At 65.9% G+C, this 57,671-nt stretch carries 45 protein-coding genes and 2 tRNA genes (1 of these 47 cut by a window edge); 22 read left to right on the top strand and 25 right to left on the bottom strand.

Going from position 1 to position 57,671, the window contains the following annotated elements:
• Window positions 1-61: 61 nt before the first annotated feature.
• The 3 genes from AC57B5_RS04525 to upp all read left to right on the top strand — a co-directional run bounded on the left by AC57B5_RS04525 (window position 62) and on the right by upp (window position 3,399).
• A complete protein-coding gene (locus AC57B5_RS04525) occupies window positions 62-1,588 on the top strand; it encodes a helicase HerA-like domain-containing protein (protein WP_099751535.1) in 1,527 nt (508 codons plus the stop codon).
• Between the two features lie 147 nt (window positions 1,589-1,735).
• Window positions 1,736-2,713: a threo-3-hydroxy-L-aspartate ammonia-lyase gene (locus AC57B5_RS04520; protein WP_496398841.1), complete on the top strand. Its 978-nt coding sequence runs from the start codon at window positions 1,736-1,738 to the stop codon at window positions 2,711-2,713.
• A gap of 56 nt (window positions 2,714-2,769) precedes the next feature.
• Complete coding sequence (gene upp / locus AC57B5_RS04515) at window positions 2,770-3,399, top strand: uracil phosphoribosyltransferase (RefSeq protein WP_012205354.1); 630 nt, start codon at window positions 2,770-2,772, stop codon at window positions 3,397-3,399.
• A gap of 72 nt (window positions 3,400-3,471) precedes the next feature.
• On the opposite strand, the gene AC57B5_RS04510 is transcribed toward upp, so the two are convergent.
• Window positions 3,472-4,173 carry a YebC/PmpR family DNA-binding transcriptional regulator gene (locus AC57B5_RS04510; RefSeq protein ID WP_012205353.1) on the bottom strand — a complete coding sequence of 234 codons (702 nt, stop codon included), beginning with the start codon at window positions 4,171-4,173 and terminating at the stop codon, window positions 3,472-3,474.
• A gap of 166 nt (window positions 4,174-4,339) precedes the next feature.
• Between AC57B5_RS04510 and AC57B5_RS04505 the strand changes: the two genes are divergently transcribed.
• On the top strand, window positions 4,340-4,483 hold the full coding sequence (locus tag AC57B5_RS04505) for a hypothetical protein (RefSeq protein WP_496398840.1): 144 nt from the start codon (window positions 4,340-4,342) through the stop codon (window positions 4,481-4,483).
• Window positions 4,484-4,503: 20 nt separating this feature from the next.
• Here AC57B5_RS04505 and AC57B5_RS04500 read toward each other — a convergent pair whose 3' ends face one another.
• The 5 genes from AC57B5_RS04500 to AC57B5_RS04480 form a co-directional block, all read right to left on the bottom strand.
• Entirely contained in the window at window positions 4,504-5,496 is a 993-nt protein-coding gene (locus AC57B5_RS04500) for a tripartite tricarboxylate transporter substrate binding protein (protein ID WP_496398839.1), read from the bottom strand.
• Between the two features lie 62 nt (window positions 5,497-5,558).
• On the bottom strand, window positions 5,559-6,404 hold the full coding sequence (locus AC57B5_RS04495) for an amidohydrolase family protein (protein ID WP_496398838.1): 846 nt from the start codon (window positions 6,402-6,404) through the stop codon (window positions 5,559-5,561).
• Window positions 6,404-7,567, bottom strand: a complete 1,164-nt coding sequence (locus AC57B5_RS04490; RefSeq protein WP_496398837.1) for a CoA transferase — start codon at window positions 7,565-7,567, stop codon at window positions 6,404-6,406. The genes AC57B5_RS04495 and AC57B5_RS04490 overlap by 1 nt, the downstream gene beginning before the upstream one ends.
• 58 nt (window positions 7,568-7,625) lie before the next feature.
• Window positions 7,626-8,630, bottom strand: coding sequence for a tripartite tricarboxylate transporter substrate binding protein (locus AC57B5_RS04485; protein ID WP_269196613.1), 1,005 nt, complete (start codon window positions 8,628-8,630; stop codon window positions 7,626-7,628).
• 81 nt (window positions 8,631-8,711) lie between these two features.
• Entirely contained in the window at window positions 8,712-9,581 is an 870-nt protein-coding gene (locus AC57B5_RS04480) for an HpcH/HpaI aldolase/citrate lyase family protein (RefSeq protein ID WP_034393039.1), read from the bottom strand.
• 75 nt (window positions 9,582-9,656) lie between these two features.
• Between AC57B5_RS04480 and AC57B5_RS04475 the strand changes: the two genes are divergently transcribed.
• Entirely contained in the window at window positions 9,657-10,574 is a 918-nt protein-coding gene (locus AC57B5_RS04475; RefSeq protein ID WP_099733802.1) for a LysR family transcriptional regulator, read from the top strand.
• Between the two features lie 9 nt (window positions 10,575-10,583).
• Here AC57B5_RS04475 and AC57B5_RS04470 read toward each other — a convergent pair whose 3' ends face one another.
• Window positions 10,584-11,492, bottom strand: a complete 909-nt coding sequence (locus tag AC57B5_RS04470) for a LysR family transcriptional regulator (protein WP_496398836.1) — start codon at window positions 11,490-11,492, stop codon at window positions 10,584-10,586.
• Between the two features lie 107 nt (window positions 11,493-11,599).
• Here AC57B5_RS04470 and tam point away from each other — a divergent pair, with 107 nt between their 5' ends.
• Window positions 11,600-12,373, top strand: coding sequence for a trans-aconitate 2-methyltransferase (tam, locus tag AC57B5_RS04465; RefSeq protein WP_496398835.1), 774 nt, complete (start codon window positions 11,600-11,602; stop codon window positions 12,371-12,373).
• Between the two features lie 19 nt (window positions 12,374-12,392).
• On the opposite strand, the gene AC57B5_RS04460 is transcribed toward tam, so the two are convergent.
• Window positions 12,393-12,788, bottom strand: coding sequence for a VOC family protein (locus AC57B5_RS04460; RefSeq protein ID WP_013802649.1), 396 nt, complete (start codon window positions 12,786-12,788; stop codon window positions 12,393-12,395).
• 148 nt (window positions 12,789-12,936) lie between these two features.
• On the opposite strand from AC57B5_RS04460, the gene AC57B5_RS04455 reads away from it, so the two are divergent.
• The gene (locus AC57B5_RS04455; RefSeq protein WP_496398834.1) at window positions 12,937-14,166 is read left to right on the top strand and encodes a nucleoside recognition domain-containing protein; all 1,230 of its coding nucleotides are present in this window, start codon (window positions 12,937-12,939) and stop codon (window positions 14,164-14,166) included.
• 143 nt (window positions 14,167-14,309) lie between these two features.
• Here the strand turns inward: AC57B5_RS04455 and sbcB are convergent, their stop codons facing one another.
• The 5 genes from sbcB to dnaE form a co-directional block, all read right to left on the bottom strand.
• Window positions 14,310-15,749 (bottom strand): exodeoxyribonuclease I, encoded by a 1,440-nt coding sequence (gene sbcB / locus AC57B5_RS04450; protein WP_496398833.1) that lies wholly within the window; start codon window positions 15,747-15,749, stop codon window positions 14,310-14,312.
• Window positions 15,750-15,786: 37 nt separating this feature from the next.
• On the bottom strand, window positions 15,787-17,241 hold the full coding sequence (gene cls / locus AC57B5_RS04445; RefSeq protein WP_012205340.1) for a cardiolipin synthase: 1,455 nt from the start codon (window positions 17,239-17,241) through the stop codon (window positions 15,787-15,789).
• An 83-nt stretch (window positions 17,242-17,324) separates the two neighbouring features.
• A complete protein-coding gene (gene clpA / locus AC57B5_RS04440; RefSeq protein ID WP_012205339.1) occupies window positions 17,325-19,661 on the bottom strand; it encodes an ATP-dependent Clp protease ATP-binding subunit ClpA in 2,337 nt (778 codons plus the stop codon).
• 63 nt (window positions 19,662-19,724) lie between these two features.
• On the bottom strand, window positions 19,725-20,102 hold the full coding sequence (clpS, locus tag AC57B5_RS04435; protein WP_012205338.1) for an ATP-dependent Clp protease adapter ClpS: 378 nt from the start codon (window positions 20,100-20,102) through the stop codon (window positions 19,725-19,727).
• A gap of 133 nt (window positions 20,103-20,235) precedes the next feature.
• The gene (gene dnaE / locus AC57B5_RS04430) at window positions 20,236-23,769 is read right to left on the bottom strand and encodes a DNA polymerase III subunit alpha (RefSeq protein ID WP_496398832.1); all 3,534 of its coding nucleotides are present in this window, start codon (window positions 23,767-23,769) and stop codon (window positions 20,236-20,238) included.
• Window positions 23,770-23,982: 213 nt separating this feature from the next.
• Here dnaE and AC57B5_RS04425 point away from each other — a divergent pair, with 213 nt between their 5' ends.
• On the top strand, window positions 23,983-24,774 hold the full coding sequence (locus tag AC57B5_RS04425) for an outer membrane protein assembly factor BamD (RefSeq protein ID WP_012205336.1): 792 nt from the start codon (window positions 23,983-23,985) through the stop codon (window positions 24,772-24,774).
• Here AC57B5_RS04425 and AC57B5_RS04420 read toward each other — a convergent pair.
• Complete coding sequence (locus AC57B5_RS04420; RefSeq protein ID WP_496398831.1) at window positions 24,737-26,929, bottom strand: ATP-dependent DNA helicase; 2,193 nt, start codon at window positions 26,927-26,929, stop codon at window positions 24,737-24,739. The genes AC57B5_RS04425 and AC57B5_RS04420 overlap by 38 nt on opposite strands.
• A 136-nt stretch (window positions 26,930-27,065) precedes the next feature.
• Between AC57B5_RS04420 and AC57B5_RS04415 the strand changes: the two genes are divergently transcribed.
• Window positions 27,066-27,836 (top strand): PP2C family protein-serine/threonine phosphatase, encoded by a 771-nt coding sequence (locus tag AC57B5_RS04415; protein ID WP_012205334.1) that lies wholly within the window; start codon window positions 27,066-27,068, stop codon window positions 27,834-27,836.
• A gap of 9 nt (window positions 27,837-27,845) precedes the next feature.
• Here AC57B5_RS04415 and AC57B5_RS04410 read toward each other — a convergent pair whose 3' ends face one another.
• The 5 genes from AC57B5_RS04410 to AC57B5_RS04390 all read right to left on the bottom strand — a co-directional run bounded on the left by AC57B5_RS04410 (window position 27,846) and on the right by AC57B5_RS04390 (window position 35,524).
• Window positions 27,846-28,565: a hypothetical protein gene (locus AC57B5_RS04410; RefSeq protein ID WP_496398830.1), complete on the bottom strand. Its 720-nt coding sequence runs from the start codon at window positions 28,563-28,565 to the stop codon at window positions 27,846-27,848.
• Window positions 28,566-28,605: 40 nt separating this feature from the next.
• Window positions 28,606-29,709, bottom strand: coding sequence for a cell division protein ZapE (gene zapE / locus AC57B5_RS04405; protein WP_496398829.1), 1,104 nt, complete (start codon window positions 29,707-29,709; stop codon window positions 28,606-28,608).
• A gap of 97 nt (window positions 29,710-29,806) precedes the next feature.
• Window positions 29,807-31,234 (bottom strand): dihydrolipoyl dehydrogenase, encoded by a 1,428-nt coding sequence (gene lpdA, locus AC57B5_RS04400; protein ID WP_013802658.1) that lies wholly within the window; start codon window positions 31,232-31,234, stop codon window positions 29,807-29,809.
• Window positions 31,235-31,324: 90 nt separating this feature from the next.
• Window positions 31,325-32,590, bottom strand: a complete 1,266-nt coding sequence (gene odhB, locus AC57B5_RS04395; RefSeq protein WP_013802659.1) for a 2-oxoglutarate dehydrogenase complex dihydrolipoyllysine-residue succinyltransferase — start codon at window positions 32,588-32,590, stop codon at window positions 31,325-31,327.
• Window positions 32,591-32,644: 54 nt separating this feature from the next.
• Entirely contained in the window at window positions 32,645-35,524 is a 2,880-nt protein-coding gene (locus tag AC57B5_RS04390; protein ID WP_013802660.1) for a 2-oxoglutarate dehydrogenase E1 component, read from the bottom strand.
• 231 nt (window positions 35,525-35,755) lie between these two features.
• On the opposite strand from AC57B5_RS04390, the gene AC57B5_RS04385 reads away from it, so the two are divergent.
• The 10 genes from AC57B5_RS04385 (at window position 35,756) to AC57B5_RS04340 (ending at window position 48,601) form a co-directional block, all read left to right on the top strand.
• Window positions 35,756-36,919, top strand: a complete 1,164-nt coding sequence (locus AC57B5_RS04385) for an AI-2E family transporter (protein WP_071955586.1) — start codon at window positions 35,756-35,758, stop codon at window positions 36,917-36,919.
• 358 nt (window positions 36,920-37,277) lie between these two features.
• On the top strand, window positions 37,278-40,343 hold the full coding sequence (gene fdnG / locus AC57B5_RS04380; protein WP_496398828.1) for a formate dehydrogenase-N subunit alpha: 3,066 nt from the start codon (window positions 37,278-37,280) through the stop codon (window positions 40,341-40,343).
• Window positions 40,344-40,353: 10 nt separating this feature from the next.
• Window positions 40,354-41,283, top strand: a complete 930-nt coding sequence (fdxH, locus tag AC57B5_RS04375; protein WP_012205325.1) for a formate dehydrogenase subunit beta — start codon at window positions 40,354-40,356, stop codon at window positions 41,281-41,283.
• On the top strand, window positions 41,280-41,906 hold the full coding sequence (locus AC57B5_RS04370) for a formate dehydrogenase subunit gamma (RefSeq protein ID WP_012205324.1): 627 nt from the start codon (window positions 41,280-41,282) through the stop codon (window positions 41,904-41,906). Before fdxH ends, AC57B5_RS04370 begins: the two co-directional genes overlap by 4 nt.
• 206 nt (window positions 41,907-42,112) lie before the next feature.
• On the top strand, window positions 42,113-43,087 hold the full coding sequence (fdhE, locus tag AC57B5_RS04365; protein ID WP_496398827.1) for a formate dehydrogenase accessory protein FdhE: 975 nt from the start codon (window positions 42,113-42,115) through the stop codon (window positions 43,085-43,087).
• Window positions 43,088-43,101: 14 nt separating this feature from the next.
• Window positions 43,102-44,580, top strand: coding sequence for an L-seryl-tRNA(Sec) selenium transferase (gene selA / locus AC57B5_RS04360; RefSeq protein WP_496398826.1), 1,479 nt, complete (start codon window positions 43,102-43,104; stop codon window positions 44,578-44,580).
• 10 nt (window positions 44,581-44,590) lie between these two features.
• The gene (gene selB, locus AC57B5_RS04355) at window positions 44,591-46,522 is read left to right on the top strand and encodes a selenocysteine-specific translation elongation factor (protein ID WP_496398825.1); all 1,932 of its coding nucleotides are present in this window, start codon (window positions 44,591-44,593) and stop codon (window positions 46,520-46,522) included.
• A gap of 175 nt (window positions 46,523-46,697) precedes the next feature.
• Window positions 46,698-46,790: transfer RNA gene (locus AC57B5_RS04350), tRNA-Sec, on the top strand.
• A 21-nt stretch (window positions 46,791-46,811) separates the two neighbouring features.
• Window positions 46,812-47,612 carry a DUF6538 domain-containing protein gene (locus AC57B5_RS04345; protein ID WP_496398824.1) on the top strand — a complete coding sequence of 267 codons (801 nt, stop codon included), beginning with the start codon at window positions 46,812-46,814 and terminating at the stop codon, window positions 47,610-47,612.
• Complete coding sequence (locus tag AC57B5_RS04340; RefSeq protein ID WP_496398823.1) at window positions 47,555-48,601, top strand: site-specific integrase; 1,047 nt, start codon at window positions 47,555-47,557, stop codon at window positions 48,599-48,601. The genes AC57B5_RS04345 and AC57B5_RS04340 overlap by 58 nt, the downstream gene beginning before the upstream one ends.
• A gap of 498 nt (window positions 48,602-49,099) precedes the next feature.
• On the opposite strand, the gene AC57B5_RS04335 is transcribed toward AC57B5_RS04340, so the two are convergent.
• On the bottom strand, window positions 49,100-49,708 hold the full coding sequence (locus AC57B5_RS04335; RefSeq protein WP_496398822.1) for a recombinase family protein: 609 nt from the start codon (window positions 49,706-49,708) through the stop codon (window positions 49,100-49,102).
• 282 nt (window positions 49,709-49,990) lie between these two features.
• Here AC57B5_RS04335 and AC57B5_RS04330 point away from each other — a divergent pair, with 282 nt between their 5' ends.
• Complete coding sequence (locus tag AC57B5_RS04330) at window positions 49,991-50,719, top strand: DUF4760 domain-containing protein (protein ID WP_496398821.1); 729 nt, start codon at window positions 49,991-49,993, stop codon at window positions 50,717-50,719.
• A gap of 275 nt (window positions 50,720-50,994) precedes the next feature.
• Window positions 50,995-51,085 (top strand) — tRNA-Sec (locus AC57B5_RS04325).
• Window positions 51,086-51,117: 32 nt separating this feature from the next.
• On the opposite strand, the gene yfiB is transcribed toward AC57B5_RS04325, so the two are convergent.
• From yfiB to AC57B5_RS04305, 4 genes are all read right to left on the bottom strand, one after another.
• Complete coding sequence (gene yfiB, locus AC57B5_RS04320) at window positions 51,118-51,624, bottom strand: outer membrane lipoprotein YfiB (protein ID WP_013802666.1); 507 nt, start codon at window positions 51,622-51,624, stop codon at window positions 51,118-51,120.
• Between the two features lies 1 nt (window position 51,625).
• Window positions 51,626-52,855, bottom strand: a complete 1,230-nt coding sequence (dgcN, locus tag AC57B5_RS04315; RefSeq protein WP_013802667.1) for a diguanylate cyclase DgcN/YfiN — start codon at window positions 52,853-52,855, stop codon at window positions 51,626-51,628.
• Window positions 52,852-53,409 (bottom strand): regulatory sequestration protein YfiR, encoded by a 558-nt coding sequence (gene yfiR, locus AC57B5_RS04310; protein ID WP_013802668.1) that lies wholly within the window; start codon window positions 53,407-53,409, stop codon window positions 52,852-52,854. The genes dgcN and yfiR overlap by 4 nt, the downstream gene beginning before the upstream one ends.
• Window positions 53,410-53,591: 182 nt before the next feature.
• Window positions 53,592-54,440: a GNAT family N-acetyltransferase gene (locus AC57B5_RS04305; RefSeq protein ID WP_496398820.1), complete on the bottom strand. Its 849-nt coding sequence runs from the start codon at window positions 54,438-54,440 to the stop codon at window positions 53,592-53,594.
• Window positions 54,441-54,539: 99 nt separating this feature from the next.
• Between AC57B5_RS04305 and selD the strand changes: the two genes are divergently transcribed.
• On the top strand, window positions 54,540-55,598 hold the full coding sequence (gene selD, locus AC57B5_RS04300; protein WP_496398819.1) for a selenide, water dikinase SelD: 1,059 nt from the start codon (window positions 54,540-54,542) through the stop codon (window positions 55,596-55,598).
• Between the two features lie 106 nt (window positions 55,599-55,704).
• On the opposite strand, the gene AC57B5_RS04295 is transcribed toward selD, so the two are convergent.
• A protein-coding gene (locus AC57B5_RS04295) for a penicillin acylase family protein (RefSeq protein WP_496398818.1) crosses the window boundary here: on the bottom strand, window positions 55,705-57,671 show its 3' portion. The gene runs 484 nt beyond the window's last position; 1,967 of the gene's 2,451 nt are visible here — the last part of the coding sequence; its start codon lies off the right edge, out of view — the gene reads right to left on this strand; its stop codon occupies window positions 55,705-55,707.

The raw sequence follows: 57,671 nt of genomic DNA, 5'->3' as shown, positions 1-57,671 counted from the left end.
TGATTTAACCTTGCGGCTGGGATTTTACTTTTGACCGCATGCTCCCCCGAGGAAACCCGAAATGGCCGCTCCACTTCTGATCGCCCGCCACTCTGCCACAGAATGCCTGCTGCTGCCCGCACTGGCCAATCGACATGGCCTGATCACGGGCGCCACCGGCACCGGCAAGACCGTGACGCTGCAGAAAATGGCCGAGGGATTCTCCGAGATCGGCGTGCCGGTGTTCATGGCCGACATCAAGGGAGACCTGTCCGGCATCAGCCAGGCTGGCAGCACGGGCGCCAAGATGGCGGCCTCCCTGCAGGAGCGCGGCATCGAGATTCCCCAGCCCCTGGCCTGCCCCACCACGCTGTGGGACGTGTTCGGCGAGCTCGGCCACCCGGTGCGCGCCACGGTCTCGGACATGGGTCCGCTGCTGATCGGCCGCATGCTGGCCCTGAACGACACGCAGATGGGCGTGCTCAACCTGGTCTTCAAGATTGCCGACGACAACGGACTGCTGCTGCTGGACCTCAAGGACCTGCGCGCCATGCTCCAGCATGTGGGCGACAACGCCAAGCAGTTCACCACCGAGTACGGCAACATCAGCGCGGCCAGCGTGGGTGCCATACAGCGCGGGCTGGTCGCCATCGAGTCGCAGGGCGGTGACAAGTTCTTTGGCGAGCCCATGCTCGACATCAACGACCTGATGCAGACCGATGCCGGCGGCAAGGGCGTAGTCAACATCCTGGCCGCCGAGAAGCTGATGAATTCGCCGCGCCTGTACTCCACCTTCCTGCTGTGGATGCTGTCCGAGCTGTTCGAGCGCCTGCCCGAGATCGGCGACCCCGACAAGCCCAAGCTGGTCTTCTTCTTCGACGAGGCCCACCTGCTGTTCAACGACGCGCCCAAGGTGCTGCTCGAACGCATCGAGCTGGTGGTGCGCCTGGTGCGCTCCAAGGGCGTGGGCGTGTACTTCGTCACGCAAAACCCCATGGACGTGCCCGACACCGTGCTGGCCCAGCTGGGCAACCGCGTGCAGCACGCGCTGCGCGCCTTCACGCCGCGCGACCAGAAGGCCGTCAAGGCCACGGCCACCACCATGCGGCCCAAGCCCGGCCTGGATATCGAGGCCGCCATCACCGAGCTGGCCGTGGGCGAGGCCCTGGTGAGCTTCCTCGACGACAAGGGACGCCCCGGCATCACCGAGCGTGCCTACGTGATCCCGCCCGGCAGCCAGATCGGCCCCATCAACGAGGAGCAGCGCAAGACCCTGCTGGCACAGTCGCTGGTGGCCGGCGTCTATGAAAAGGCGGTGGACCGCGAGTCGGCCTACGAGGTGCTGCGCGGCCGCACGGCAGCGGCCGGCGACGGCGCAGCGCCAACCGGCACGGGCCCGGCCGGTGCTGCGCCCGCGGCAAGCGAAGGTGGCGCCATGATGGACGGGCTCAAGGACCTGCTGTTCGGCACCACGGGCCCGCGCGGCGGCAAGCACGACGGCCTGGTGCAGACCATGGCCAAGTCCACCATGCGCACCATGGGCAATTCGCTGGGCAAGGAGATCCTGCGCGGCGTGCTCGGTGGCATCCTGGGCAACAAGAAGCGCTGAAGCGCTGGCGCACCGGCACTGCGCCGCATCAAACACCATAGCACCCAGCCGTTGCCATGCAACGGCTGGCGCATTTCAGGGCTCTGAAAGCCCGCGCATGCGGCTATGATCGAAAGCGCCTCCATCCACTTTGCGGAACCGCACGCCATGACGACGAACAGCCCACCCTCGCTGCCCACCTATGACGATGTCGCCGCCGCCGCTCGCCGGCTGGAAGGCGTGGCCCACCACACACCCATACTGCGCAGCCGCACCGCCGACGAGCTGCTGGGCGCCCAGCTGTTCTTCAAGTGCGAGAACCTGCAGCGCACGGGCGCCTTCAAGATACGCGGCGCCTACAACGCGCTGTCGCAGTTCACGCCCGAGCAGCGCAAGCGCGGCGCCCTGGCCTTCTCCTCGGGCAACCATGCCCAGGCCGTGGCCCTGGCCGCGCAGATGCTGGACATGCCCGCGCTCATCGTCATGCCCGAGGATGCCCCCGCCTCCAAGATGGCGGCCACGCGCTCCTACGGCGCCCAGGTGGTGACCTATGACCGCTTCACCGAGGACCGCGAGGCCATCTCCCGCCGCCTGGCCGACGAGCGCGGCATGACGCTGATCCCGCCGTTCAACCACCGCGACGTGATCGCCGGCCAGGGCACGGCAGCCAAGGAACTGTTCGAAGAGGTGCCCGACCTGGACTACCTGTTCGTCTGCCTGGGCGGCGGCGGACTGCTGTCCGGCAGCCTGCTGGCGGCCAGGCAACTGGCGCCGCGCTGCAAGGTCTACGGCGTCGAGCCCCAGGCCGGCGACGATGCCCGCCAGTCGCTGCGCGCAGGCCAGATCGTGCAGATCCCCACGCCCCACACCATTGCCGACGGTGCCCAGACCCAGTCCATCGGCGATATCACATTCGCCATCATCCGCGAGCATGTGGAAGATATCCTGGCCGTGGCGGACGAGCATCTGGTGCAGGCCATGCGCTTTTACGCGGAACGCAAGAAAATCGTGGTCGAACCCACGGGAGCGCTCTCGCTGGCGGGCGCCCTGCATGGCGGGGTTGCGCTGTCGGGCGCGCGCGTGGGCATTCTGATCAGCGGCGGCAATGTGGACCTGGCGCGCTACGCACGCTTTCTGCACGACTGAACCGCCCCCTGGCGCCGGCCGCAAATGCCGGCGCCCCTTTTTTCCAGAAGAAAACCATGAGTACTCTGCACCTGATCGACCACCCGCTGGTCCAACACAAGCTCACGCTGATGCGCCGCAAGGAAGCCAGCACCAACAGCTTCCGCCGCATGCTGGGCGAGCTGTCCACGCTGATGGCCTACGAGATCACGCGCGACATGCCGCTGCAGGACATCGAGATCGAAACCCCGCTGGAGACCATGACCGGCAAGGTCATCGACGGCAAGAAGCTGGTGCTGGTGTCCATCCTGCGCGCCGGCAACGGTTTCCTCGACGGCATGCTCAACGTCGTGCCCGGTGCGCGCATCGGCCACATCGGCCTGTACCGCGATCCCGAGACGCTGCAGCCCGTCGAGTACTACTTCAAGATGCCCTCCGAGATGGAAGAGCGCGACGTGCTGGTCGTCGATCCCATGCTGGCCACGGGCAACTCGGCAGCCGCCGCCGTGGCGCGCCTGAAGCAGCTGAACCCGAAGTCCATCAAGTTCATGTGCCTGCTGGCCGCGCCCGAAGGCGTGGCCACCATGCAAAAGGCCCATCCCGACGTGGACATCTACACGGCCGCCGTGGACCGCCAGCTCGACGCGCACGGCTACATCCTGCCGGGCCTGGGCGACGCGGGCGACCGCATCTTCGGCACCAAGTAGGCTTGGTGCACGCACCCACAAAAAAGCCGCACATCGTGCGGCTTTTTTGCTGGGGAGCGGGGGGCAGCGGGATCAATCCACCAGGCCCGCGTAGACGTGCTGCACGTCGTCATCGTTCTCGATGCCGGCCAGGAAGTCCTGCACTTCCTCCTGCTGCTCGGCCGACAGGCTGGCCATGCTGACCGGCGTCTTGGCCTTGTAGCCCAGCTTGGCCGACAGCACCTTGAAGCCCTGGGCCGGCAGCGCCTTGCTCACGGTATCCAGGTCCGTCGGGTCGGTGATGAACAGCGTCGTGCCCTCTTCCTCGCCGGGCTCGAAGTCCTGTGCGCCGGCCTCGATGGCGGCCAGCTCGGCATCGGCACCGCCTTCGGGCTCGCCCTCGATCATGCCCACATGGTCGAAGTCCCAGGCCACGGCCGTCATCTGGCCCTTGCGGAAACACACGCGCATGTTGGGCGCCGTGCGGTTCACGTTGTCGGTCAGGCACTCGATCATCACGGGCACGCGGTTGGGGCCGTAGCCTTCATAGACCACGCGTTCGTAGTTGACGGCATCGGCACCCACGCCCGAGCCCTTCTTGATCGCACGCTCGAGCGTGTCCTTGGGCATGGAGGCCTTGCGGGCGGCTTCCACGGCCATGCGCAGGCGCGAGTTGCCTGCCGGATCGGCGCCGGCGCGCGCCGCGACGATGATTTCCTTGGCCAGCTTGCCAAACAGCTTTCCCTTGGCATCGGCGACCAGCGCCTTGCCCTTTGCTTTCCATTGCGCGCCCATGGCTGCTTTTCCCTTGCGGATTCTCTGGTGGGTAGGAGGCGCCGCCGACCGCCCCACGCAGGGACCCGGCCCGGCGCCGAAAGAGCGCTGTTTATACACCCGCGCAAGTGGCTGCGCGGGCTTTTTGCGCAGTGGTTGACAGGGCGCCGCTGGCTCTGGCCGCGTCGTGCATGATGTTTGCCAGATCAAAGCCGGCCGACTGCGCATCGTGCACGGTGACGGGCGCCTCGCGCCGGCACTGGCCGGCTGGCTTTACCTGCTGACGGATGCCCAGGACGGGCAGTTGCTGCGTGTCACCGCCACGCCCTGAGCCCCGTCACGCGCGGCGGCTTACTGCACGGTGATGCCGTTGGCCTTGACCACGGCATCCCAGCGCTTGCGCTCGGCCGCCACGAAGCCCGTGAAGGCGGCGGAGGAGCTGCCCACGGGCGTCAGGCCCAGCTTCTCCAGGCTGGTGCGCGTGGCCGGCAAGGCCAGGGCTTTTTGCACCAGGTCCTGCAGCTTCTGCACGGTGTCGGGCGCGGTGCCTGCGGGCAGGAAGAAGCCGTTCCACTCCGTCACCTCGAAGCCCTTGATGCCGCTTTCCGCCACCGTGGGCACGTCGGGCAGGTCCGGCATGCGCTTGGCCGAGGACACGGCCAGCGCCTTGAGCTTGCCGCCCTTGACGTAGTTGATGCTGGAGGCCGCGTTGGCAAAGTACACATCGACCTGGCCGCCCATGACATCGACGATGGCGGGCGCCCCGCCCTTGTAGGGAACGTGGACGGCATCGAACTTGGCGTCTGCCTTGAGCAATTCCGTCGCCATCTGGGCCAGGCTGCCCGGACCGTAGGAGGCATAGGTGAGCCTGCCGGGCTTTTGCCGCGCGGCATTCATGAAGTCGGCCAGGCTGTTGTAGGGCGAGGACGGTGCGGCCACGAGGATGTTGGGCACGCTGATGGCCTGGGACACGGCAATGAAATCCTTGGCCGGGTCATAGGGCAGCTTGCGCAACGCGGGGTTGATGGCGAAGGACGATGCGTCATACAGCACCGTATAGCCATCGGCCTTGGCGCGCGCCACGAGGGCGGCACCGATGGCGCCGCTGGCGCCGGCCTTGTTGTCCACCACCACGGTCTGGCCCGAGACCTCGCCCAGCGCCTTGGCGATGATGCGCGCCGCATTGTCCGCACCGCCGCCGGCCGAGAACGGCACGACGACCGTGATGGCCTGTGCGGCCGGATAGTCGGCCGCATGCAGCGTGCCCTGGAACAGGCCCAGCCCCGCCCCAATACCCAAGGCCAGCATCGTCATGGCGGGCCGCAGTGTCTTGATCTTCTTCACGTTTCTGTCTCCTGTTGCTCAATGGTGAAAACCTGGCTGCGAGGCTTGCGTGCCCCGCGCCCTCAATCGAATCCGTACAGCTCGGCGGCGTTGTCCACCAGCACGCGGGCGCGCAGCGCCGCATCGGGAATCCAGCGTGACAACAGCGCCAGCAGCATGGGGGTCTGCGGCGGATGGGCAGGTTCGGTGACATGGGGCCAGTCGCTGCCCCAGACCAGGCGCTGCGGGGCCTCGGCCACCCAGGCCTGCGCCAGCGCGTCGCAGTCGGCATAGCCTGCGGCCAGGCCCGCCCGGCTGTTCAGATACGGCCCCGAGAGCTTGACCCAGGCCCTGCCCTGCTGCACCAGCCCGCGGACCACGCCGAAGGCGGGCTCGTGCACGCCAGCGCCGTCAGCACTGTCAGCGAGCCGCGCCATGTGGTCGAACACCAGGGTGCATGGCAGCCGCTGCAGCAGCGCCGCATGGACCTCGATCTGGCTGGCCAGCCAGTGCAGCTGCACATGCCAGCCCAGCGCGGCTATGCGCTCGGCCAACGGCTCCAGCATGTCCAGCCGCACGGCTGCATCGTGCTCGGTGTGCAGCGAAAAGCGGATGCCGCGAATGCCGCCGTCATGCAGCGCCTGCAACTGTGCGTCCGTGATATCGGGGTGCACCACGGCAATGCCGCGCGTGCTTGCTGCGCCCAGCGACTGGATGGCGTTCAGCGTGGCCCGGTTGTCCGTGCCATGCGCACGCGGCTGGACGATGACGGCGCGCTCCAGCCCCATGCCGCCGCGCAGCTGCGCATAGTCGGCAGCCGTGGCATGGGCACCAAAACGCGTATCAAAGCGCGTATCAGAACGCGTACCAAAGCGCGGATCGAAGACATGCAGATGGGCGTCGCAGGCGCCAGCGGGCAGTGCCTGCATCAACAGCCCTCTTGCGCAGCGGCCTTCAGCGCCTCGGTATGCTGGCCCAGCGTGGGCGCGGCAAAGGCCGGTGGGCCGGGCGTGCGATCGAATTCGACGGCGCCGGCAAAGCCCCGGTAGCTGCCCAGGGTCGGGTGCTGGAAGCGGGTGACCATGCCCTCGGCCTGCACCTGCGGGTCGTCGAACATGTCTTCCACCGTGCGGGCCGCCGCGCAGGGCACTTCCTCGCCAAACAAGGCTTCCCATTCCAGCGCGCTGCGCCCCGCCAGCGCCTGGCGCAGCAGGGGCACCAGCACGTCGCGGTGCTGGGCGCGCTTGCGCACGGAGTCGTAGCGCTCGTCGCTGGCCACCTCGGGCAGATCCAGCTTGCGGCACAGCGCCGCCCAGAAATGCGCAGTGTTGGCCGAAATGTAGAGATATCCTTCGCGCGTCGGGTGGATGCCCGTGATGCCGCCCGAGCGCATGTCGCGCCCCACCTCGCGCGGCTCGCCCTCGGCCCAGACCATGCGTGCGGACTGCATGGTCAGCGCCGCGCGCAGCAGGGACACGCCCACATGCTGGCCCAGCCCGCTTTTCTCGCGCTCGTACAGCGCCGACGACACACCACCCGCCACCAGGGCCGAGGCGTAGTAGTCCACCACGGAGCCGTAGAGAATCTCGGGCGGCCCGCCTGCCTTGCCCTGCATGGCGCACATGCCGGTCATGGTCTGCAGCACCTGGTCGTAGCCCGCCTTGGCCTTGAGCGGCCCGCGGCTTCCATAGCCGGTGACGCTGCAATAGATGAGGCGTGGGTTGATGGCGGCCAGTTGCGCAAAACCGATGCCCAGCCGCTCGGGCACGCCGGGCCGGAAGTTGTGGACCAGCACATCGGCCTCGCGCACCAGGCGCAGCAGCACGGCGTGGTCGGCCTCGTCCTTCAGGTCCAGCACCATGCCCCACTTGCTGCGGTTCACGCCCAGGAAGGCGCGGCTTTCCGCTTCCAGCGTGGAGGGGTACTTGCGCAGGTTGTCGCCCACGGGCGGCTCGACCTTGATCACCTCGGCGCCCTGGTCCGCCAGCAGCGAGCAGCCATACGGCCCCGCGATATAGGCGCTCAGATCCAGCACGCGCACACCGCTGAGCGGGCCTTTCGGTCCCTGGCGTTCACCGGGCACAAAACTCATTCGTTTCTCCTGATAGGGAAGCGGGAAGGCCTGGGGCACCTCCCGCCAAAGGCCGGGTTCAATCGGCCTGGATATTGCGGTCCTTGGCGAGCTGCTTCCAGCGCGCCACGTCGCTGCGGATCACCTGTGCGAACTGCTGCGGCGTCACGGGGTTGGCAATGGCGCCTTCGCGCAGGAAGCTGGCCTGGATGGTCGGCTTGGCCAGCACCTGGTTCACGGCCTGGTTGAGGCGGTCCACGATGTCGGCGGGCGTGCCCGCAGGCGCCAGCAGCCCCCACCACAGATCGAATTCGTAGCCCGGGATGGCCGTTGCCATGGGAGTCAGGTCCGGCGCAATGGGGCTGGGCTTGAGGCTGGTGATGCCGATGGCGCGCAGCTTGCCGTTGCGCACCATGGGCAGGATGGACGGGCCGCTGGAGACCAGCATCTGCACCTGGTTGCCGATCACGTCGGTCACGGCCGGACCCTGGCCCTTGTAGGGCACATGCATGATGTCCATGCCCGGCACCATGGAGCGCATCATCTCGGTCGCGAAGTGGTTGATGCTGCCGGTGCCCGAGGTGGCGTAGTTGAACTGGCCCGGGCTGGCCTTGATGGCGCGCACCAGATCCTGCGGCGTCCTGGCCGGGAATTCGTTGTTCACGGCCACCACCAGCGGGCCCTTGGCAAACATGGCCACGGGCGCCAGGTCCTTGACGGGGTCGAAGGGCATCTTGGCCTGTACCGCAGCATTCGTCGTCATGCTGGACGAGACCGCCACCAGCGTGTAGCCGTCTGCCGCCGCCTTGGCCACCGAGGCCGTGCCGGTGTTGCCGCTGGCGCCGGGCCGGTTGTCCACGATCACGGTCTGCTTGAGCAGATCGCCCATTTCCTTGGCCACCTGGCGTGCGAACACGTCGTTGGAGCCTCCCGGCGGATAGGGAACCACCATGGTGATGGCCTTGGACGGGAAGGCACCCTGCGCCATCAATCCCGGCGAAGCCAGCCCGGCCAGCGTGGCCACCGTTGTGGCAGCGGCCAGCGCCACCAGCCTGCGCCGCGCGCGGCAATGGGAAATGCTCATGTCTTTGTCTCCTGTACTGTTTCTTGTCATGGGGATGCCCGGCATGCGGGATGCCGGGGCACCGGATTGCCGGCCGCCCGTTCAGGCCGCCAGCAGCCCCTGTGCATGCGCCGCAGCCACGATGGCCTGGGCACGCAGCACAAAGGGCTTGTCCACCATCTTTCCGTCCACCACATAGGCGCCCAGGGCGTTGGCATCTGCCTGGCGGGCCGCCTCCACCACCTTCAGGGCGTGCCCGATTTCCTGCTCGGTGGGCTGGTAGACCGCATTGGCCAGGGCGATCTGGCTGGGATGTATGCAGGTCTTGCCCAGAAAGCCCAGGCCGCGCGACAGGCGGGCCTCGGCGCTGAAGCCCTCGCTGTCGCGGATGTCGGCAAAGGCGCCGTCGTAGGCGTAGACGCCGGCCTCGGCGGCGGCCATGCGCACGGCAAACAGCGCCTGGGCAATGGCGGCGGGCTCGCGCCGGTTCACGCCAAAGGGCTCGAACAGATCGCCCAGCCCCATCTGCAGGCCGGCCACGCTGGCATGGGCGCTGGCCAGTTCGGCAGCGCAGCGCAGGGCGCGGGGTGTTTCGATGTTGAGCAGCAGGCCAGGCGCCTGGGCCACGCCGTTGGCATCTGCCGCCTCGGCAATGCGCTGTGCGGCCTCGCGCACCTGCTGCACGGTCTCGGGCTTGGGCAGGTTGATGAGGTGCACGCCGTCGCGCACCATCTCGGCGATGTCGGCGCCGAAATGCGGCGTATCCATGGCGTTGACGCGCACGATCAGCGTCTTGCCATGGCCCCGGCTTTCAGGGCTGAGCAGGAAGCTGCGCAGCAGGCCGCGCGCCTCGTCCTTGCGGGCCTCGGCCACCGCGTCCTCCAGGTCGAAGGACAGTGCGTCGGCCTCGCCAGCCAGGGCCTTGGCGAACAGCTCGGGACGCGATGCGGGAACAAACAGTTTGCTTCTCATGCACCGCATTGTGGGCGGCAGAAAGCCAAGAGAAACACAGGTAATATTTGTTCAAACCACACAAATTCTTTGTTTATGGAAACCAGCTACCTGCACAGCTTCCTGCTCGTGGTCGAGACGGGCTCCATGGCCGAGGCCGCGCGGCGCCTGAACATCACGGCCGCCGCCGTGGCCCAGCAGATCCGCATCCTGGAGCGCGAGTTCGACGCCCCCCTGCTGGCCCGCGCAGGCCGCACCGTGCTGCCCACGCCAGCCGGCCACCGACTGTCGCAATCGGCCCCGCTGCTGCTGCGCGAGCTGGCCAACGCCAAGACCCATGTCAACCATGAGGGCGCCGACGGCGAGCTGGTGATAGGCACCATCAACACGGCCCTGCACAGCCTGCTGCCCGACATCCTGGCGGGCTTTGTGAAGAAGTGCCCGCAGACCAAGGTGTTCCTGCGCTCGGCCACCACGCGCGAGCTGTACCAGGCCGTGCAGCAAGGCGAGCTGGATGCCGCTGTATGCCTGCACCCCTCCTTCGCCCTGGCCAAGACCTTCGACTGGACACTGCTGCGCGAGGAGCCGCTGGTGCTTCTGGTGCCGCACCAGCTGGCGCACCTGGACCCGCACACGCTGCTGCGCACCCAGCCGCTGATCCGCTATGACCGCAGCCTGGGCGGCGGGCAAATGGTGGAGCGCTACCTGCGCGCCGCGCAGATTGCGCCGCAGGAGCGCTTTGAACTGAGCTCGCTGGTGGCCATTGCCATGATGGTGGAGCGCGGCCTGGGCGTTTCGCTGGTGCCCGACACGGCACTGAACCTGCCCGATGGCCAGGGCGTGGTGCGCCTGGCCCTGCCCGAGGAATCGCAGTCGCGGCGCTTTGGCGTGATGTGGCTGCGCTCGTCGGCACGGCTGCCGTTGATCCACAGGCTGGTGGACTGCGCACGCACCGTGGTCAAGCAGCGCGGCGGCCCGCGCGCTGCCGCGCGCTCAGCAACCAGGACACCGTAGCCCGCGCCGTCAGGACTCCGCCACGGCCGCCGTGGCAACCAGGTCCTGGAACCTGCGCAGCACGGCCGACGCATCGCCCACGCGCGTGGCCAGATGCAGGGGAGCGGCCAACCCGGGGCACTGGGACAGCGCACGGTAGACAATGCCGTCGCTGCGCAGGCGCTGCATGGAGGCCGGCACGATGGACAGCCCCAGCCCTGCCGAGACCAGGCTCAGCGTGGCCGTCATGCGCGGCGCCTCCTGCACCACGCGCGGGCTGAAGCCCGCCTCCAGGCAGGCCTTGAGAATGGCGTCGTACAGGCCCTGCCCTACCCTGCGCCGGTACAGCACGAAATCCTCCGAGGCGAGCTGCGGCAAAGGCACGGGCCGGCGCAATGGGCGTGCCAGCGCATGCCCTGCAGGCAGGGCCAGCAGCATGGGCTCCTCCAGAATCGGCACGGCCTGCAGCCCCTGGCTGCCATGCAGGGGCGAGCGCACAAAGGCCGCATCCAACCGCTCTTGCAGCAGTGCATCCATGAGTTCACCCGTGCCCGCCTCCTCCAGCGCCACGGCCACGCCGGGCACCTGCTGGCGGAACATGCGCAGCACGCCGGGCACGAAGGGATGCAGCGCGGCCGAACTGGTGAAGCCCACGGCCAGCCGGCCCGTTTCGCCCCGGGCGGCACGGCGCACCACCTCGGCCAGCACGTCACAGCGCTCCAGCAGCGCCTTGGACTCTTCCAGCAGCGCCAGCCCCGCCGCCGTCGGCCGCACGCCGCGCGGCAGGCGCTGCACCAGCTCCACGCCCAATTCGTGTTCCAGGCCCTGCAGCAATCGCGTCAGCGGCGGCTGCTGCATGCCCAGGCGCTCGGCCGCGCGGGTGATGTGGCCTTCCTCGGCGATGGCGACAAAGGCGCGCAGTTGGCGAAGCTCGGGCACATCAATACTTTCAAGGTATGGGAAGACTTCAATTGTGGCATTTGCAATCATGGATGGACGGATTTACGCTCGCGCCCCACAAACACACCTACCTGAAAGGCAACACGATGACCTGGTCCGCAAAGCAGTACACGACGTTCGAGCAGGAACGCACGCGCCCCGTGCGCGACCTGGTGGCCGCCATTCCCGATCTGCCTGGCCGCGCCGTGCGGCTGGCCGTGGACCTGGGCTGCGGCCCCGGCAACTCCACCGAGGTCCTGGCCCAGCGCTTCCCCGGGGCCACCGTGACGGGACTGGACAATTCCGAGGACATGCTGGATGCCGCACGCAAGCGGCTGACGGGCACGGCCTTCTCCCTGGCCGACATCGCCACCTGGCAGCCCGACCAGCCGCAGGACGTGATCCTGGCCAATGCCTCGCTGCAGTGGCTGCCCGACCACCAGCAGCTTTACCCGCGCCTTGTCAGCCACCTGGCACCCGGTGGCAGCCTGGCCGTGCAGACGCCGGACAACCTGGAAGAACCGGCCCACCGGCTGGCGCGCGAGGTGGCCGCCAGCGGCCCCTGGGCGGCCACGATTGGCGATGTGCGCCACCCCGCACGGCACAGCGCGGACTTCTACTACGCCCTGCTTCGCCCGCACTGCAGCAACGTCGATGTCTGGCGCACCACCTACTTCCACCCGCTGGCGGGCGGCCATGCTGCGGTGGTTGAGTGGTTCAAGGGTTCGGCGCTGCGTCCCTTCGTCGCGCCGCTGGACGAGGAGCAAAAGGCCGGCTTCTACGCAGCGTATCTGCAGGCCATCTCCCAGGCCTACCCCGCACTGGACGATGGCACGGTGCTGCTGCCCTTCCCCAGGCTGTTCATCGTGGCCAGCCGCTGAAGCAGCGCGCCTTCGGCCCTCAACGCGCCGGATGCGGCTCGATGAGATCCCACAGATTGCCGTAGAGGTCTTCGAACACGGCCACGGTGCCGTGGGGCTTGCGCTGGGGGTCCTGCACAAAGCGCACGCCGCGCGAGCGGTAGGCCTCGAAGTCGCGCAGGCAGTCGTCGGTCTGCAGGAACAGGAACACGCGCCCGCCGGTCTGGTTGCCCACGCGCGCGGCCTGCTCCTCATTCGTGGCGCGGGCCAGCAGCAGGCGCACACCGCCGCCACCGGGGGCCACGGTGACCCAGCGCTTGCCCTCGGACAGGGCGGTGTCCTCTATCAGCACGAAGCCCAGCGCGCCCACATAAAAGCGCAGCGCCTCGTCATAGTCGCGCACGGCGACGCTCACCTGTCCTATCACCTGGGGCATGGAATCCTTTGCAGCAATGGTGCGGTCCTCGGACCGCGGGGCCGCGAGGATAACGGAGCCCTGTCAATGCCCTGCCGCCCTGGCCCGTAAGCCCTGCGGCTGGCCCCACAATGGCGGCTTGCAATTGCCTCGTGAGGGACGGGAATCCATGCTGAATGCCTTGTGGCTGGGCTTTTTTCTGGTGGCGGCCGTGGCTGCGCTGGCGCAATGGCTGGTCGGCGGCCAGGCCGGGATTTTCTCGGCCATGGTGCAGGCGCTGTTTGCCATGGCCAGGCTGTCGGTCGAGGTCATGGTGCTGCTGTTCGGCACGCTGACGCTGTGGCTGGGCTTTCTGCGCATCGCAGAGAAGGCCGGCGTGGTGGAGTGGCTGGCGCGCGTGCTGGGCCCGTTGTTCGCCAGGCTCATGCCCGAGGTGCCGCGCGGCCATCCGGCCCTGGGCCTGATCACGCTGAACTTCGCGGCCAACGGGCTGGGACTGGACAACGCGGCCACGCCCATGGGCCTGAAGGCCATGCGCTCGCTGCAGGAGCTCAATCCCCGGCCCGACACCGCCACCAATGCGCAGATCCTGTTCCTGGTGCTCAATGCGTCGTCGCTGACCTTGCTGCCCGTGACCATCTTCATGTACCGCATGCAGCAGGGTGCGCCCGATCCCACCCTGGTCTTTCTGCCGATCTTGCTGGCCACCTCGGCCTCGACCCTGGTCGGCCTGCTGGCCGTGGCCCTGGTGCAGCGGCTGCCGCTGTGGAGCCCCGTGGTGCTGGGCTATCTGCTGCCGCTGGGCCTGGCGCTGGCAGGCTTCATGGCCTTTCTGGCCACGCTGTCGGCGGCTGCACTGGCGCAGCTGTCATCGCTGCTGGGCAACCTGACGCTGTTTGCCCTGATCGTGCTGTTCGTCACCCTGGGCGCCTGGCGCAAGGTCGCGGTCTACGACAGCTTCATCGAAGGCGCCAAGGAAGGCTTTGACGTGGCCAAGGGCCTGCTGCCCTACCTGGTGGCCATGCTCTGCGCCGTGGGCGTGTTCCGCGCATCGGGCGCGCTGGAGTATGCGTTGTCGGGCATACGCTGGGTGGTCGATGCCCTGGGCATGGACGCGCGCTTCGTGGACGCCCTGCCCACGGCCCTGGTCAAACCCTTCTCGGGCAGCGCGGCGCGCGCCATGCTGATCGAGACCATGCAGACCCAGGGCGTGGACAGCTTCGCCGCCCTGGTGGCCGCCACCATCCAGGGCAGCACCGAAACCACTTTCTACGTTCTGGCCGTCTACTTCGGCGCCGTGGGCATACAGCGCGCCCGTCACGCCGTGCCCTGCGCCCTCATCGCCGAACTGGCCGGCGTGGTGGCGGCCATCGTGGTCTGCTACAAGTTCTTTGGCTGAAGGCACAAATGGGCGCTGCGCCTAAAGCCGACGCGGCCCAAGGCGAGGAACACCGAGCAAGGGCCTACGCCACCCGCCCCGCCTCGCCCCGCCGCGAGGGTGTCGCACCTCTCGGGAGAAGCCGCGCAGCGGCTCAGAGGGGACTAAAGTTCCGGCATGATCGCCTCGGCATAGTCATACAGCGCCCCCAGGATTTCCTCTCCGCGCTCGTCGGCAGTTTCCGATAGCTGATCGACCATGGCAAACATCTGCTCGGCCGTGCGTGCGCCGCCCTTGCCTTCGATCAGGCAGGCCGCGCAGTGCTGCAGCCAGCGCTGGCGCTCGGCCGGGTTCAGGCTGGCGGGGAAGTTGCGGGCGCGGTAGCGGAAAAGCAGTTCGGTCAGGCGGGCATCGTCGAAGCCCGTGCGATCCAGCGCCAGCTCCTGCGCAGATAGGCTGCGCAGGTGGTTGAGACGGCGCCGGTCCTCGTTGCCCACAAAGCCGCCGTACAGGTCCTGGTCGGCATCCAGCCCTTCCTGCGCAGGGCGCTGGTGAACTGCACGCCACAGCGCGCTCATGTCGGGCAGGTCACGTGCAATGGCCGCATGGCCCATGCACTGCTCCACATCGATGCCCCATTGCGCGGCCATGGCCGGGCTCAGCGTCTTGAGGCTGCCGACCACCATGGGCGACTTGTTGACGTGGATGCTCTTGATGGGCAGGCGCTGCATGCCCTCGGGCAAGTCGGCCGCGCGCGAGAACAGGCGCAGGCGCAGCGTGTCCACGTCGATGGAGGCCAGCTCCGACGGGTCCTGCGCCAGATCCCAGCAGATGATCTCGTTCTTGTTGGTGGGGTGCGTGGCCAGCGGCCACATGACGGCGATGCAGCCGCGCTCGGGCCGTATCATGCCGCTGACGTGCAGGAAGGGCCGTGCATGCGCCGGCTCGGCCGGCAGGCCCATTTCCTGCAGCACGCGGTCCTTCTTGTGCAGCGAGAAGGCGAAGTCGAACAATCTGGGCTGGACCTTGCGGATCAGCCGCGCCAGCCCGATGGTGGCGCGCACGTCGGACAGCGCGTCGTGCGCCTTCTCGTGCAGCAGGCCGTTGGCGCGGGCCAGGTCCTCGAGCTTGAAGCTCGGAGATCCATCCTCCTTTTTCGGCCAGACAATGCCTTCGGGGCGCAGCGCATAGACCATGCGCACCACGTCGAGCAGGTCCCAGCGCCCGCAGCCGTTTTGCCATTCGCGCGCATAGGGATCGATGAGGTTGCGCCAGAACATGAAGCGCGTGATCTCGTCGTCAAAACGGATGGTGTTGTAGCCCACACCCACGGTGCCTGCCTGGGCCAGTTCTGCCTCGATGCAGGCGGCGAACTGGGCCTCGGGCATGCCCTGCTCCAGGCATTGCTGGGGGGTGATGCCGGTGATCAAGCAGGACTGCGGATCGGGCAGGTAGTCGCCTGCTGGCTGGCAGTACCACATGACGGGCTCGCCGATTTCATTGAGTTCCGCATCGGTGCGGATGCCCGCGAATTGCGCGGGCCGGTCATAGCGCGGCTGGGCGCCGAAGGTCTCGTAGTCGTGCCAGAAGAAGGTATGGGCCATCGGGCGAGTATGCCTGCGAAAAACGGGTCACCAGCCCTCACAGCAGGGGCGAACACAGCCGCGCCCCCGAGTCGAACAGGCGCAGCGCAAAGCCCAGGTCGCGCTTGAAATGCACGCGCTGGGCCTGCTCCAGATCGGCCTCGAACTGCTTGGCCAGATCGCCGTTGAGCGCAGGCCCGTAGGCGATGGCGCAGACTTCGTAGTTCAGGAAGAAGCTGCGGTAGTCGAAGTTGGCCGTGCCGATGATGGCGATGTTGTCGTCCACCACCAGGGTCTTGGAGTGCAGCATTCGCGCCTTGTACTCGTAGACGCGCACGCCGCAGCGGATCAGCTCGTCGTAGTAGGAGCGCGCAGCCGCCGTGACCAGGGCCGAGTCCGAACGGCGCGGCACCAGCAGCTGCACATCGACACCACGCAGCGAGGCATTGGTGAGCGCTGCCAGCGCGGCCTCCGTCGGCACGAAATACGGCGTGGTCAGCCAGACACGTTCCTCGGCCGCGTTGATGGCCGCCAGATGCGCGCGGTAGATGGCCTGCAGGCCGTTGTCGGGGCCCGAGGTGATGATCTGCACGGGCAGCGGGCCCTCGGGCGCATCCGGCAGCAGCAGGTCGATGTCGGCGGGCTCGTTCTTGGGGTCCTTTTCCAGCGCATAGGCCCAGTCTTCGAGGAACACCGTCTGCAGCCAGTTGACGATGGCGCCCTCCAGGCGCAGGTGCACGTCGTGGTAGGCATCGGGCATGACACGCGCGTTCTCTTCGTCGGTCACGTTGACGCCGCCCGTGAAGCCCACCTTGCCGTCGCACACCAGGATCTTGCGGTGGGTACGGAAGTTGATGACCGGGCGCAGCCGCCGGCCGATCTTGGTGCCATGGAACAGCGCGACCTCGGCGCCCGCATCCTCCAGCGGCTGCAGAAAGCGCCGTCCCAGCTTCTTGGAACCCAGGGCATCCACCAGCAGGCGCACCTGTATGCCTGCGCGGGCCCGCTGTATCAGCAGGTCGCGCAGGGCCGTGCCGGTCTGGTCGGGTTCGAAGATGTAGTACTCCAGGTGGATGTGGTGGCGCGCCGCATTCACCGCCTCGATGATGGCGTCGAAGGTGGCAGCACCGCCCACCAGCAGCCGCAGGTCGGCGGCCGTGCTCACGGGAAAGTCGCTGGTGGCCGCCACCAGCCGCGCGACCTGGTGCAGTCGCTCCGAGCTGCCCGGCATGCGCTCGCGCAGGCGCTGCACGCCTGTTCGCACACGCGATGTCTTGCGCGCACGCAGCCGCTTGATGCGCTGGCGCTTGAGCCGCTGCGGGCCGAAGAAGTAGTAAATGGCCAACCCGCCCACAGGAATCGCCGCCATGGACAGAAGCCAGCTCAGCGTGGCCACGGGCGCGCTGCGCTGCAGAAGGATCCACACCGCGACGATCACCACATAGACCGACCAGGTCACCGACAGCAGCAGCAGCGCATTCTCATGGGTCAGGTACTGACGAAGCCACTCCACAAAGACTCCTTCGGGCGGATCAAAGAAAAAGCCGGCAGCCCGGGGGGCTGTCGGCTTGCGCGATGGGCATCAGGCGATGCACATCAGTCGGCAGTGGCCTCTTTGGGCTCGGCCGGCTCGGACGCCGGGTCCTGCTTGGGCTGGGGCGTGATGTCGAGCTTGACTTCGCCCTTGTCGGCATCGTCGGCGTCGGCCACCCAGTCCACTTCCAGGCGGCCACCGTCGACCAGTTGCCCGAAAAGCAGCTCGTCGGCCAGCGAGCGCCGGATGGTGTCCTGGATCAGGCGCTGCATGGGGCGAGCGCCCATGAGCGGATCGAAGCCCTTCTTGGCCAGGTGCTTGCGCAGCGCATCGGTGAAGGTGACCTCCACGCGCTTTTCGGCCAGTTGCTGCTCCAGTTGCAGCAGGAACTTGTCGACCACGCGCAGGATGACCTGCTCGTCCAGCGGCTTGAAGCTGACGATGGCGTCCAGACGGTTGCGGAACTCCGGCGTGAAGAGGCGCTTGATGTCGCCCATTTCGTCGCCGGCCTGGCGCGGGTTGGTGAAGCCGATCGAGGCCTTGTTGATGGTCTCGGCGCCCGCGTTCGTGGTCATGATGAGGATCACGTTGCGGAAATCGGCCTTGCGCCCGTTGTTGTCCGTCAGCGTGCCGTGGTCCATGACCTGCAGCAGCACGTTGAAGATGTCCGGATGCGCCTTCTCGATTTCGTCAAGAAGCAGCACCGAATGCGGCTTCTTGGTCACGGCCTCGGTCAGCAGACCGCCCTGGTCAAAGCCCACATAGCCCGGAGGCGCGCCGATCAGGCGGCTGACGGCGTGACGCTCCATGTACTCCGACATGTCGAAGCGGATCAGGTCCACGCCCAGGATGTAGGCCAGCTGCTTGGCCGCTTCCGTCTTGCCCACACCCGTGGGGCCCGAGAACAGGAAGGAGCCGATCGGCTTGTCCGGCTTGCCCAGGCCCGAGCGCGCCATCTTGACCGAGGAGGCCAGCGCTTCCAGCGCCTTGTCCTGGCCGAAGACCACGCTCTTGAGATCGCGCTCCAGCGTCTGCAGCTTGCTGCGGTCGTCGTTGGACACATTGGCGGGCGGAATGCGCGCGATCTTGGCCACGATGGCCTCGATCTCGGCCTTGTCGATGGTCTGCTTGCGCTGCTCCACCGGGATGATGCGCTGCGCGGCACCGGCCTCATCGATCACGTCGATGGCCTTGTCGGGCAGGTGGCGGTCATTGATGTACTTGGCCGACAGCTCGGCCGCAGCCTGCAGGGCGGCGGCGGCGTACTGCACGCTGTGGTGTTCCTCGAAGCGCGACTTCAGGCCCTTGAGGATGTCCACGGTCTCGGCCACGGTGGGCTCGACCACGTCGACCTTCTGGAAACGCCGCGACAGCGCCGCATCCTTTTCGAAGATGCCGCGGTACTCGGTGAAGGTGGTCGCGCCGATGCACTTGAGCTGGCCGCTGGACAGCGCCGGCTTGAGCAGATTGGACGCGTCCAGCGTGCCGCCCGAAGCGGCGCCCGCGCCGATCAGCGTGTGGATTTCGTCGATGAACAGGATGGCGTTGGGCCGGTCCTTGAGCGACTTGAGCACGCCCTTGAGGCGCTGCTCGAAATCACCACGGTACTTGGTGCCCGCCAGCAGCGCGCCCATGTCCAGCGAATAGACCACGGCTTCGGTCAGCACCTCGGGCACCTTGCCCTCGGTGATGCGCCAGGCCAGGCCTTCGGCGATCGCCGTCTTGCCCACGCCGGCCTCGCCGACCAGCAGCGGGTTGTTCTTGCGGCGGCGGCACAGGATCTGGATGGTGCGCTCGACCTCGTAGTCGCGCCCGATCAGCGGATCGATCTTGCCGTCCTTGGCCGCCTGGTTGAGGTTCAGCGTGAACTGCTCCAGGGGCGAAGCCTTTTCGTTGCGCTCGCCACCGGCGCCCTCTTCGGACTCGGCAGGGTTTTCGGCCTTGGCGGGCTCGGGCGGTTCGCCCTTCTTGATGCCGTGGGCAATGAAATTGACCACGTCCAGACGCGTCACGCCCTGCTGGTGCAGGTAGTAGACGGCGTGCGAATCCTTCTCGCCGAAGATGGCCACGAGCACGTTGGCGCCCGTGACTTCCTTCTTGCCGTTGCCGGTGGATTGCACATGCATGATGGCGCGCTGAATCACACGCTGGAAACCCAGCGTGGGCTGTGTGTCCACCTCATCGGAGCCTGCCACCTGGGGCGTGTTGTCCTTGATGAAGTTGGACAGGGCCGAGCGCAGGTCATCGATGTTGGCTGAGCAGGCGCGCAGCACTTCCGCTGCACTGGGGTTGTCCAGCAGGGCCAGCAGCAGGTGTTCCACGGTGATGAACTCGTGGCGCTGCTGGCGCGCTTCGACAAAGGCCATGTGCAAGCTGACTTCCAGTTCCTGGGCGATCATTGATGACTCCTTTTCGCTTGCTGGGGATTATTGACTGCAACCATAAATCAGGGCGGCCCGGGTTTATTCAACAGGCTCGAACATCGCCTGCAACGGATGGCCTGCCTTCTGGGCCGCCTGCAGCACCTGTTCGACCTTGGTGGCCGCCACGTCGCGCGAGTACACGCCGCAGACGCCGCGGCCATCCAGATGGATCTTGAGCATGATCTGGGTGGCCGTTTCGCGGTCCTTACCGAAGAGTTCCTGCAGGACGATGATGACGAATTCCATGGGCGTGAAGTCATCGTTGAGCATCACGACCTGGTACATCTGCGGCGGCTGGACGCGCTGGCGTCGCCGCTCCAGCACCACGGCGCCGTCATCGTCGGACACGGGCCGCACTGTAGGGATGGCAGGAGGGATCGAAGGGGGTTGGGTTGCCATGAAAATCATTCTAGCCATCGGAGCCACTGTTTTCCGGAAGGGATATGCGAGGCATGCCTGAAGAATTCAAGCGCGGTGCCCGCCCGGGCCGGCAAGCACGCACCAAAGCAGTGCCTGCTCGCCGCCATCGGGCGCTGCGCCACCTTGCGGGTTATTCGTAGACCACCTTGACCTGGGCACTGCCGGCCTGGGCGTACCAGGCCGCCAGGGCCGCATCGCTGGGATAGAAGCGGCTTGCATCGCCCAACGCCAGCTCACAGCTGGCCGAGCCGCGCTCGTCCTCGCAGACCAGCCCCAGGCGCACTTTCATGCCGCGCTGCAGCTCGCCGTGCTCGCCCTGCTCCACCACGGCGGGGAACTGGCGCAGCAGGCCAAGCACGTCAGGCATCTTCTCGCCCACGCTGACCTGCAGGTAGCGCGCAAAGCGGCAGCGCGCGTCTGCCAGATTCCACAGCTGCTGGGCCTTCATGCGCAGGCCGCCGCTGAAATGGTCGAGCTGCAGGCGCCCGGTGATGACGACGAATTCATCGTCCTTGAGCAGTTCGCGGTAGGTGTTGAGCGTGTTCTCGTCCACCGAGGCCTCGATCACGCCCGAGCCATCGTCAATCTTGAACAGGCCCAGCCGCCCTCGCTGGCCGTTGATGGCGCGGAAGTCGCTGATGATGCCGGCCAGCGTCTGGGGCTCGCGGCTGTCGCGCAGCTCGGCCAGGGGCGTGCGCACGAAGCGGCGCACCTCTTTCTCGACCTCGTCGAACAGGTGGCCCGAGAGGTAGAAGCCCACCGCCGTCTTTTCCTGGGTCAGCCGCTCCTTCACGCCCCAGGGCAGTGCCTCGACCAGAGGCGGCTCCTGGGTGCTGGAGCCCACGGCGTCATCGCCCATCATGTCGAACAGCCCGCCCTGGTTGGCATTGGCCAGCGTCTTGTTGCCGAACTCGAAGGCATGGTCGATGGAGGCCACCAGCGACGCCCGGTTGAGCTCGATGGCGTCGAAGGCGCCGCCCTTGATCAGGGCTTCCAGCGTGCGCTTGTTCAGGCGCGTGCGGTCCACGCGCACGCAGAAGTCGGCCAGGCTCTTGAAAGGTCCCTTGTCGGCGCCGCGCGGCCCCACGCCGCGGCCTTCGCGCGCCGCAACGATGGCCTCGATGGCCTGCTGGCCCGTGCCCTTGATGGCGCCCAGGCCGTAGCGGATGACCTTGTCGGTGACGGGCTCGAATCGGTACATGCCGCGGTTGACGTCCGGCGGCTCGAAGCTGATGCCCATCTTGAGCGCGTCCTCGTACAACACCTTGAGCTTGTCGGTGTTGTCCATTTCCACGGTCATGTTCCCGCAGTAGAACTCGGCCGTGTAGTGCACCTTGAGCCAGGCCGTGTGGTAGGCCAGCAGCGAGTAGGCGGCGGCGTGCGACTTGTTGAAGCCGTAGCCCGCGAACTTCTCCATCAGGTCGAAGACCTCATCGGCCTTGTCCTCGCTGATGCCCTGCTTGGCCGCGCCCTCGCGGAAGATCCCGCGGTGCATGACCATTTCCTCGACCTTCTTCTTGCCCATGGCTCGGCGCAAGAGGTCGGCGCCGCCCAGCGAATAGCCGCCCAGCACCTGGGCGGTCTGCATCACCTGCTCCTGGTAGACCATGATGCCGTAGGTCTCGGCCAGCACCTGCTCGACCAGCGGGTGCGGGTACTCCACCACTTCCTTGCCGTGCTTGCGCGCGACGAAGCTGGGGATCAGGTCCATGGGGCCCGGACGGTACAGCGCGTTCAGTGCGATCAGGTCTTCCAGGCGGCTGGGCTTGGCGTCGCGCAGCATGCCCTGCATGCCGCGCGATTCAAACTGGAACACGGCTTCGGTCTTGCCCTCGGAGAACAGGTGGTAGGTGCGCGCATCGTCCAGCGGGATGTTCTCGAAGGCGAAGTTCTCCTGGCCCTTGTGGCGCTTGATGATGAACTCGCGCGCGATCTCCAGGATGGTCAGCGTGGCTAGGCCCAGAAAGTCGAACTTCACCAGGCCCACGGCCTCCACATCGTCCTTGTCGTACATGGCCACGGCCGAGTCGCTGCCCGGCTGCTGGTACAGCGGGCAGAAGTCGGCGAGCTTGCCCGGAGCGATCACCACGCCGCCCGCGTGCATGCCGATGTTGCGAGTCATGCCTTCGAGCTTCTGGGCCATTTCGATCAGGGTCTTGACGTCTTCTTCTTTTTCGATGCGCTCGGCCAGCATGGGCTCGGCCTCGATGGCGTAGGTGTACTTGTCGCCCTCCTTCTTCGGGTTGGGCGGGTATTTGAGCGTGACGTGCAGGCCCGGCTTGTTGGGAATGAGCTTGGAGATGCCGTCGCAGAAGGTGTAGCTCATGTCCAGCACGCGGCCCACGTCGCGGATGGCCGCGCGCGCGGCCATGGTGCCGAAGGTGGCGATCTGGCTGACGGCGTCGCGGCCGTAGAGCTGCTTCACATAGTCGATGACGCGGTCGCGGTTGGCCTGGCAGAAGTCCACGTCGAAGTCGGGCATGGACACGCGCTCGGGGTTCAGGAAGCGCTCGAACAGCAGGTTGTATTCCAGCGGGTCCAGGTCCGTGATCTTGAGCACGTAGGCCACCAGCGAGCCCGCTCCCGATCCGCGGCCCGGCCCCACGGGGCAGCCGTTGAGCTTGGCCCACTTGATGAAGTCGCCCACGATGAGGAAGTAGCCCGGAAAGCCCATCTTGAGGATGGTGCCGATCTCGAATTCCAGCCGTTCCACGTAGCGCGGACGCTGCGCCTCGCGCTTGGCGGGATCGGGATACAGATGGGTCAGACGGTCTTCCAGGCCGTTGAAGGATTCGCTGCGGAAGAACTCGTCCATGGTCATGCCGTCAGGCACGGGGAAATTGGGCAGCTGCGGCTTGCCCAGCACCAGGGTCAGGCTGCAGCGGCGCGCGATTTCCACGGTGTTGGCAATGGCGCTGGGAATGTCGGCGAACAGCGCCTGCATCTGCGCGGCGGTCTTGAAATGCTGGTCGCGCGTGAAGCGGCGCACGCGCTTCGGATTGGCCAGGATCTCACCCTCGGCGATGCACACGCGCGCTTCGTGGGACTCGTAGTCGTCGGGGCCGAAGAACTGGATGGGATGCGTGGCCACCACGGGCAGGTTCAGCCGCTCGGCCAGTTGCACGGCAGCCAGCACGTGCGCCTCATCGTCCTGGCGGCCGGCGCGCTGCAGTTCGATGAAGAAGCGGTGCGGGAACATGCCTGCCAGCCGCTGGGCCACGGCGGCTGCGCCGGCCTCGTCGCCGCGCATCAGCGCCTGGCCCACGGGGCCGGCCTGGGCACCGGCCAGCACGATCAGCCCCTCGCCCAGCTCCTGCAGCCAGGCCCAGGTGTGCACGGCCTGGCCCTTGACCACGTTGCGGGTCCAGCCACGGGCCAGCAGTTCGGACAGGTTGTGGTAGCCCAGCGGGCTTTGCACCAGCACGATGATGCGCGAGACGGCGGCGCCGTTCTCGCCTTCGATCTGGATTTCCGCGCCCAGCACGGGCTTGACGCCCTTGGCCCGCCCTTCACGGTAGAACTTGACGCCACCAAACAGGTTGTTGAAGTCTGTGACGGCCAGTGCGACCTGCCCGTCCTCGGCGGCGGCCTTGACGACGGCATTGATGCGGTTGGTTCCGTCCACGACGGAGAATTCGGTGTGCAGGCGCAAATGGACAAACATATGGGCGCCATTGTAGAAAGCTCCGCAAGGCCGGGACCCGTTCACGGCCTTGCCTTTGCCGCCGCCCCCGCCTGCGGGGCGGTCATCGCAGGCCGTTACAATGCTTCGGCCCGGTTGCGGGAAAATCAGGCTTTGTGCAGCCCCCTCAGCGCGGCCCGCGTCCCTGCCCGCCAACCCTCTCACCGCCCTTCGATTGCCCGAGAAACGTCCACCATGCAGCGTATTCCCCTGTCCATCGTTCCCGCCATGCTGGTCGCAGGCGTTCTGACAGCCTGCTCCAGTACGCAGCAAGACCCTACTGCCAAGTGGACCCCGGACCGCATCTACACCGAGGCCCGCGACGAAGCCGCCTCCGGCGCGTTCGACAAGGCCGTTCCGCTGTTCGAGAAGCTCGAAGGCCGTGCCGCCGGCACGCCCCTGGCCCAGCAGGCCCAGCTCGACAAGGCCTATGCCCAGTACAAGAGCGGCGACAAGATCCAGGCCACCGCCACGCTGGACCGCTTCCTGAAGCTGCATCCGGCCAGCCCCGCCACCGACTACGCCCTCTACCTGAAGGGCCTGGTCAACTTCAATGACAACCTGGGCATGTTCTCCTGGCTGTCGCGCCAGGATCTGTCCGAGCGTGACCAGAAGGCCGCCAAGGACTCCTTCGAGTCCTTCCGCGAACTGGTGACGCGCTTCCCCGAGTCGCGCTACGCCGAGGATTCGCGGCTGCGCATGCAGTACATCGTCAACTCTCTGGCGCAGTACGAAGTGCATGTGGCCCGCTACTACTACGGACGCGGCGCCTACGTGGCCGCCATCGCGCGCGCGCAGACGGCCGTCAAGGACTACCAGGGCGTGCCCGCCGTGCGCGAGGCCATGCAGATCCTGGTGAATTCATACGACGCCCTGGGCATGACGCAGTTGCGCGACGACGCGCAACGCGTGCTGACCGCCTCCTACGGCCAGGAGTCCGACCAGGACCTCACGGCAAAGCAGAAGTCGTGGTGGAAGCTGTGGTGATCTGCGGCGCAGGCTGCGCCAGCGCCTGCAGGGCCTGAACGAAGGCCGCCTCGTCCACCAGAGTCCGCATGGGCGGCAGCGCGGCACGCAGCCGCCGCCCGTAACCCATGGTGGCCAACCGGGAATCACAGACCACGAGCACGCCGCGATCCGTCTCGCGCCGGATCAGGCGGCCAGCGCCCTGCTTGAGCGCCATGGCGGCCTCGGGCAGCATGTAGTCGGCAAAGGCCTGACGCCCCACGGATTCCAGACTGCGCGAACGCGCCTCGACCAGCGGATCGTCGGGCGGCGGAAACGGCAGCTTGTCGATGACCACCAGCTGCAGCGCATCGCCCGGCAGGTCCACCCCCTCCCAGAAAGTGGCCGAGGCCACGAGAATGCAGCCCCGCCCCGGGCTCGCGCCCGCGCCTTCCCCGCCTTGCGTGCCTTCCTTGCCTTCTCCGGCCGCGATAAAGCGCTCGATCAAGGCCAGCTTGGGCGCCTGCCCCTGGACCAGCACATCCAGTTCACCAAACAGCCCCAGCGACTGCTGCAGCGCATCGCCTATGGCGTGCAGCGCCCGCAGCGTGGTCGTCAGCACCAGCGTGCGCCCGCCCAGGCGCTGGGCGGCATCCAGCGCCAGGCGCGCCACCTCGGTGCTGTGCGTGGCACTGCCGGCCTGGGCAAAGGGCCGGGGCACGTAAAGCGCTGCCTGCCGCGCGTAGTCAAAGGGACTGTCCACGCGCAGCACCTGGGCCTCGCGCAGGCCACAGGGCTCGGTGAACCAGCTCAGGCGCTCGTCGTCACCCAGCGTGGCCGAGGTGAAGATCCACGCGGTGCCCGATGGCTGCCGAGGCAGGCCTGCAGCTTCGGGAACGGGCGCGGGCGCGCCTTCTTCCTGTGCTTGTGTCTCGGGCTCGGGCTGTGCATCCTCTCGCTCCTGGTCCTCCGATCCCTTCTGCCCCTGCGTCAACCCCAGCAGCCGCGTGCGCATGATGTGCGCAATGGTCAGCGGAGACTCCAGCATGCGCATCTGCTGGCTGCCCAGCTCCAGCCAGCGCACCGTGTCCTGCACGGCGGCGGCGGCAAAGGTGGCCAGGCGCCGCAGCAGCTCGTTGCCGCGCTCGAACAGCCTGCGCAGTTCGGGGTCGCTGACCTGCAGTTGCACCAGCGGTTCCAGCAATGCCCGCAGGCTACGCCCCAGTGTGACCAGGGCGGTGCGCCAGCGCTGCGCGTCCAACCCCTGCGGCGTCACGCCCTGCCAGGGCAGGCGCCCGCCCACCGGGGGCTTGCCTGCCGCCAGGCGCAGCTCGCGCAAGGCCTGCTCCACACGTGCCGAAAGCTGCATCCAGTCGGCCATGCCGCGCGCCAGTTCCTGGCCGGCGCGCAGCACATCGCGGGCATAGCCCGTCAGTTGCTGGCCCGACAGGCTCTGGCCCGCGAACTGCACGCCGGTGTCGTTGAGCTGGTGGGCCTCGTCCACCACGACCACGCCCACGCTGGGCAGCAACTGGGCCACGCCCGACTCGCGCACATCCAGGTCGGCAAACATCAGGTGGTGGTTGATGACCACCACGTCGGCCTCCAGCGCAGCGCGGCGGGCCACGTTGACATGGCAGTCCTGCCAATGCGGGCAGTCGGAACCCAGGCAATTGTCGCGTGTGGAAGTGACCAGGGGCAGCGCGGGCGATCGCTCATCCAGCGCGGGCAACTCGCCCAGGTCGCCCGTGCGCGTGGTGCGTGCCCATCGCTCGACCAGGGCCACGCTGCGCAGCACCTGCGGGTCCTGCGGCGCCGTGCGGCCCTGGCGCACACGCTCCAGCCGCTCCATGCACAGGTAGGCGCTGCGGCCCTTGAGGCGCGCCATGCGCAGCGGCATGCCCAACGCGGCAACGAGGCGCGGCAGATCGCGGGCATACAGCTGATCCTGCAGCGCGCGCGTGGCCGTGGACACCAGCACGCGCTGGCCGCTGAGCAGGGCCGGCACCAGGTAGGCATAGGTCTTGCCCACGCCCGTGCCGGCCTCGACCACCAGGGTCTGGCGCTGCTCTATGGCCTGGGCCACGGCCAGGGCCATGCGGGTCTGCCCCTCACGCGGCAGGAATAGCGCCTCGGCGCGCGACAGCAGGCCTTGCGGCGCGAAGGCCGCCTGCACGGCGGCGGTCAGGGAATGCAAAGGGCGGGTCCGTTTGTTGAAAAAGAGAGCGCCGCCGGGGTGCGGCGGGCCAGCGCCGGGGACGGTGCTCCGATAATATGCGCCATGACATTGGTGTGCCCATCCACCGCCCCAAGAGCCCACCAAACCAGAGACCATGCAGCCAGCGTACCGACTCCAAGCCGCCACAGGCATCCATCGCGGTGACAGGCAATACCAGCAAGACCAGGTGATGCTCATGGCCCACCCCTATGTACACGGCTGCCTGCTGGGCGTGCTGGCCGACGGCATGGGCGGGCGCAGTGGCGGGCGCAAGGCCTCCGACCAGGTCATGCTCACGGCGCGCCAGCTGTTCGAGCGCTTCGAGCCGGGCAAGGAAGACTGCACGGCGCTGCTGGAGAGCATCGTCCACGAGTCGCACATGGTGATCCGGCTGACGGCCATTTCGGCCGAGCAGGAGCCGCACAGCACCATTGCCGCCTTCGTGCTGCTGCCCCAGGGCCGCTGCCACTGGGTGCATTCGGGCGATTCGCGCATCTACCACTACCAGGGCGCGACCATGGTCCACCGCACCAAGGACCACTCCTACGTCCAGTCCCTGGTGGACAGGGGAGAACTCACTGAATTCGAGGCCCATGTGCACCCCAAGTCCAACATCCTGCTGGGCTGCCTGGGCACCGAGGCCGAGCCGCCCATGAGCCACCACGTGATCGAGCACGTGCACCCGGGCACCACGCTCATGGCCTGCAGCGACGGCGTCTGGCACTACTACACGGCGGAGGAACTGGGCACCGTGCTCAACGCGCTCACGCCGCGCGAGGCCACGGAATTCCTGATCGACAAGGCACGCGTGCGCGCCCAGGGCGGGGGTGACAACCTGTCGCTGGTGGTGCTCAAGCTCGAGGCACTGGAGCCGGTGACGGCCTGACCACCGGACTCAGGGCGCGGGAGGCGCAGGCAGTGGCGCTGCCTGCGGGCCGCGTTCACGGGCGGCATCGGCGGCGCGGGCCTTGCGCTCGGCAGCCTCTTTTTGCTTGGCCTCGAACTGGGCGCGGGCGGCAGCTCGCCGCTCCTGCTCCTGCGCAGACTCGCGCTGCTCGATCTGCGCCTGGCGATCACGCTGGTGGCTGGCCTGCTGGGCTGCGCGCTGCTGTGCGTCCTGGGCACGCTGGGCCCTGATGGCCTGGGTGTCGCGCTGGGCGGCCGGTGGCCGCTCCTTGGCTTGCATGGACGAGGCGGCCTTCTGCGCCTTCTTGGCCTCGATATCCTCAAGGCGCTGGGCGGCGCGCTCCTTGCGCTCCTCGTCGTTGATCTGCAGCTCGCGTTCGCGCAGCGGCTTGTCCTGCTCACGGGCCTCTTCGCGCGCCTGCCTGAGGCAGTCTTCCACGGCAAAGCGCTGGTAGCACTCGGACTCCAGGGCCGTGCGCCGCCTGTCGATGACGGCACGCTGGGCCGCGATCTCGGCGCGTGCGGCCTTGCGCTCGGCCTGGACCTGCTTTGCAGCCTGGGCGCGCTCCTGCCGCGCATCGGCATCGCTATCCGCGCCAGCCTCCGCAGCCATGGCCGGGCCGGCCAGCACAAGGCAGGCCAGCGCAGCGCCCATAGGAGCGGGCAGTTTCTTCAAAAGGGCGAAAGCAGAGGTAGGCAGTTTCAGCATGTACAGGTCCGGCAAACGACGCCAGCGGCCGGGACCGGCCTCAGGTCAGGCTGGTGTCCACCACACGGCGCTCCAGCGCCAGGAATTCCTTGGACTGCATCTCGTTCAGGCGCGATACGGTACGGGGGAACTCATGGGCCAGCGGGCCCTCAGTGTAAAGCTGCTCGGGCGGCACGGCGGCCGAGATGACCAGCTTGACCCTGCGGTCGTACAACACGTCCACCAGCCAGGTGAAGCGCCGCGCGGGCGATGCCATGTTGACCGGCATATAGGGCACGTCGGACAGAAGCACGGTGTGGAACTGGCTCGCGATCTCCAGGTAGTCGTTCTGCGAGCGCGGGCCGCCGCACAGCTCGCGGAAGTCGAACCAGACCACGCCACCGGCGCGGCGGCGCGCACGGATCTCGCGCGCCTCGATGTGCAGCACGGGGTCTTCGTCCTTGACTTCGGCCAGCTTGACGAAGGTTTCGGTCATGGCCGCATCGGCCTCGGCACCCAGGGGCGTGTGATAGAGCCGGGCGTTTTCCAGCGTGCGGCGGCGGTAGTCCGTGCCGTTGTCCACGTTGACGACTTCCATGCGCTCGTTGAGCAGGTCGATGGCCGGCAGGATGCGGTCGCGGTGCAGGCCGCCCGGGTACAGCTCGTCGGGCTTGAAGTTGGAGGTGGTGACAAAGCCCACGCCGTTGGCGAACAGCGAGACCAGCAGCCGGTGCAGGATCATCGCGTCCGTGATGTCGGCCACGTGGAATTCGTCGAAGCAGATCAGCTTGTACTTCTTGGAGATGCGCGCACCCAGCACGTCCAGCGGGTTCTGCGTGCCCTGCAGCACGGCGAGCTCGCGGTGGACCTCGCGCATGAATTCGTGGAAATGCAGACGCACCTTGCGCCTGAGCGGCACGGCGTTGAAGAAGCAGTCCATGAGAAAGCTCTTGCCGCGCCCCACCCCGCCGTACATGTAGACGCCACGGGGAATCTCGGGATGGTTGATGAGCTTCTTGAAGGCGTTGGAGCGGCGCTGGCGGTAGACCGCCCAGTCGTCGGCACAGCGCTGCAGCGCCTCGACGGCGCGCAACTGCGCAGGATCACTGTGAAAGCCCTTGGCTACCAGTTCGGCCTCGTAGGCCTCTCGCACTGAAACGCTCATGCAGCATCAACCATTCGCTATGTATTCAGAAGCTGAAAACGCTTGCAGGGCAAGCGCTTTCAGGTCTTTGGCTTGGGCTAGATGGCTAGCCTGGCACTCAGAAATTCAGAGTGCGCTTGTCGACGGCGAGGGCCGCTTCCTTGGTGGCCTCGGACAGCGAGGGGTGGGCATGGCAGATGCGGGCGATGTCTTCGCTCGATGCCTTGAACTCCATGGCGACCACGGCTTCGGAGATCAGCTCCGAGACCATGGGGCCGACCATGTGCACGCCCAGGATTTCGTCGGTCTCGGCATCGGCCAGGAACTTGACCATGCCCGTGGTGTCGCCCAGGGCGCGCGCACGGCCGTTGGCCAGGAAGGGGAAGGTGCCAGCCTTGTACTTGACGCCCTGCTCCTTCAGTTGCTGCTCGGTGCGGCCCACCCATGCGATTTCGGGGCTGGTGTAGATCACCCAGGGAATGGTGCCGAAGTTCACATGGCCATGCTGGCCGGCAATGCGCTCGGCCACGGCCACGGCCTCTTCCTCGGCCTTGTGCGCCAGCATCGGGCCGCGCACCACGTCGCCCACGGCCCAGACGCCGGGCAGGCTGGTCTTGCAGTCGTCATCGACCACGACGCAGCCGCGCTCGTCCAGTGCCAGGCCCACGGCCTCGGCATTGAGGCCGGCCGTGTTGGCGGTGCGGCCGATGGAGATGATCAGCTTGTCGGCCTCCAGCGCCTGGGCTTCACCCTTGGCGTTGGTGTAGGCGATGGACACGCCCTTCTTGCCGCTCTTGATTTCGCCGATCTTCACGCCCAGCTCGATCTTCAGGCCCTGCTTGTCGAACGCCTTCTTGGCTTCCTTGGCGATCTGCTCGTCCACGGCGGACAGGAACTTGTCCATGCCTTCGAGCACGACCACTTCCGTGCCCAGGCGGCGCCAGACCGAGCCCATTTCCAGGCCGATCACGCCAGCGCCGATCAGGGCCAGCTTCTTGGGGGCCTTGCCCAGGCGCAGGGCGCCGTCGTTGGACAGGATGTTCTCTTCATCGAAGGGCACGCCGGGCAGCGCGCGGGCGCTGGAGCCCGTGGCGACCACGATCTGCTTGCCCGTCAGCACCTCCTCTTCCTTGCCGGCAACCTTGATCTCGTAGCCGCCCTCGACCGCCTTGACGAACGAGCCACGGCCGTGGAAGAAGGTGACCTTGTTCTTCTTGAACAGGTACAGGATGCCGTCGTTGTTCTGCTTCACGACCGCATCCTTGCGGGCGATCATCTTGGCCACGTCCATCTCGACCTTGCCGGTGGAGATGCCATGGTCGGCAAAGTGCAGATTGGCGTGCTCGAAGTGCTCGGACGACTGCAGCAGGGCCTTGGAGGGAATGCAGCCCACGTTGGTGCAGGTGCCGCCCGGAGCGGCGCCGCCCGCGGCGTTCTTCCACTCGTCGATACAGGCCACGTTGAAGCCCAGTTGTGCGGCACGGATGGCGGCGATGTAGCCGCCAGGGCCCGCGCCGATGACGATGACGTCGAATTGCTTGCTCATTTCAGGAATCTCTTGTCTGTGATGCATGAAAAAACCCACCGCAGGGCACGCGGCCAAGGGTGGGTTTTCGTCGTGTCGAACCCTGTGGAATTACAGGTCGAACAGCAGGCGCGAAGGATCTTCCAGCGCGTCCTTCATGGCCACCAGGCCCAGCACGGCTTCGCGGCCGTCGATGATGCGGTGGTCATAGGACATGGCCAGATAGTTCATCGGGCGGACCACGACCTGGCCGTTCTCGACCATGGCGCGGTCCTTGGTGGCGTGCACGCCCAGGATGGCCGACTGGGGCGGGTTGATGATGGGGGTGGACATCATCGAGCCGAAGGTGCCGCCGTTGGAGATGGAGAAGGTGCCGCCGGTCATGTCTTCAATGCCCAGCTTGCCGTCTGCCGCCTTCTTGCCGAATTCGGCAATCTTCTTTTCGATGTCGGCGAAGCTCATCTGGTCTGCATTGCGCAGGATGGGCACCACCAGGCCACGGGGCGAACCCACGGCGATACCGATGTCGAAGTAGCCGTGGTAGACGATGTCGTTGCCGTCCACGGAAGCATTGAGCACGGGGTACTTCTTCAGGGCGTGCACTGCCGCCTTGACGAAGAAGGACATGAAGCCCAGCTTGGTGCCGTGTTCCTTGGTGAAGGCGTCCTGGAACTTCTTGCGCAGATCCATCACCGGGGCCATGTTCACTTCGTTGAACGTGGTCAGGATGGCGTTGGTGGACTGCGACTGCAGCAGGCGCTCGGCCACGCGGGCACGCAGGCGGCTCATGGGCACGCGCTGCTCAGGACGGCCGCTGAGGTCTTCCTTGGCAGCGGGAGCCGACACCTGGGGCAGCGCCTTGGTGGGCACGCCGGTGGGGATGACGGCAGCCGTGGACTGCACGCCGCCCTTGACGGCGGCCAGGGCGTCGCCCTTGGTCACGCGGCCATCCTTGCCGGAACCAGCCACGTTGGCGGCCGACAGGTTGTTCTCTGCCAGCAGCTTGGCAGCGGCGGGCATGGCGACATCGCCCTTGCTGCCGCCAGTGGCAGCAGCAGCGGCGGGAGCAGCAGCAGGCGCTGCAGCAGCGGGAGCGGCGGCTGCAGCAGGAGCGGCAGCGGCCACGCCGGCCACGCCTTCGGTGTCGATCTTGGCGATCAGCTGCTCGGCCACCACGGTGGCGCCGTCACCTTGCACGATCTCGGCCAGCACGCCAGCGGCGGGTGCGGGCACTTCGAGCACGACCTTGTCGGTTTCGATTTCGATGAGGATCTCATCGATTGCAACCGCTTCGCCGGCCTTCTTCTTCCAGGTCAGCATGGTGGCCTCAGCGATGGACTCGGACAGCTGGGGAACTTTGACTTCAACGATAGCCATTTGTGATTCTTTCCAAAAGTGTTCTGTACTGATACGTAGCGGGTGGGGGCTGCCTTACTTGTTCAGGACAAAACCCTTGAGCTTGGAGAACGCGCCTTCCACCAGGGCCTTTTGCTGCTCCTGGTGCAGGTGTGCGTAACCCACGGCGGGCGATGCCGAGGCAGCGCGGCCGGAGTAGCCCAGCTTCTGGCCATCGAGCATGTTCTCGTGGATGTAGTGCTGCACGAAGAACCAGGCGCCCTGGTTCTGCGGCTCGTCCTGGCACCAGACGATCTCGGTGGCGTTGCCGAACTTCTTGAGTTCAGCGGCGAAGGCCTTGTGCGGGAAGGGGTACAGCTGTTCGACGCGGATGATGGCGACGTCCTTGCTTTCCTTCTCGGCGCGCTTCTTGACCAGGTCGTAGTAGACCTTGCCCGAGCATGCGATCACGCGCTTGACCTTGGCCGCGTTCTTCACGACGGCTTCGTCCTGCTCGGGGATCACGGTCTGGAAACCACCGCTGGTGAACTCGGACAGCGGCGAGGTCGCATCCTTGTTGCGCAGCAGCGACTTGGGGGTCATGATGACCAGCGGCTTGCGCAGCGGGCGCACCATCTGGCGGCGCAGCACGTGGAAGATCTGGCTGGCCGTGGTGGGCTGCACGATCTGCATGTTGGCGTCGGCGGCCAGCTGCATGAAGCGCTCCAGGCGTGCCGAGCTGTGCTCGGGGCCCTGGCCTTCATAGCCGTGCGGCAGCATCAGCGTCAGGCCATTGATGCGACCCCACTTGACTTCACCGGAGGCGATGAACTGGTCGATCACCACCTGGGCGCCGTTGGCGAAGTCGCCGAACTGGGCTTCCCAGATCACCAGGGTGTTGGGATCGTTCGACGCATAGCCGTACTCGAAGCCCAGCACGGCCTCTTCGGACAGGATGGAGTCGATGACGGTGAACGGAGCCTGGCTGTCGGCCACGTTCTGCAGCGGGATGTAGGTGCCTTCGCTCCACTTTTCACGCTTTTGGTCATGGATGACCGAGTGGCGGTGGGTGAAGGTGCCGCGGCCGCAGTCCTCGCCCGACAGGCGCACGGGGTAGCCCGATGCGACCAGCGATGCGAAGGCCATGTGCTCGCCCATGCCCCAGTCCACGTTGACATCGCCGCGGCCCATGGCTGCGCGGTCGTCATAGACCTTCTTGACCAGCGCGTGCGGGGTCACGGTCTCGGGGATCGTGGTGATGCGTTCGGCCAGGCGCTTCCATTCGGTCAGCGGGATGGCGGTGTCGCCAGCGTCGGTCCAGGTCTTGCCCAGGAACGGGCTCCAGTCCACGGCGTACTTGCTCTTGAAGTTCGTCAGCACCGGGTCCACGGTGTGGCGGCCTTCGTCCATGGCGGCGCGGTAGGCCTTGGCCATATCGTCGCCCAGCGATTCGCCCAGGCCTTGCGTGGCCAGCTTGTCGGCGTACAGCTTGCGGGTGCCGGGGTGGGCGCCGATCTTCTTGTACATCAGCGGCTGGGTCAGGGCAGGCGTGTCCTGCTCGTTGTGGCCCAGCTTGCGGAAGCAGACGATGTCCACGACCACGTCCTTGGAGAATTCCATGCGGAATTCCAGCGCCAGCTGCACGGCCAGTGCCACGGCTTCCGGATCATCGCCGTTCACGTGCAGCACGGGCGACTCGATCATCTTGACGATGTCGGTGCAGTACAGCGTGGAGCGGGTATCGCGCGGATCGGAGGTGGTGAAGCCGATCTGGTTGTTGATGATGATGTGCACCGTGCCGCCCGTGGTGTAGCCACGGGTCTGGGCCAGCGCCAGGGTTTCCTGGTTCACGCCCTGGCCGGCAAAGGCGGCATCGCCGTGCACCAGCACGGGCAGCACCTGCTTGCCGTGCGGGTCGTCGCGGCGGTCCATGCGCGAGCGCACCGAGCCTTCGACCACGGGGTTGACGATTTCCAGGTGCGAGGGATTGAAGGCCAGCGACAGGTGGACAGGGCCGCCAGCGGTGGACACATCGGAGCTGAAGCCCTGGTGGTACTTCACGTCGCCCGAGGGCAGATCTTCGGGAGCGGTGTGATCGAACTCGGCGAACAGGTCCTTGGGCATCTTGCCCAGGGTGTTGACCAGCACGTTCAGGCGGCCGCGGTGGGCCATGCCGATCACGACTTCCTGCACGCCCTTCTGGCCGGCAGCGTTGATCAGCTCGTCCATGGCGACGATGAAGCTTTCGCCACCTTCCAGCGAGAAGCGCTTTTGGCCGACGTACTTGGTGTGCAGGTAGCGTTCCAGGCCTTCGGCAGCCGTCAGGCGGTCGAGGATGCGCTTTTTCTGGCTGGCGTCAAAGCTGGGCTTGGTACGGCTGGTTTCCAGCTTTTGCTGCCACCAGCGCTTTTGCGTCTGGTCGGTGGCATACATGTACTCGGTGCCCAGGGTGCCGCAGTAGGTCTCGCGCAGCGCGTTCATCAGCTCGCGCAGCGACATGCTTTCCTTGCCGAAGAAGGTGTTGCTCGTGTTGAACACCGTTTCCTGGTCGGCATCGGTGAAGCCGTAGAACGACGGCTCCAGCTCGGGAATTTCGGGGCGCTCGGTGCGCTTGAGGGGATCGAGATCGGCCCAGCGTGCGCCGACATTGCGGTAGGCGGCGATCAGTTGCTGGACGGCGGTGCGCTTGCGGCCCAGCTCGGAGTCGGCGCCGGAGGCCACGACCACCTTGGTGCCGCCTTGCTTGGCGCGCTCGGCGAAAGCGTTGATGACGGGCTGGTGCGGGACGTCCTTGGAGTCCGTGCCGTCGACTGCGGGCACATGTTGCAGTGCATCAAAGTACTCGCGCCAGGAATCCGGCACGCTACCGGGGTTGGCCAGGTAGTTCTCGTACATTTCTTCGACGTAGGGGGCATTGCCGCCGAAGAGGTAAGTATTGCCTTGATAGGCTTGGTAGACCGACGTCTGATCGCTCATATTGCGCTGACCTCCGCCTCCCTGAAGGAGGCATTAGCTGGTTTGTAGAACCTTCCGCGACACGGCTGTACCGATTGGCGGATGCGACTGTGGCTGGGGAAGGGCCTGGTTGCGACCGCCATTGTGCCACCGTTCAAACATCGCAGCAGGGCAGTTACCAAGCGATTACCTGGACCCTCCGGGAGTTCCCGCAGTCGCGTACATTGGCGCATCTTCCGAACGGACCGACAGATGAACCTGCTGCCCTTACACAAACGCACTTTCATGCTGCTGCTGATCGCGGCGACCATCGGCTTCGGTGCCGTGCTCTGGGAATTCATGGGGGCCATCTTCTGGGGCGTCGCCCTGGCCATCCTGTTCTCGCCGCTGCACCGGCGCCTGCTGGCGCGCATGCCCCGGCGCACCAATCTCGCCGCCCTGTCCACCCTGCTGCTGTGCCTGGTCGTGGCCATCCTGCCGCTGGCGCTGATCGGCGCCTCCCTGGTGCGCGAGGCCTCGTTGATCTATGAGCGCGTCAACAGCGGCAACCTGGATGCAGGCACCTATTTGCAACAGATCATGGACGCCCTGCCCTCCTGGGTCACACCCTGGCTGGAGCGGTTGCACCTGGGTTCGCTGGCCGAGCTGCAGGACAAGCTGTCCAGCATCGCCATGCAGGCCTCCAAGCTGGCCGCCACCAAGGCGCTGGGCATAGGCCAGAACACGTTCGGCTTCCTGGTGGGCTTTTGCGTGATGCTGTACCTGCTGTTTTTCCTGCTGCGCGACGGCCGTGACCTGACCCAGCGCATCCGCATGGCGATTCCGCTGCAGGCCGACCACAAGGCCGAACTGTCGAGCAAGTTCACCACCGTGATCCGTGCCACCGTCAAGGGGAACCTGGCCGTGGCGGCCGCCCAGGGCGCGCTGGGCGGGCTGATCTTCTGGATTCTGGGCATCCAGGGGCCCGTGCTGTGGGGCGTGGTGATGGCCTTCCTGTCGCTGCTGCCCGCCGTGGGCGCCGGCCTGATCTGGGCCCCTGTGGCCATCTACTTCCTGGCCACCGGTGCCATGGGCAAGGGTCTGATCCTGATCGCCTACGGCGTGCTGGTGATCGGACTGGTGGACAACGTGCTGCGCCCCTTGCTGGTGGGCAAGGACACGAAGATGCCCGACTACATCGTGCTGATCTCGACGCTGGGCGGCATGGCTCTCTTCGGACTGACGGGTTTTGTGATAGGCCCCGTGATCGCGGCCCTGTTCATGGCGATCTGGGACATGTTCTCGCGCATGCAAGTGCAGGATGAGGAAAAGCGCCGCCAACTTGCCCAGGCAGGTTTGGCGCATGCTGAATATCAGGCATCGGATGATATGGACCTCAAGCAAGCACCGCACGATCCGCGCCCGCCGGCACGCTGAGCCTGCTCCGGCCCCTCCCTCTGGACGGGGGCCGGAAATCCATTTCCAGGCATTCAATGGGTGCAAATGGATCGCATTCGCGCAATAGCCTGGATCCATCGACCTCATTCATCCACTCAATGAATGGCGGATTGATATAAAACAAAATGTCCGAAGCCCTGAATCCAGATAATCATTTCAACTGATGATCCCGCCGGGCGGCGCCCCGGCAAGCCCCGCGCAGCAAGGCCTGGCGTGGAGCTTGCGCGCGAATGCCGCACAGGGCGACTCAGGATTAAGGGTTATTTCCCGGATTGATTCCGGGGTGCACTCGTAGAATTTGCTTACAAGCGTCAATTTCTATTAGAAGGTACCCCACATGGTCCAATTCTCCAGACGCCAGTTCATGAAAGTGACTGGTTCGACTCTGGCCGGATCCAGCCTGGCGTTGATGGGCTTCTCGCCCACTGCCGCCCTGGCTGAAGTGCGCCAGTTCAAGCTGGCCGCCACCACGGTCACCCGCCAGACCTGTACCTACTGCTCGGTAGGCTGCGGCATCCTGATGTATTCGCTGAGCGACGGCGTCAAGAACGCCAAGCTGTCGGTGATCCACGTCGAGGGTGATCCGGACCACCCCGTCAACCGCGGCACGCTGTGCCCCAAGGGCGCCTCGCTGCTGGACTTCGTCCACAGCCCGCACCGCCTGAAGTACCCCGAGTACCGCGCCCCCGGCTCCAACGAGTGGAAGCGCATGTCCTGGGACGAGGCGCTGACGCGCATCACCAAGCTGCTCAAGGACGATCGCGACGCGAACTTCGTCGAGCAAAACGACAAGGGCCAGACGGTGAACCGCTGGCTGACCACCGGCATGCTGGCCGCCTCGGCCTCCAGCAACGAAGCCGGTTACGTCACACACAAGGTTGCCCGTTCCTGGGGCCTGCTCGCACTCGATAACCAAGCACGTGTCTGACACGGCCCGACGGTGGCAGGTCTTGCCCCGACGTTTGGCCGTGGAGCGATGACGAACCATTGGGTCGACATCAAGAACGCGGACGTTATCCTGATCATGGGCGGCAATGCCGCTGAAGCACATCCCTGCGGTTTCAAGTGGGTGACCGAAGCGAAGGAGCACAACGGTGCGCACTTCATGGTGGTCGATCCGCGCTTCAACCGCTCCGCCTCCGTGGCCGATTTCTATGCCCCCATCCGGTCGGGCTCGGACATCGTGTTCCTGGGTGGCGTGATCAACTATCTGCTGACGAACGACAAGATCCATCACGAATACGTGAGGAACTACACCGACTTCTCGTACATCGTGAAGGAGGAGTTTGCGTTCGACGAAGGCATCTTCTCGGGCTACGACCCGCAGACACGCAAATACGACAAGTCCAGCTGGGACTATGAGCTCGACGCCGACGGCTACGTGAAGGTGGACGCCAGCCTGCAGCATCCGCGCTGCGTGTACCAATGGCTCAAGCGCCACTACGCCAGCTACACGCCCGAGAAGGTGGAGAGCGCCTGCGGCACGCCCAAGGAAAAATTCCTGCACGTGTGCGAGAAGCTGGCATCGACCGCCGTACCGGGTCGCGTCGCGACCATCCTGTACGCACTGGGCTGGACACAGCACACCACGGGCGCGCAGATCCTGCGCACGGGCGCCATGGTCCAGCTGCTGCTGGGCAATATCGGCGTGGCCGGCGGCGGCATGAACGCGCTGCGCGGGCACTCCAACATCCAGGGCCTGACGGACCTGGGCATCCTGTCGGCCTCGCTGCCCGGCTACCTGACGCTGCCCAACGAAGGCGAGCAGGACTACCAGAAGTACATCGACGCGCGCACGCCCAAAGCCATGCGCCCAGGCCAGATGAACTACTGGTCGAACACGCCCAAGTTCCACGTGAGCCTGATGAAGGCCTGGTGGGGACCGGCGGCCACGGCCGAGAACAACTGGGCCTTCAACTACCTGCCCAAGCTGGACAGGCAGTACGACATGCTGCAGGTGTTCGACCTGATGGCGCAGGGCAAGATCAACGGCTACATCGCCCAGGGCTTCAACCCGCTGGCGGCCCTTGCGAACAGCAACAATGTGCGCGAAGGCCTCAAGAAGCTGAAGTTCCTGGTGATCATGGACCCGCTGGTCACCGAGACATCGGAGTTCTGGCAGAACCACGGCGAGTTCAACGACGTGGATCCGGCATCGATCCAGACCGAGGTGTTCCGCCTGCCCACGACCTGCTTTGCCGAGGAAGACGGCGCCGTCGTCAGCTCCTCGCGCGTGCTGCAGTGGCACTGGAAGGCGGCCGAGCCCCCGGGCGAGGCCAAGACCGACATTGCCATCATGACGGCCCTGCACCTGCGCCTGAAGCAGGCCTATGAGAAGGACGGCGGCAAGTTCCCCGAGCCGATCACCAAGCTGTGGTGGCCCTACGCCCATGCCGATCATCCGACCTCGGAAGAGATCGCCAAGGAGTACAACGGCCGCGCGCTGGTGGACCTGTTCGACCCCAAGGACCCGACCAAGCTCATCCGCAAGGCCGGCGAGCAGCTGGCCGGCTTCGGCGAGATGCGCGACGACGGCACGACGATGGGCGGCTGCTGGATCTGGGCCGGCTGCTGGACCTCGTCCGGCAACCAGATGGCCCGGCGCGACAACAGCGACCCCACGGGCATCGGCAACACGCTGAACTGGGCCTGGGCCTGGCCGGCCAACCGCCGCGTGCTCTACAACCGCGCCTCCTGCGACCGCAACGGCCAGCCGTTCGATCCCAAGCGCACGCTGATCCGCTGGAACGGCAAGGCCTGGGGCGGTGCCGACGTGCCCGATATGGGCCCGACCATGCCGCCGGAGACCACCGATCCGTTCATCATGAACCCCGAGGGCGTGGCGCGCTTCTTCGCCCGCAAGGGCATGAACGAGGGACCGTTCCCCACCCACTACGAGGCCTTTGACAACCCGCTGGGATACAACCCCATGTATCCCGACAACAAGCTGGCGGTCATCAACCCGGCCACGCGGATCTTCGACTCCGTCAAGGATTCGGCGGGCTCGCCCAGCGAGTTCCCGCACGTGGGCACGACGTACCGCCTGACCGAGCACTTCCACTACTGGACCAAGCACGTTCAGCTGAACAACATCGTTCAGCCCGAGCAGTTCGTGGAAATCGGCGAGGCGCTGGCCAAGGAACTGGGCATCGAGACCGGCCAGCATGTGAAGGTCAGCTCCAAGCGCGGCTTCGTCAAGGCCGCCGCCGTGGTGACCAAGCGCATCAAGCCCATGAAGATCGATGGCAAGACCATCCACCACGTGGGCGTGCCCATTCACTGGGGCTTCTCGTCGACGGGCCGCAAGGGCTACATGGCCAACAACCTGACGGCATCGGTGGGCGATGGCAACAGCCTTACCCCGGAATCCAAGACCTTCCTCGTGAAGGTGGAAAAGGTTTAAGGAGCAGCTGATGTCATCAACCATGTCTCTCGATATCAAGCGTCGCTCGGCCACGACGACGCCTGCTCCCAGTGCGCGCGAAACGCACAGCGGCGAGGTGGCCAAGCTCATCGATGTCTCCAAGTGCATCGGGTGCAAGGCCTGCCAGACCGCCTGCATGGAGTGGAACGACCTGCGCGACGAAATCGGAACCTGCGCGGCCGGCGTCTATGACAACCCGACCGATCTGACCGATCAGTCGTGGACCGTCATGCGCTTTACCGAGTACGAGAACGAAGCGACCGGCAACCTGGAGTGGCTGATCCGCAAGGACGGCTGCATGCACTGCGAGGACCCGGGCTGCCTGAAGGCCTGCCCCTCGCCGGGCGCCATCGTGCAGTACAGCAACGGCATCGTGGACTTCCAGCAGGACCAGTGCGTGGGCTGCGGCTACTGCGTCACGGGCTGCCCGTTCAACATCCCGCGCATCTCCAAGAAGGACCACAAGGCCTACAAGTGCACGCTGTGCTCGGACCGCGTGGCCGTCGGCCGGGAGCCTGCCTGTGTCAAGACCTGCCCCACGGGCGCCATCATGTTTGGCACCAAGGAGGCGATGAAGGACCAGGCCGAGCACCGCATCGGCGACCTCAAGCGGCGCGGCTATGCCGAGGCGGGCCTCTATGACCCGCAGGGCGTGGGCGGCACCCATGTGATGTACGTGCTGCATCACGCAGACAAGCCTTCGCTGTACAAGGGCCTGCCCGACGACCCGAAGATCAGCCCCATGGTGTCCCTGTGGAAGGGCGTTGCCAAGCCGCTGGCCATGGCCGCGCTGGGTGCAGCTGCCGTCGGCAGTCTGTTCCACTACATCACCAAGGGCCCGAACGACGTGTCCAAGGAACTGGAAGACGAAATGGACCGCAAGGACCAGGAAGCCGCTGAAAAGGAGGCCCGCCGATGAAACGCAACCCACGTGACCTGGTGCGCTACAACGCATCGGAGCGTGCCAACCACTGGGTGGTCGGCATCTGCTTCATCCTGCTGGCGCTGTCGGGCCTGGCGTTCTTCCACCCGGCCTTCTTCCCGCTCACTCAGCTGTTCGGCGGCGGGCCGTGGACGCGCATCCTGCACCCCTACATCGGGGTGGTGATGGCGCTGTTCTTCATCATCATGGCGCTGCGCTTCTGGCGCCTGAACGTGGTCGAGCCGCGCGACATCGAGTGGCTCAAGAACGTCAACAAGATGATCGACGGCGACGACCACGACATGCCCGAGCAGGGCAAGTACAACGGCGGCCAGAAGCTGCTGTTCTGGGGCCTGGTCATCGGCATGCTGGCGATCACCGTGACCGGCGCGCTCATGTGGCGCGCCTGGTGGACGCTGCCCGTCAACGTGGTGCGCGCCGCCTCGGTGGTGCATGCCATTGCGGGCGTGTGGATGATCGGCCTGATCATCATGCACGTGTACGCGGCCATCTGGACCCGGGGCACCATCCGCGCCATGCTGTACGGCACGGTGACGCGGGCCTGGGCCAAGCAGCATCACCGGGGGTGGTATCGCAAGATGACCGGGGATAATGACTGACACCCCCTGAGCGGCTTACGCCGCTTCCCCCTCTCTACTCGCTGCGCGAGGGAGGGGGACGGCACCCTCGGTGCGGGGCGGCCCTTCCTCGGTGCCCCTCGCCTTGGGCCGCGCCAGTTTTCACAGACATGGCGTCATACTAGGCATCAGCCTGAGCACCCAGCCGCCCAGCGATCCGGGCGGCTGTTTTTTTGGGATTCATTCCAATGCAACGCATTCTTCAACCTGGCGATATCGAGTCGCTGGATCACACCAGTTTTCCGCGCGTGCTGCTGCCGCAGTTGCCGGGGCTGTTCGTCGAGCGGGCGGCGCGGCTGCGGCAGCTGGCCGAGGGCAATCCGATTGCCGATTACCTGCGGTTCGTGGCGCAGATCGTGGACGCGCAGGGCAAAGCGGCCGGGCAGTTGACGCTGGCCGCGCCCGATGCGGCGCTGATCGCGCGGGCGCAGGAGCATTCGATGCCGCTGCTGCCTGCCGCCGACCATATCGATGCCGCCTGGCACGGTGTGCTGGACCGCATGCTCGATACCCTGTCGGGCGCCGATGGCCTGCCTGCGCCGCTGCAGCCGCTGCTGCAGGAGCTGCGCGCGCTGGACACGGCCGGGCGTGACGAGATCGCGCAGCGGCTGCTGCAAAAGGAAGTGGCGGCCCGCCACGTAGGCATGGCGCCTTTTGTGATGGCTGCACTGCAAGTGGTGTTTGCCACGCGCGCCAGCGGCCTGAGCGCACGCGACGTGCCCTATACCGATCCCGCCTCGATCTGCCCCGTCTGCGCCAGCGAGCCCGTGGCCAGCGTGCTGCGCATCGGCGGCAAGGCCGCAGGCCACCGCTACCTGCACTGCGGCACCTGCTGCACGGAGTGGCACATGGTGCGCGTCAAGTGCTCCCACTGCGAGTCGACCAAGGGCGTCGAGTACCAGGGCATCGATGGCGCAGGCGATACCGTGCTGGCCGAGACCTGCGAGGAATGCGGCAGCTACCGCAAGGTGATCAACCAGGAAAAGGACCCGATGGCCGAGCCCCTGGCCGACGACATGGCCTCGCTGATGCTGGACCTGCTGATGGGCGAGGAGACGCGCTTTCAGCGCGCCAGCGCCAATCCCCTGCTCTACGTGGCCTTTGCCGAGGAGCAGGATGAGGCCGGCGATGCGCTGATCGACCCCGCCACGCCTGCTGCCTGACCCTTTCGCACGCCATGACCGATACCGCCGCCCCCTCTGCCGCCCCCTCTGCCGCCTCCCCTGCCGCCGCCCCTGCCCCATCCGCGCTGCGCCTGCCTGCCGTGGACAAGGTGCTGCTGAGCGCCGACATGCTCGCGCTGCGCGAGCGCCACGGCCTCGATGCCTGCACCCAGGCCGTGCGCGAATCCCTGGCGCAGATGCGGGCCGATGCGCAGGAGCGGCTGCGGTCGGGCGAGCCCGATGCAGGCGCGCCAGGCATCACTGAGGTGGTGCAGGCGGCCGGCCTGCGCCTGGCTCGGCGCTTTGCGCCCCGGCTGCGCACGGTCTTCAATCTCACGGGCACGGTGCTGCACACCAACCTGGGCCGCGCCCTGCTGCCGCAGGAGGCGGTGGACGCCGTGGTGGCCGCCATGACGGCGCCGGCCAACCTGGAGTACGACCTGGAGGACGGCGGCCGTGGCGACCGCGACGACCTGATCGAATCCCTGGTCTGCGAACTCACGGGCGCCGAGGCCTGCACCGTGGTCAACAACAACGCCGCCGCCGTGCTGCTGACCCTGGCCACGCTGGCGGCCGGGCGCGAGGTCATCGTCTCGCGCGGCGAGCTGGTGGAGATCGGCGGCGCCTTCCGCATTCCCGACGTGATGACGCGCGCAGGCGCCACCCTGGTCGAGGTGGGCACCACCAACCGCACCCATGCGCGCGACTACGAAGGCGCTGTCGGCGAACACACCGGCCTGCTCATGAAGGTGCATTGCAGCAACTACGCCATCACCGGCTTCACCAAGGCCATGAGCGACGCGGAGGTGGCATCCATTGCCCATGCGCACGGCCTGCAGATGGTGGTGGACCTGGGCAGCGGCACCCTGGTCGATCTGCGCGAATGGGGCCTGCCCTACGAGGTCACGGTGCGCGAGACCATCGAGTCGGGCGCCGACATCGTCACCTTCAGCGGCGACAAGCTGCTGGGCGGCCCGCAGGCCGGCCTGATCGTGGGCCGCAAGGACCTGATCGCCCGCATCAAGAAACATCCGCTCAAGCGCGCACTGCGCGTGAGCAAACTCACCCTGGCCGCGCTGGAGCCTACGCTGCGCCTGTACCTGCACCCCGAAAAGCTGGCTGAGCGCCTGACCACGCTGCGCCTGTTCACGCGGCCCCAGGCCGACATGCAGGCCCGCGCGCAGGCGCTGCAGCCGCTGGTGCAGCAGGCGCTGGGCAGCCGCTATGTGGTGGAAACCGCCGAGATGAACAGCCAGATCGGCAGCGGCGCCCTGCCCGTGGAAAACCTGCCCAGCTGGGGCCTGCGCCTGCATCCGGCCGACGGTCGCCAGGCCGGCCGCCAGCTCACCCGGCTGGAGGCCGGCCTGCGAAGCCTGCCCCGCCCCGTCATCGGCCGGCTGCATGACGACGCGCTGTGGCTGGACCTGCGCTGCCTGGAAGCGGCCGACGAGCCTGCCTTCACCGAACAGCTGCCGCTGCTGCACATCGCCTGAGGACGAACGCATGATCATCGGCACCGCCGGCCACATCGACCACGGCAAGACCACCCTGGTGCGCGCGCTCACGGGCGTGGACACCGACCGCCTCAAGGAAGAGAAGGCGCGCGGCATCTCCATCGAGCTGGGCTATGCCTACACGCCGCTGCCCAATGGCGAGGTGCTGGGCATCATCGACGTGCCCGGCCACGAAAAATTCGTGCACACCATGGCCGCGGGCGCCGTGGGCATAGACCATGCCCTGCTGGTGGTGGCCGCCGACGACGGCGTCATGCCGCAAACGCGCGAGCACCTGGACATCCTGCAGCTGCTGGGCGTGCGCGAAGCCACCGTGGCGCTGACCAAGGCCGACCGCGCCACGCCCGAGCGGCTGCAGCAGGTGCGCGCCGAGATCGGGGCCCTGCTGGCCCCCACGCCGCTGGCCGGCGCGCCGGTCTTCCCTACCGCGGCAGCCCTGCCTGACGACGCAGGCGTGGCGCAGTTGCGCGAGCACCTCATGGCACGCGCCCAGTCCATTCCCGCGCGGGCCAGCGACGGGCTGTTCCGCCTGGCCGTGGACCGCAGCTTCACGCTGCCTGGCCAGGGCACCGTGGTCACGGGCACCGTGTTCGGCGGCCAGGTGAAAGTGGGCGACACGCTGGTGCACTCGGCCTCGGGCACCGAGGTGCGCGTGCGCAGCCTGCATGCCCAGAACCAGGCCAGCGAACAGGGCCTGGCCGGCCAGCGCTGCGCGCTCAACCTGTCGGGCATTGCCAAGGAAGCCATCACGCGCGGCGACTGGATCGCCGACGCACGGCTGCTGCAGGCCAGCGACCGCATCGACGTGCGCCTGCAACTGCTGGCCGATGCGCCATCACTGGCCCAATGGACGCCTGTGCATGTGCACATCGGTACGGCGCGCTGCACGGCCCACGTGGCCCTGCTGCAGGACCAGCCGCTGGGCCCGGGCGAACAGGCCATCGTCCAACTGGTGCTGGACATGCCCGTACATGCCCAACCCGGCGACCGGCTCATCGTGCGCAATGCCCAGGCCAGCCGCACCATTGCCGGCGGCAGCGTCATCGACCCCTTTGCACCCGCACGCAAGCGCCGCAGCCCCGAGCGCACGGCCTATCTGCAGGCGCTGGAATCGCTGATTGCCACCGGGGATGCCAGCGCGCTGGTGCAAGGCGCGGCGCACGGCATTGCCATGTCGCAGCTCATGCGCCTGACGGGCCGCGCATCGGTGGCCACGGATGCCCGCCTGCACCGCCTCCCCCTGGCCGAGGGCGATACGCTGCTGCTGGGCGAGGCACGCTTGCAGCAGCTGCGCAACCAGGTGCTGGACAGCATGGCGCGCTTCCACGACAAAAGCCCCGACGAGCCCGGCGTGAACGCCGCACGCCTGCGCCGCATGGCACTGTCGGGCCTGGTGCATGCAGGGCATGACGCGCTGTGGAAAGGCCTGTTGCAAGCCCTGCTGCAGGACGGCAGCCTGGCCGCCAGCGGCGCCTGGCTGCACCTGCCCGGCCACAGCGTGCAGTTGTCGGACAGTGAAACGCAGATCGCCCAGAAACTGCTGCCCGCCATCGAGGCCGGCCGCTACGACCCGCCCTGGGTGCGCGACCTGGCCCGCGACAGCGCCACCGGCGAGGAAACCGTGCGCCAGCTGCTGCGCAAGCTCGCACGCCAGGGCCAATTGTTCCAAGTCACCAAGGACCTGTTCTACACGGCAGCCCGCATGGACGAACTCGCGGCCCTGGTCCGCGAGCTGGCCTCCTCCACCCCCAACGCCGAAATCCAGGCCCACGCCTTCCGCGACGCCACCGGCCTGGGCCGCAAACGCGCCATCCAGATCCTCGAATTCTTCGACCGCATCGGCTACACCCGCCGCCTGCGCGACGCCCACCTGCTGCGTCCCGATGTGCAGTGGACCACTGGTGCCACAGCAAGAATCTGAGGCAAGGGGCCGCTACAATGTCCGGCTTGGGACATACCGCTTGCAGCGGCGCGGCCCAACCCAGGGACGCCGAGCAAGAGCCGCCTCGCGGCGATGGCGTCGTCCCCCTCCCCCGCGAAGCGGGTAGAGAGGGGGAAGGCGCGTAAGCGCCTCAGGGGGTGCCCAACATCCAGAAGGAAAGCATACGCACCCGGTGGTGCGCCCGGGCTTCAAACCCGGTCAGGGGCGTCAGCCGCTCCTGGGTAGGTTCGACTCCTGCTGCTTTCCGCCCCCTAAGTGATACATGACCATGACACATCTCCCCCAGAACCTCCCCACTGGAGAAGATGAGATGGCAACAGTTGAGGGTCTTAACCTCAGGGGCTCCCGCTACTACCTGCGGGTGCTCATCCCAGAGGACCTCCAGGCACACTACGGCAAGCCCAGAGTTAACCCGTCCCTGCGCACCAGCGACAAGGCTGAGGCAGTCCGAAAGGGTCTCCGCTTGAGAGCCGAATGGCTAGAGGAGTTTGAGACCAAGCGCAAGGCTCTCAATCCCCAGGCTCTGGAGGTCATCACTCCTGAACTGTTGCAAGTCCTGGCCGAAGGAGCCCGTAGACGTGTCCTCCAGGCTGACCAGCACCGAAGGGAAGGAAATGACCCCATCCTCCGAGCCCTGTCACTGGTGGTTCTACCTCTGATGCGGAGCCCAGATGGGTCTATCCCACTGCCCGAAAGAAGCCCTCTAGAGGGCCTCAGTGACTGGGAGCTACATGCTCTAACCACTCACAACACTACGGAGTCCAAGGCTGCTGGGAGGGCTCTTGCTGGTCTGAACCTTCGGAATGTCCTGCCAATCCTCCAGGCTGATGCGCTGGCGCTAGGTTTCACCGTAACCGAGGAGACCGAAGGCTTGAAGGATGCTCTCCTGGCATACCTGAGTTCATACCGGCAAGCATGGCAGGAAACCTCCAGGATGGACGCAGGAGAGCTTTTAAGCACAGATAGCCACCCACCATTATCCAGACCCCTAGAACCCTCCCTGAGGCTCCTATGGGCCTTCCTCGCACTCCACAGGCAGCACCCTCTCCAAGCAAGCACTACACGCTGAAGGAGATACGGGACCGCTGGCTGAAGGCTGCCCCGAAGTCCAATGACGCCACGCAGGCCAGCTCTCGGGCTTTGGGTCTCGCAGAGGAGTGTCTAGGCTCACCCCTGTACATCCAGGAGATCACCAGAGCCAACGGGAGCGCCTTTAAAGCATGGCTACAGGAGCCCGCCAGACCCTTCGGCCCAAAGGCTGCCAAGAATCATTTGATGTATGTCTCCTCATTGCTGCGGTTCGCTGCCCAAGAGCTGGAGGTCATCCAGAGGAACCCATGGGAGAAACTCACCATTGAGGTTCCCAAGAAGGTCACACGGGTGCCCTGGAAAGACCATGAGCTAGAGACACTATTCAGTCAACCGCTTCACCAGTCCTATGCGATCCCACCAGAGGACCGCAAGGGAGGAGGTCCAGCAGCCTACTGGCTCCCTATTCTCGGTATCTACACTGGAGCCCGAATGAGAGAGCTGACCCAGCTACAGGTCTCAGACATCACCGAAGAGGATGGAATCCAGGTCATTCGAATCACCGATGAGGGAGAGGGCCAGAGCTTGAAGTCTGAAGCCTCCCGGAGGTCAATCCCTATTCACTGCGAACTGATCCGGCTGGGTCTTCTGGACTATGCAGATGAGGTCCGCAAGAGGGACCCACAGGGCAGTTTGTGGCCCCTCCTGAACAGGAATACCGCCAGCTCGTGGTTTAGCGACTACCGGAAGCGCCTCCCGGGGCTGAATGGTCAATGGCTGGACTTCCATTCCCTGAGGCACACAGTCAGAACCCGATTAGCTAAGGCTGAGGTCTCGGAGAAGATCATGGACGCCCTCACCGGTCATGAGCCTGGAGGGTCCACAGGCCGGAAGATCTACACACACCTGAAAATGGAAGACCTACAGAATGCCATCCAGAAGCTCTCCTACAGCGCCGTTAGCCTCCCGAGGGCATACCCCACAGGCAAGACCAAAAGAGCCAGTAGTGAGCCTGTAGAGGACTCCTGAGAGTGCTTTTAGCTGGCAGTTTGCTGGCGCAGGAGGAGGTCTCCTCAAGAGTACCGATGATCCTTAAGATGGAGACCCTTTAATCGAGCTCAAGTCCTTTATGGTGTGGGTTAAATGTTCCCCCCTATAGGTACTCTTATGGGCTCTCCGTAGGATCAGGATTCTCCTCTGTGATGATGTACATCTATGTAGGGTCTCTTGCTCTGTAGGGGTCTCTTATGGGTCTCTTTCGGTTCTCTTCTGGATTACGGGCTCTCTTTGGGGTCGACTAACTTCATCTGCTGATGGTTATTCTCTACAGGAACTCCGGTGCCGTTGGGCTCCTCTGGAAGACGGGGGTCCTCCTTCTATAGTGTGGGTTATTTCCACCACCTCTTTTCGATGGTGTGGGTTAATCGATAGCCCTCAGAAGCACCAATGTCAGAGCACCCAGGCTAGCCACTAGACGGACCAAAGTACCTCACAGAGCCACGCTGGAGGTCTCGTATGGTTGGCTATTTAGATTGCCTCTTGACCACCCTGCCTCACACGCATCACCGTTTGCCTACTGGTCCCCATAGCCCTAGCTATAGCAGCCACAGCCTCTCCAGCAGTCAGCCTCCTGCGGACCTCCTGAGTCTCCTCATCGCTCAAGCTCTTGGGCCTCCCTAAGGACTTCCCCTCAGCCTTCGCTCTAGACAGCCCCGCCTGAGTCCTCTCGATCAATAGGTCTCTCTCAAACTCAGCTACAGCGGCAATGACACCCATGGTCATCCGTCCCGCTGGGCTCGTGAGGTCCATCCCACCAAGGGCTAGGCAATAGACCCTCACACCCTCCTCAGCGAGACCATCCACGGTGACTCGTACATCCATGGCATTCCTTCCCAGGCGATCTAGCTTGGTGACCACCACCACATCCCCAGCCTCCAGCCTGGCCCTCAGGGAGGCCCATCCAGGGCGCTCAGAGGCCGCTACAGAGCCACTAACGGTCTCAGTGATAGCTCTCCTAGGGAAGACCTCAAAGCCCGCTGCAGCGATCTCCTGTAGCTGATTGGCGGTAGTCTGGTCTGAGGTAGAGACACGGCAGTAAGCGAAGACTCTAGGGGTGCTGCTGGCGCTGGTGGACATCGAAAGGGGCTCCTCAAGGGTGTACTTAAACGACGTCCGTAATTTACACTATGTACAGAACAATTTCACCCTATCTTTTGGACACCCTCTGAGCCCCTGACCGTAAACGACCGATTGTGAACAAATCCCTTACATTGGTAAACTCGCCAAGGCAAGCAATCTGCCCATGAGACGCGCTGTCGATTTGATAAATGCGCATTCCTAGGTAGCTCACTCCTTAAACGCTTGCGGAATATTAATTGGCACAGTACAACACATCTTCAATCTATTTATCGCAGAAAAATGAACAGTAAAGAAGGCAAAATGGGGGCTGCTCAACGACTTGGGCTTTGGATCGACAAGCACCGCTTACTGATATGGACTCCACTGGTTTTAATTGTCTTAGTTTATGGATTTTTTGCTTGGTCATCTTACCAGCAGCTACAAGCGACACTAAACTCAGACAATAAGATAAATGAAGCTATTAAACAGTCACAGCTTACACAGCACATATTTCTGTGGATTGGCGGGCTAGGTGTTGTTCTAACAGCAATTTTATCATCCATCTCAAACATAGCGCTTTACCTACAACTGCGTCAAGACTCAGATTTAGAAAACTCCAGGCAGCGAGAAGAAAAAATTAGACATGATAATCTTTTGCATAGACAAAAGATGGAAAATACATTCTCACTAATTTCACAGTGGGACCAACCCTCCTTGCTTTTGGCCAGAAGACACACTAGGCCTCACGCCAACAAAAAGGATGATATCTCCGCAGCCGACCTATCCAAACTCGTTGATGAGACCCCAGAACTTTTAGATTCTGTTGTCCTTCTTTTGAACTACTTTGATTACGTGAGGATTTCGGACTTGCATGACCGAATTCATTTAGACGTTTTCAGATCCTCATTGGGGATCACAGCAAGTGCTATTGCTGAGCGTTACGTTCACTGGTCAGCTCAGCGATATAAGGATCACCCAGAAGCAACGATTGAGCTAAAAGCATTCATTAAATTAATGCGAGAAACTTAACTTAATAGTATTCGTACCCAAAAAATACTAAGCAAACAAGCCCCCCATCATCCAGTACCAGAAGAGCCCCTTCAGGGGCCACACACGGGGGAATCTCACGCAGAAGACATATTGAGGTGACCTCACAGAGTTTTTCCAAGATTTCTCTTCTGAAGTCCTACAATGGTCAGACACACACCACAGATGTGACATGCAAGTGATACAGGAGCACCACCTCCAGAGCCTTTACAAATCATATAAAACATTGATTCAAAAGGATTATTCACTTTAGAACGGGAAGCTTTCCCGGTGGAAAGTTCGGGCTTCAAACCCGGTCAGGGGCGTCAGCCGCTCCTGGGTAGGTTCGACTCCTGCTGCTTTCCGCCAATCCCCCGACTCTGATTCCAGCCAGGTTCCGGCTATTGCAAGGGCACGACGATGGCCACGCGGCGGTTCTCCGCTGCATCGCTGGGCACCACGGGCATGGCGCGGCCCAGACCCTTGACCTCGATATCCTGGCGCGCCAGGCCCGCTTCGGCCAGCACATCGGCCACGGCCTCTGCGCGGCGCAGCGACAGGCGCATGTTGTAGGCATCGCTGCCGCGATCGTCCGTATGGCCTTCCACGCGCAGCCGCTCGATGCCCACGCCCTTGAGGGCACGGCCCAGCTCCAGCACCTTGGTGCGCGCCTGGGCGCCGACTTCGGCCGAATCAAAGCCGAACAGCAGCTTGCCCGACATCTGCAGCTCCCAGCCCTGGTCTGCCTGCGCAAAGCCCTGGCTGCGCAGCAACTGCTGCTGTTCTTCGGTCAGCCCCGGCGCCTTGGCCGGCGCCTGCGGCACCGTCTGGCAACCGACCAGCGCAAGGGCCAGCACTGCGGCCGCCCCTGCGCCGCACATCCGGATCCAGCTCCGTCGTTTCAACATGTCATCCTCCTGTGATTCGTTCGGCCTGGCGCATGGCCTTGGCCTGGTACATGGCCTGGTCTGCATGGCGCATCAGCGTCTCCATGCTCTGGCCATGCTTGGGAAAAAGGGCGACGCCCGCGCTGACCGAAGGCTGCAGCACCACGCCGTCGCCAACGACCAGGGGCTCGCGCATGGCGGCCTCTATCTTGTCCTGCACCATCTGCGCGTCGCCGCCGCCGCCGATGGGATAGAGCAGGATGGCGAATTCGTCGCCACCCAGGCGGGCGACCAGATCGGTCTCGCGCACCTGCGAGCGCAGCCGGGCCCCCACCGCCTTGAGCAGCACATCGCCCACGGCATGGCCGTAGGCATCGTTGACCTGCTTGAAGCGGTCGTTGTCCAGAAACAGCACGGCCAGCTTCTGCCCGCTCTCCGCCGCACTGTCCAGCGCCTGCTGCAGTCGCTGCTCGAAATGCAGCCGGTTGGCCAGCCCCGTCAGGCTGTCGCGCGAAGCCTGCCGCTCCAGGGCCGAATTTTGCTGCTGCAGCCGCTCATGGCGCGTCTGCAGCTCGGCCAGCAGGGCGTTGAAGTTGTCGCCCAACTCGCGCAGCTCGGCAATGCGCGCCAGCGGCACGCGCTGGTCCATGGATCGGTCATGGCGCACGGCCCGGGCCACGCGCGCCAGCTGCTGCAGCGGCTCGGCAATGTCGCGCAGCATGCGGCGCGACTGGCGCAGGCCCACATAGCCGCTGACACCCACGCACAGCACCAGCACGATGAAACCTGCGCCCAGGAAGCGGACCAGGCCCACGCCATCGCTGGCCAGCTGCACACTGCCGACCAGCCTGCCGTCCTGGCGCACATCGGCCTCGGCGCGCGGCAGGCCAATGCCCACGGCCAGCAGCTCCCCGATGCTGGACAGCGCCGAGCCACCATGGCCCGACCACCGCACGAACGGGCGGCCCTCGGCATCGAAGACCTCGGCGTGGGCCACGCCTTCGCCACGCAGCAGCTGGTCCAGCACGCGGGCGGCCTCGTCGCGGTCCCCGAAGACCAGCGATGCCTCGACCGTATAGGCCAGCGAACGGGCCACCAGATGCAGGTTGTTGGACAGGTACAGGCGCAGGGTGGCCACGCCGACGATGAGCAGCAGCGCCCCCGCCAGCGCGATGGCCACCGCCGCCATGCGCAGGTGCGCGCGGCGGATCACGTTGCGCAGGGAGGCATTGCCGGACAGGGACAACTTCATGGCAAGGTCCTGTGGCGCGCCAGTTGCAGCACCTTGGGATTGACACGCAGGCCGCTGCGGGCCACGGAGTCGAGGCTGACCTCGAAGCCCGCGCCCTCGCCACGGCGGCGCAGGCAGAACATGGCGCCGATGCGGCACAGCTCGCCCCGCTCGCTGATGGTCAGCAGCGGCCGCCCGGCCAGCTGCTCCATGAGCTTGCGCCAGGCCGCCTCATCGAGCTGGCCGGCATAAATGCCCTCGCATTCGACCAGGGCGCGCGCGTCGACGGGCACCACGCGCCGCACCTCCAGCCGCTGGCTGCCCACGGTCTGCGGGGCGCCATTGAGCAGGTCGTCGGCATATTCGGTGGAGCCCACCACGCACAGCCGCAGCACGGGGCTTTCCGTGGGCCAGCGCGTATAGCCCAGGATGCCTACGACGGTGCGGGTCACCCCCAGCTCATGCTCATCGGCCGCCGGCTCCGCATGTGCCTGCCCCACCAGCCCGGCCTGCAAGGCCAGCAAGCCCACGACCAGCCAGGCCCGGGCAGACAGGCCTTTGATCCTGCAATCCATGCCCCACCTGCGGTGTGTGTGATGTATGCGATGTGTGCGAGCTGCCAACCAAGGCTCCTTGAACGGAATATCCATGCATTGCGCCACGCTGGCGCACTGAAGCATTTTTTCACATATCGACCCCATCGGGCCGCCGGGACTGTCACGCCGGGGCGCCCGTGATGGGCCAATGCGGCAACACATCAAAGCGCAGAGGCAGGCAGCCGGTAGTGATAGCCGTAGAGTGCCTGAAAGCCCAGGCTTTCATACAGCCCGCGCGCCACCATGTTGGGCGCACGCACCTGCAGTTCGGCCCATTGCGCTCCCTGCGTCTGCCCCCAGTGCATCAGGCCATGCACCAACGCCCGGCCCAGTCCCTGGCCGCGCAGCGCAGGCGTGATGACGATGTCATACAGGCCCACGCAGCCGCGCTCCACGACGGCCAGGCCAAACCCGACCACCTCGCCGCCCACCTCGCCGCCCACCTCGCCGCCCACTCCACCGCCCACTTGCAGCGAAGCAAATGCGGCGGGCCAGGCAATGGACTGCAGCATATGGTGGTGCGCCTGCCTGTGCTGCTCCGGCACGGCGCCGGCCTCGGCAAAGCCCTGCAGCCAGGCCGTGCCAGGCTGGGCTTGAATGGCAAGGGTCCAGCGGTGGTCGTTCGCTGGCGGCGCCATGTCCGTCAATGCAGCTCGCATCACCAGGGAAGGGTCGGCCATCAGATAGCCTGCCTGCGCCAGCTGCGCATCCGCCTCGGGACTTGCCAGGGGCGAGAGACGAAAGATGGCAGGCAGGCCCTGGCGCTCGTAGAAGGCCTCGATCTGCGGCAGCAAGGCGCCAAGGCGGGCGCCGGGCTGCTGGGCATTGGCCGAGTTGGCGCGCTTGGTATGGCCCTGCGCAGCGCGCAGCAGCCAGTCGCCGCAGAGCACGGTGCGCTGGGCTGGCCAGGCGTTGAAGCCGCGCTGCTCCACGCCCACCACCGTCTCGGGATCGCATTCCACGGATGCGCGGTCATGAGTGAAAGACTTGGACATGCCCGCTTGTACCATGGCCGCCCGCCGTGCCCGCCCATAATATGGCGCGCCGCCGCGCTGGCGGCAGGCACTCTTTCCCACTACTGCGATCGCCGCCGATCGCCGGATTGCTCCATGACCACAGACACCTCCCAAGCCCCCCGACTCACCTCGCTGTCCCATGGCGGCGGCTGCGGCTGCAAGATCGCGCCGGGCCTGCTGGCGGAGCTGATCGGCAAGAGCGCGCTGCCCAAGCAGTTCTTCCCGGACCTGCTGGTGGGCACGGAGACCGCCGACGACGCCGCCGTCTACCGCATCAACGACGAGCAGGCCATCGTGGCGACCACGGACTTCTTCATGCCCATCGTGGACGACCCGTATGACTTCGGCCGCATCGCCGCGACGAATGCGCTGTCCGACATCTACGCCATGGGCGGCCAGCCCCTGATGGCCCTGGCCATCGTGGGCATGCCCATCAATGTGCTGCCGCACGACACCATTGCCAAGATCCTGGAAGGTGGCGAATCGGTCTGCCGCGATGCCGGCATTCCGCTGGCCGGGGGCCACTCCATCGATTCGGTCGAGCCCATCTACGGCCTGGTCGGCATAGGCATCGTCAACCCCCGCCAGATGAAGCGCAATGCCGACGCCCGGGCCGGCGACGTGCTGATCCTGGGCAAGCCGCTGGGCGTGGGCATTCTGTCGGCCGCACTCAAGAAGAACCTGCTGGACGAGGCCGGCTACCGCGCCATGGTGGAGGCAACCACCCTGCTCAACCGCCCCGGCACGGCGCTGGGCAAGATGGACGGCGTGCACGCGCTGACCGATGTGACGGGCTTCGGCCTGCTGGGCCACGGCCTGGAACTGGCACGCGGCGCGGGCCTCACGGCACGCATCGACAGCCGCAGCCTGCCCGTGCTGCCCACGGTGCAGGGCTTTGCCGAGCAGGGCGTCATCACGGGCGCCTCGGGCCGCAACTGGGCCTCTTATGGCGCGCAGATTGCGCTGGGCGCCGGCATCACCGATGCGCAGCGCGCGCTGCTGACCGATCCGCAGACCGCGGGCGGCCTGCTCGTGTCCTGCACGCCGGATGTTGCCGATCAGGTGCTTGCGCTGTTTGCCGAGCAGGGCTTTGGCAGTGCCGCCATCGTCGGCCGCATGGAGGCGGGCGAGCCGCGCGTCATCGTGGACTGACGGCCAGCGCATTCCAAAAGCAACGGGGGCCTCGGCCCCCGTTGCTTTTTGCACTCCCGGCTAGCCGCCAGCGAACCGGCGGCCCGTCACCGGGTCACAGGTTGCTTCACTCGCTCACGGTCTGCGTCTTGTAGGCCGGGCTGGCCTGAATGGCGCTGTCGGTGAACGGCAGCTTGAGCCATTGGCGGGCACCGTAGGCCTTGGTGTAGTCCACGTAGTGGGCCGAGGCCGGGTCGTCCGACAGCGAGAAGGTCAGGAAGGTATGGGCCTCCACACCGGCCGACGGGAAGCTCACCACCTGCATGTAGCTGTTGCCGTGCGGCTGCCCGTCCATGCTGTAGCCGCCCTGCTCTATCTTGTTTTCCGAGCAGGTGATGGTGAAGTAGCCCACCTCGCCGCAGCCGCCATACAGCGCGATCTTGTCGCCGCCGCGCTGCGAGAACAGCACGGTGCCGCGCGCCGCATCCATGGCAAAGCCGCTGGCCTGCACGGCCTTCACTGCTTCGGCGAACGCCTTTTGCAGCGCCGCCTTGGCCGTGGGCTTGATGCCACGCGGCGTGTTGACGGGGTCGGCCGCATCGAAGGGCACGGCATACAGGTCGGCCGATTTGATCTGGCTGGCCACGCGCTTCCAGAACTCATCCCAGACATGGGAACCCCTGGATGCCGCCGTGCCCGTGCCGTCCCAGGCCTGCAGCGCCGTGCAGGCAGCCGATACGTCCACCGTTTCACCCGCCGAGGACACGGGGCCTGGACAGACCTGGGCCAATGCCTCGTCCTTGAAGCGCGCGCTGTAGACACGGCTGTCCAGCACCATCTGGCGAACGATGTCGCTGGTGGCCAGCTTGCCCGGATAGCCGTCCGTGCCCGCCAGCCGCTGCAGCGCCATGGTGTGGCCCATGCGCGTGCGCAGGCTCTGGGCCGACGAAGTGGATCCGAAGATGGCCGGATAGCCGGTCAGCGGCGCCGAGGCATTGGACAGCCAGTAGCTGTCGTTCATGTTGCCCACGTAGTCGCTGCGCAGCAAATTGGGCATACGTGCGGGGCCGATGGCACCCGCCTGCACCGAATCCGCATCCGAACTCCAGTCGCACTGGCTGCTGCCACCGGCCAGCACCGGCACCTGGGGCAGCGCCGCGTTGATGGCGGCCGAGGCGGGCGTGGCACAGGCCTGCAATTGCGCGGGCGGCACGTTGGGCACGGCGCCTATATCGGCATACCAGACCTGGGCATTGCCGCGCCCTGCGGCCACGGTGTTGACCCAGGGAATGGCCGACTCCTCCTTCTGGATGCGGATGAACTCGTCCAGCGACTTGGCCTGGTTCCAGCGCAGCCAGTTGCGGAAGGTGCGGTAGTTGTAGGCGTTGATGTCGCGGATGGCGAACACGCTCTGCGTGGTCCAGCCCAGCGCCGGGTCCATGGCGCCCAGGTTGACCACCGGGCCGTGCACGGTCTTGTACAGCGTGCGCGTGACCTGGTCTTGCCCGCCGGAGGCATTGCGCACGCTCACGGTGATCTTGCTGGCCTGCATGGCCTCGGTCTTGCCGTCACGCACATAGCGGGTCGGATCATTGGGCGCCAGCTGGTACATGAACAGGCCGAAGCGCCGCGCCGTGGACACGGTGTGGCTCCAGGCCACGTCGTTGTTGAAGCCGATCAGCACCATCGGGATGCCCAGAAAGCTGGCGCCACTGACATCGATCTCGCCGGGAATCGTGAGTTGCGATTGATAGAAGCGGTCCGGCCCCTTCCAGTACCAGTGCGGATTGCCGAACAGCACGCTGCTGCCGCCGCCCGTGGCCTGCTGGCCAAAGCCGTACATGTTGCTGCCGATGCCCGTGGTGCCGCCCACCTGGAACGATGGCGCCACCACCTGCCCCGGCTTGAGCGCGGCCAGCTGTGTCGCGGCCGGCCGGGCCTTCGCCGGCCTGGCCGACGCCGTTGCTGCCGCAGCCGCTGCAGGCGGCACGGCATTGGCGATCTGGGCGACGAAGTTGCTGTAGCCGCCGGCCAGATTGGCCGTGTACATGCGCCGCCAGATGTCCTGCGCGGTGATAGCCTGCACCCACGGCT

The organism is Delftia sp. BGA-UO-ETr-SB1, from assembly GCF_059567865.1.
This window is presented reverse-complemented; position numbering and strand designations above follow the sequence as displayed.

Coding starts and splice junctions, on each gene's coding strand:
- AC57B5_RS04525 (WP_099751535.1), top strand. CDS start 62: ATGGCCGCTCCACTTCTGATCGCCCGCCACTCTGCCACAGAATGCCTG.
- AC57B5_RS04520 (WP_496398841.1), top strand. CDS start 1,736: ATGACGACGAACAGCCCACCCTCGCTGCCCACCTATGACGATGTCGCC.
- upp (WP_012205354.1), top strand. CDS start 2,770: ATGAGTACTCTGCACCTGATCGACCACCCGCTGGTCCAACACAAGCTC.
- AC57B5_RS04510 (WP_012205353.1), bottom strand. CDS start 4,173: ATGGGCGCGCAATGGAAAGCAAAGGGCAAGGCGCTGGTCGCCGATGCC.
- AC57B5_RS04495 (WP_496398838.1), bottom strand. CDS start 6,404: ATGCAGGCACTGCCCGCTGGCGCCTGCGACGCCCATCTGCATGTCTTC.
- AC57B5_RS04490 (WP_496398837.1), bottom strand. CDS start 7,567: ATGAGTTTTGTGCCCGGTGAACGCCAGGGACCGAAAGGCCCGCTCAGC.
- AC57B5_RS04485 (WP_269196613.1), bottom strand. CDS start 8,630: ATGAGCATTTCCCATTGCCGCGCGCGGCGCAGGCTGGTGGCGCTGGCC.
- AC57B5_RS04480 (WP_034393039.1), bottom strand. CDS start 9,581: ATGAGAAGCAAACTGTTTGTTCCCGCATCGCGTCCCGAGCTGTTCGCC.
- AC57B5_RS04475 (WP_099733802.1), top strand. CDS start 9,657: ATGGAAACCAGCTACCTGCACAGCTTCCTGCTCGTGGTCGAGACGGGC.
- tam (WP_496398835.1), top strand. CDS start 11,600: ATGACCTGGTCCGCAAAGCAGTACACGACGTTCGAGCAGGAACGCACG.
- AC57B5_RS04460 (WP_013802649.1), bottom strand. CDS start 12,788: ATGCCCCAGGTGATAGGACAGGTGAGCGTCGCCGTGCGCGACTATGAC.
- AC57B5_RS04455 (WP_496398834.1), top strand. CDS start 12,937: ATGCTGAATGCCTTGTGGCTGGGCTTTTTTCTGGTGGCGGCCGTGGCT.
- sbcB (WP_496398833.1), bottom strand. CDS start 15,749: ATGGCCCATACCTTCTTCTGGCACGACTACGAGACCTTCGGCGCCCAG.
- clpA (WP_012205339.1), bottom strand. CDS start 19,661: ATGATCGCCCAGGAACTGGAAGTCAGCTTGCACATGGCCTTTGTCGAA.
- clpS (WP_012205338.1), bottom strand. CDS start 20,102: ATGGCTAGAATGATTTTCATGGCAACCCAACCCCCTTCGATCCCTCCT.
- dnaE (WP_496398832.1), bottom strand. CDS start 23,769: ATGTTTGTCCATTTGCGCCTGCACACCGAATTCTCCGTCGTGGACGGA.
- AC57B5_RS04425 (WP_012205336.1), top strand. CDS start 23,983: ATGCAGCGTATTCCCCTGTCCATCGTTCCCGCCATGCTGGTCGCAGGC.
- AC57B5_RS04415 (WP_012205334.1), top strand. CDS start 27,066: ATGCAGCCAGCGTACCGACTCCAAGCCGCCACAGGCATCCATCGCGGT.
- AC57B5_RS04410 (WP_496398830.1), bottom strand. CDS start 28,565: ATGCTGAAACTGCCTACCTCTGCTTTCGCCCTTTTGAAGAAACTGCCC.
- zapE (WP_496398829.1), bottom strand. CDS start 29,709: ATGAGCGTTTCAGTGCGAGAGGCCTACGAGGCCGAACTGGTAGCCAAG.
- lpdA (WP_013802658.1), bottom strand. CDS start 31,234: ATGAGCAAGCAATTCGACGTCATCGTCATCGGCGCGGGCCCTGGCGGC.
- odhB (WP_013802659.1), bottom strand. CDS start 32,590: ATGGCTATCGTTGAAGTCAAAGTTCCCCAGCTGTCCGAGTCCATCGCT.
- AC57B5_RS04390 (WP_013802660.1), bottom strand. CDS start 35,524: ATGAGCGATCAGACGTCGGTCTACCAAGCCTATCAAGGCAATACTTAC.
- AC57B5_RS04385 (WP_071955586.1), top strand. CDS start 35,756: ATGAACCTGCTGCCCTTACACAAACGCACTTTCATGCTGCTGCTGATC.
- fdxH (WP_012205325.1), top strand. CDS start 40,354: ATGTCATCAACCATGTCTCTCGATATCAAGCGTCGCTCGGCCACGACG.
- AC57B5_RS04370 (WP_012205324.1), top strand. CDS start 41,280: ATGAAACGCAACCCACGTGACCTGGTGCGCTACAACGCATCGGAGCGT.
- fdhE (WP_496398827.1), top strand. CDS start 42,113: ATGCAACGCATTCTTCAACCTGGCGATATCGAGTCGCTGGATCACACC.
- selA (WP_496398826.1), top strand. CDS start 43,102: ATGACCGATACCGCCGCCCCCTCTGCCGCCCCCTCTGCCGCCTCCCCT.
- selB (WP_496398825.1), top strand. CDS start 44,591: ATGATCATCGGCACCGCCGGCCACATCGACCACGGCAAGACCACCCTG.
- AC57B5_RS04345 (WP_496398824.1), top strand. CDS start 46,812: ATGACACATCTCCCCCAGAACCTCCCCACTGGAGAAGATGAGATGGCA.
- AC57B5_RS04340 (WP_496398823.1), top strand. CDS start 47,555: ATGGGCCTTCCTCGCACTCCACAGGCAGCACCCTCTCCAAGCAAGCAC.
- AC57B5_RS04335 (WP_496398822.1), bottom strand. CDS start 49,708: ATGTCCACCAGCGCCAGCAGCACCCCTAGAGTCTTCGCTTACTGCCGT.
- AC57B5_RS04330 (WP_496398821.1), top strand. CDS start 49,991: ATGAACAGTAAAGAAGGCAAAATGGGGGCTGCTCAACGACTTGGGCTT.
- yfiB (WP_013802666.1), bottom strand. CDS start 51,624: ATGTTGAAACGACGGAGCTGGATCCGGATGTGCGGCGCAGGGGCGGCC.
- dgcN (WP_013802667.1), bottom strand. CDS start 52,855: ATGAAGTTGTCCCTGTCCGGCAATGCCTCCCTGCGCAACGTGATCCGC.
- yfiR (WP_013802668.1), bottom strand. CDS start 53,409: ATGGATTGCAGGATCAAAGGCCTGTCTGCCCGGGCCTGGCTGGTCGTG.
- AC57B5_RS04305 (WP_496398820.1), bottom strand. CDS start 54,440: ATGGTACAAGCGGGCATGTCCAAGTCTTTCACTCATGACCGCGCATCC.
- selD (WP_496398819.1), top strand. CDS start 54,540: ATGACCACAGACACCTCCCAAGCCCCCCGACTCACCTCGCTGTCCCAT.